Here is a 57,671-nt window from a genome sequence, read left to right on the forward strand (position 1 = left end):
CTAATCGGTCGAGGGCTTATCCAAATTTCTAACACGCAGATTCATTTCGGATTCAGTTTTCAGGAATCAAATTCCTGAAAGATTTTAAGCTGCATGTCCTTTCTGAGGATTGATATTTTGCGGGAGTGATCTCACGGATGTCAACGCAGCGCAAAAATCATGTTTGGTGGCGATAGCGGAGGGGTTCCACACGTACCCATCCCGAACACGACCGTTAAGCCCTCCAGCGCCGATGGTACTTGGACCGAAGGGTCCTGGGAGAGTAGGACGTTGCCAAGCACTTAAGACCACTGTTGATTCCTCGACAGTGGTCTTTTTGTATTTTCGGGGAAGCGTTGTGGACAGCTTGTGAGTAGATTGCAGGTCTTTTTACAAGTGGCGCATACTTATGCACATGTGGATAGATTTAGTTTTTTTGATACTTCTCCCCAAATGATGTGGATATCCGGTAGAATAATGTGGATAGGCACGGAAAATTGGGGATAGACAGGTGAAGGAGCCAAAAGTTATGGACAAGCACAGCAGCCTTTTGTGGACAGAGCCATTCAGGGTTCAGGCAAGTGACACGGATTACCGGTCAAGAGTCAAGCTATCTTTCCTGCTGGATATTATGCAGCGTGCTGCGGATTCGGCTGTAAGCAGTCTGGGGCTAAGTATGGAGAGTATGCTCAAGGCGGGCATGGGCTGGATGGTCATCACCCTGGATCTGAATCTCCAGCGTCTGCCATCCCCGGGTGAGCTTCTTGATGTACATACCTGGAGTAAAGGAAACAAAGGAGCGCTCTGGCAGCGGGATTACCGGATCTATGATGCCCAAGGTGTAGAGCTTGCCTCGGCGCGATCGATTTGGGCACTTGTGGATATCGGGAAGCGAAAGATTTTGCGTCCGTCCGCCTTGCCTATTGTTGTCGAGCCGTATGTAGAGGATTCCGTAGGCAGTCTGCCGGATAAAGTGATCATACCACCCGAACTTCTCTTACAGGAGGTTTACCGTTATCAGGTAAGATATAGCGGTCTGGATAACAACAAACATCTTAACAATGCGAGGTATGCAGATTTATGCTGTGATGCACTGGCGCTGGAGGAGTGGGAGGAGTTAGAGCTTACGGGGCTTCATATCACCTATGCCCAGGAAGCCAAGTATGGTGAGGAGATCAGTGTTATGCGTTCTTCTCTGACTGAAGACGGTGTATATGTGCGCGGACAAGGCGGGGAGCGGATCTTTTTTGAAGCTTGCCTGAAGCTTAAGAGATAGGTTGATATCTAATAGAGATACTTACATAGCATCAATTCTAGACAGTTGCTCGAATCTCAGGGGAACTGTCTTTTGTCATATTTGCTACTTCCATAGATGTCACAAATACACAGTTGGCATTCGTTATACAGGTGTAAAAGGAAAATGGAGGTGATTTCTTTGGAGCAAGGCAACCCCGGGGGCCCACCTGAATCCAAAAAGATTGAAGAAGCCATTCATCAGGTACACGCAGGTGACAGGCAAGCTTTTACAACAGTAATTACGGAATATGAAAGAAAGATTTACACGTATTGCTACTACCTCCTCAGGAGCCGTGAAGAAGCAGAGGATGCTGTGCAGGATATATTCGTTAAGGTGTATCAGCAGCTTGGGCGTTATGAACGGCGGGTTTCTTTTTCGGCCTGGCTATATAAGGTGGCTTATCATCATTGCCTGGACCAGCTTCGCAGGCGTAAGCGCCGCAGCCGGTTGCTGTCCCTTTATAAGCTTCAACTGATGACGAATCAACAAGCGTTGCCGGAGGAGTCGCCGGTAGAGCGGATTTTTGAAAATCTCACTTCGGAAGAGCGGGGACTATTAATCCTTCGTGTCATTGAACAATACAGCTTCGAAGAGATCTCAGTGATTACCGGAAGCAGTTCGGCGGCGCTGCGCAAAAAATATGAACGGCTGCGTAAAAAACTGATTCAGCAAAAAGCGGATGAAAGGGTAGGGTGTGCTCATGGAGAAGTGGCAGAATCAAATTGAGAAGCAAATGCTGGAACATATTCGCAGTAGCGTCGGAAGAGTAGAGCTTCCTGTAGATAGCTATAATGAGCAGATTATGAACCGGATCGAACATTTGGAGACCAGAGGAGGAAGCAAATTGCTTAAGAAGACGTTAGCAGCCGCAAGCATAGCCGCCCTGATAGGATTAGGTACGATAACTGCAGGATTCATCTCCCCGGCCTGGGCCGATACCTTGAGTCAGCTCCCCGTGTTCAGCAGTATATTCAAGCATACGGAGAACCCAGGTTTGAAATTGGCGGCGGAACAGGGGTTAACCACTTCACCTAACATGAGCGTGACCAAGGATGGAGTGACGTTAAGTGTTACGGAGGTATTTTATGACGGAATTCAACTGGCTATTGGATTTGAAAGAGCTGGAGTAGCGGATAAGCGAATGCTGGCGGAAATCACTGATTATAAAACCCGGGAGTTTGATCAATCGACTAAAGGGCTGCTGGGGTTGCCTGAAGTTACCCTGGAATCTGGTGAGCCTATGGGCTTCGGTTCTTCTTCTACAGGCGACGTACAGGGGCAACCCAATACCCTTTTATTGGAAATGAGGGAATTGTGGGATACATCAGCTCTTGGAGATGAATTCAAGGTAAATATCAGTGTGCCGGTTGCCCAAATCGCCGAGCCCTTTAAGTTCCAGGTGACGGTGAAGAAGCTTGCGGAGGGGATCATCAATCTTACTCCGGGTCAGGGGGCAAGCAAAGACTCCTTCCATTATAAAGTAAAGAGTCTGGACATCACGCCTGCTGCGATGAGACTGGTCGTCACCAGCGAAGGAGAGGTGCCTGCATCGCCGGAGCAGACAGGGGAATATGGTCCAACGGCGGTATTCTATGAGCTTGTGGATGATGCCGGTAATGTGGCTACTTCCGGCCAGGGATATGCCATGATGAAGGCCGTTCAGCATCCTATTGTGGATAGTCTGTACAATATCTTCCCGCAAAAACCTAAGACGATTACGGTCAAACCGTATACAATGACTTTGGATAATGAGCTGAAGCTCTTGTTGGATGCTAATGGGAAACCGGTGAGAACTTATCATAAGGATCTTGAGAGCACTATAGTGATTCCGTGAACCCGAGAAAGAAAGCGGGAATAGGTAAAATAGGCTGAGCCCTTGTCCGCGTCTGCTGTGCAGATGCGGGCTTTTTTGATAGATAAGAATTTATATGTTTTGGGGTCCCCGCAAAGTACCTGAGTCATCACCTACGCTAAAGCCCCACTTTGTGGGGTTATTTTGCTGATTAGAGAAGCGTTAATGGAATGTAGATTTCACTTATGGAGTCCGGATGGTGGGGTCCCAGATAGTCTTGACCGTAGTATTCAAATTCATAAGAGAGGTTCAGGCGGTAATCGGTTCTCGGCAGAAAAACGCCATAGATATATTTGTAGGTGGCAGAAACTTCTGCGGACGGTCCTGTATGCTTAAATCTGAGATAACGTGCTGGCGGCAGTGTGTGAATAGGCAGATTGTGGCTGGTTTGTTGGTAGCTCGACTGAACGATAGTGCCGGCACGTACAGATGCTATGGAGTTCAATTCGCAGGCAATGTGAAAGGAGATTCCCTGATCCTCATAGTTATCCGGCCAATAGCCTAGCTGGTAATATTGTTCTGGAAGCTTGCGATCCGGGATAGCGGAAATGCTGCTGAATAGCTGCTCCCAAGCTGATCCGATGATCGACTGATCTTGCATAACGGTAATGAATGGCCCCTGAAGTCTGATTTCCCCAAGCTCAATCAGGTCAGGAGAGGCGCCCTTTTGGTCTGACCAATGCGGCAAATCAGTCGGCTGCAAGGGATGGAGCAGTAGAGGGATATCCGGGTTAGCCTTGTGGCTAATATGGGTGGGAGTAGTGTGCAGCAGTCTTTTGAAGGCCCGGGTGAAGGTCTCGTAATCATTATAAGCATAGTCCAGTGAGATCTCGTGAAAAGTCCGCTCGGGTCTGCTTAGAATATCCCGGGCCGCCTCGGAAATTCTCCGTCGTGCAATATAGTCGCCCGGTGTGAGTCCGGTAACCCCCTGAAACAGGCGGATGAAGTGAAACAGGGAATAGCCGGTCTCTCTGGAGAGGGTCAGAACAGACAACGGCTGCTTCAGATTCGATTCAATATATTGGATGGCCTGCAGAATGAGCTGGGTGTTCTTCATAAAATCCTCTCCTCGATGGCTATTCTATAGTCCACTCTCCCCATGAGGCAGCCCATGCGGGCACTCTAGCCTGACGGACACGGTCAGTGGAAGGGAAATAAGCTTTGATATCAAGCACGGGCGTTCCCGGATAGGTATCCAGTCCGCTGACCTCAACAATTCCCTGATCTAGGTCGACGGATATAATACGGGCAACCGTAAGTCCAATCGGATTAGGGCGGACCGGAGAACGGGTCGCAAAAACACCGCTTACCGGCGCATTATAGGGAGGCTCGATCTGTGTAGTTCCCCGGAAGCAATCTTCTGCAAACTCATGAATCCACCACAGGATCTGGCAGTGGCTGAAAGCATCTAACCCCTTCAAGGCAGGTCTGTATTCGGGTCTAATCTCAAGTCGCAGGTTCTGCTGTGTTCCCGTTACTACTCCTACTGGTATAATATTATACGATTCTGAGGCGGGCATTGGCTGTGACTCCTTTCGGCTGGGGGATGATTCTAGTCTATCTGAAGTGAAAGGAATTCGGCCTGATGATAATTGCGGACTTGTATGTCATGGTATAATAGGTTGTTGATGACAGGGAGGGGTTTGGACGATGAAGGTATTGGTATTGGCTGAGAAGCCGTCGGTGGCCCGTGAGATTGCGCGGGTGCTGGGCTGCGGGAATAAACAGAAGAGTTATATGGAAGGTCCGAAATACGTGGTGACCTGGGCGCTGGGGCATCTGGTTGGCCTGGCTGAGCCTGAGGACTATAACAATAAATATGCAACTTGGGCGTTGGAGGATCTGCCGATTCTCCCAGAGAAGGCCAAGCTGAAGGTGCTGCGTGAGACCAGCCAGCAATATAAGGCTGTGCAGCAGCTAATGAAGCGGCAGGATATCGAGGAGCTGATCGTAGCAACGGATGCGGCGCGTGAGGGTGAGCTGCTGGCCCGCTGGATTATGAATATGGCTGGCTGGAAAAAGCCGTTCCGGCGGCTGTGGATCTCTTCGCAGACGGATAAGGCGATTAAGGAAGGGTTTGCTTCGCTGCGGCCTGGACGGGATTTCGACCGGCTGTATGAATCTGCACGCTGCCGTGCTGAGGCGGATTGGATGATTGGGCTGAATGTGACGCGGGCCTTAACCTGCAAGTTCGGCGCGCCGCTCTCGGCGGGACGGGTACAGACACCTACCCTTGGAATGATTATGGACCGGGAGAATGAGATCACCGGCTTCCGTTCCCAGGAATTCGATCTGCTGACTGGGGATTTCGGGAATTTCCAGGCGGGGTGGCGAGCGCAGGGCGGGGACGGCCGGATTTTTGAGCGAGAGAAGACCGCCATTCTTAAGGATAAGCTCACCGGCCGCAGCGGACGGATTACCAAGGTCCAGAAGAGTGAGAAAAGCGAGCCGCATGCGCTGGCGTATGATTTGACAGAGCTGCAACGCGATGCCAACCGCAAATTCGGCTTTTCGGCCAAACAGACCTCAAGTGTGCTGCAGAAGCTGTATGAGCAGCATAAGCTGGTCACTTATCCGCGTACAGACAGCCGTTATCTGACCGCTGATATGACGGGTACGTTAAAGGAAAGACTCGACAGTGTGGCTGTCGGGCCGTATGCAGCCCTCGCCAGACCGCTGCTGCGGAAGCCGCTGCCGGTCACGAAGCGGATTGTCGATGACAGCAAGGTCAGCGATCACCACGCGATTATTCCGACAGAGCAGACGGTACTGCTCAATCTGCTGAGTGCGGAAGAGCGGAAGCTCTACGATCTGATCGTACGGCGGTTCATTAGCCTGTTCTATCCTCCGGCCCGTTATGACGCCGTAGCTGTGACGGTAACTGTAGATGGTGAAAGCTTCTATGTGAAGGGAACTACCGTCAAGGATGCAGGTTGGCGTGAGGTATACGGCGGAGATATGAGCTCAGATGACGACGAGGAGAATGCGGGGGATGAACCCGCAGCAGGCAGTGTGAAGCTGCCGGAGCTACGGGAAGGCGACAGCGTGAAGCTTGCGCGCTGCATCATCAAGCCGGGACGGACACAGCCGCCGAAGCGTTATAATGAAGCCACGCTGCTGACGCAGATGGAGAAGCATGGGTTGGGGACCCCGGCCACACGTGCGGATATTATTGAGAAGCTGGTCAGCTCGGATACGATTGAACGGCAGGGCAATCTGCTGCATCCGACCGGCAAGGGCAAGCAATTGATTGAGCTGGTCTCGGGGCAGCTGCGTACACCGGAGCTGACGGCACGCTGGGAAGCGGAGCTGGAGAGAATTGCGCGCGGGCAAGGGCGCCCGGAGCCTTTTTTGCAGGGTATCCGAAGTATGGCACAGGAGCTGGTGTCCGGGGTGAAGAACAGCGGAGCGGAATACAAGCCGCATAATGTCTCTAACAGCCATTGTCCGGAGTGTGGAACAAGGATGTTAGAAAAAAAGACCAAACGCGGCAAGCTGCTGGTCTGTCCGAAGGAGGACTGCGGCTACACCCGTGCGGGTGAGAAGCAGTTGTCGAACCGCCGCTGCCCGCAGTGCCATAAGAAGATGGAGATGAAGGAAGGCAAGGCCGGAAAGTATGTGCAGTGTCTCGGCTGCGGAATTACAGAGACATTGGATAAGGACCACAAGCATATCAACAAACGCGAGCAGCAGAAGCTGGTTCAGCAGTATAGCAAGACGGAAAGTTCCGGCTCTAACCTTGGCGATTTACTGAAGGCTGCGATGGAAGCGAAGCAGAAGGGAGAATAGCCTCAAGAAGCTGAATAAGGCTGTCTAAGGGACGGTAGATGTGCTTTACTGTAGAGGATTGATACGGGATCAGGTGTTAGGGTTCCGGTAAATAGAGTGGGGCAGGTGGAGAAGTGGCAGCGGCTGAAGGGATAGAGGGTGTGGTGAAAGCGGCAGGGACTCCGGGTAAGAAGGGGAGCAGCCGGTTGTATTTTTTGGTGATAGTCTTCATGTTCTGGTTCTCTTCTTATATCTATGTTCCGGTGCTCTCGCCGTATGTGGAGCATCTGGGAGCTTCTTATGTCATGGTGGGGTCGGTGCTGGGCATATATGGCCTGATGCAGATTCTGTTCCGGCTGCCGATAGGGATGGGTTCAGATGTGCTTAACCGGCGGCGGCCGTTCATTTATCTGGGGCTGATCGCAAGCGGAGCGAGCTGTCTGCTGTTCCTGGCAGGGGCACATCCAGGCTGGGCGTTGGCGGCGCGGGCGGTCTCGGGGATAGCGGCATCGGCGTGGGTCGTGTACTCGGTGATGTTCGCGGGGTATTTTCCGAAAGAAGAGGCGGGCAGGGCTATGGGCATGCTCCAGTTCACCACGGTGATTGCCCAGTTGACCAGTATGATGATCAGCGGCTATATCGTGGACCACTTCGGCTGGAATACCCCGTTCATCATCGGAGGGATTGTGGCGGTGGCCGCGATGCTGCTGGTCGTCCGTCTTCCGGAGCAACAGCTGGAGAAGCGCACGGCGATTAAGCTCAAGGATCTGGCCGGTGTGGTGAAGGAGCCTTTACTGGTAAAAGTATCGCTGTTATCGGTACTGGCCCATTGTGTGCTGTTCATTACGATGTTCGGCTACACGCCGAATCAGGCGCTCTATCTTGGAGCGAGCAAGGGGAGTCTCGGCTGGCTGACGCTGGCTTTTATGTTGCCTCATGCGATAGCGACCCTCTATGGAGCGCGGTTGTTCGGCCGGTGGCTGGGGGACCGGGGGACGCTGATGCTCGGTTTTGCCGGAAGTGCGGTGTTCACGCTGCTCATTCCTTCGATGCCAACGCTTGCGGCGTTATGTGTAACACAGATCGGGAACGGCTTCATGCAGGGCCTGATCTTCCCGCTGCTGCTGGGTAAATCGGTCTCCGGGGTAGCTCCGTTCAAGCGGGCGACAGCGATGGGGTTCTATCAGGCGGTGTATGCGATTGGCATGTCCGGCGGTCCTTTTGTAGCGGGATGGATGAGTGCGGCGTACGGTCTGCGCGGAGGCTTCTGGCTGGGCGCCATTGCAGCTTCGCTTGCGGCGGTACTGTCCTGGTTCTGGGTCAGGGAAGCCGGAGCCGCAGGCGGGCGGAGCAAGAAAGAGCGGCAGTTGCAGGGCCGGTGATGTGAGGTTATTGGTTTTTTGCCGGAAAGGGTAATATAATAGAGAGCAGATAGGATGCTAGGAGGAGGGGCCGGGAGGATGGTTAAGGTGGTATTGCTGTGGTTCGCGCTGATCAACATTATCGGGTATGTAGTGATGTCGGAAGACAAGAACAAGGCCCGGAAAAGACGGGATCGGGTGCCGGAGAAAACATTGTTTCTGCTGGCGTTCATGGGCGGTGCGCTGGGTGTGCTGATTGCCATGTACCGCAAACGCCACAAGACAAGGCATACTTCCTTCAGACTAGGAATTCCGCTGCTGCTGCTGCTGAATATGGTGCTGTATGGATATTTTTTGAGGTAAGTCACTTGCAGGTTTGGTGATGATGTAAATAATAGAAAGAGGTGGCGTAAATGTTATTCTCTAAAATTCTGCTTGCCTATGACGGTTCAAAAGCTTCGAATCAGGCTCTGGAACGGGCGATTGAGCTGGCCAAGGTAACTCCAGGGTCCTCCCTGTACGTCGTACACGCATTTGAATTCCCGCGATTCTTCATCGGGGAAGCTCTCGCGCCTCTGCCGGCATCGGTGAACAAGGATTATTATGACCTCGCGGTCCAGACTACGGATGAAGTGAAAAGCCGCTTGGAAGCAGAAGGTCTGAATGCTACGGTAGAATTGCTGCAGGGATCGCCTGCAGAAATCATTCTGAATTATGCCAAGGAGCAGGATGCAGATGTGATCGTAATCGGCAGCCGGGGGCTGGGCGGTATCCGGGAATTCGTTCTGGGCAGCGTCAGCCATAATGTGGTGCAAAGTGCGCGCATTCCGGTGCTGGTTGTTAAATAATAGGAAGTTTAGTAGAGGAACGCTGCGGCGTTCCCCTTTTTTTAATGTGCAGATGGGCGGATTAGCGGGAATAAGATTTTCATTTATGCTCAAAAGCGAACAATTTGCAGACATGATATGACAATGTTCGTGTTTAAGTTGACATGATGTGTAGGGCGTTGTTAAACTGAATCTATGAAGAGCTCGTATAAAACCGGGGATAGGGCCCGGAAGTTTCTACCCGGTAACCGTAAATTGCCGGACTACGAGGAAATAGGATAACTGGAACGACAGCGGATAGCCACCCCACAACCCGGGGCGGTGTTCCTGCATTCTCCTGCCCTGCAAGGACGCGGAGTGTGCAGCTGCCGGGCGGTTATCATCTGATTCCTTAGTAGTCCGGGTCCACCCGCAGCAGAATGCGTCTGGAGTCCGGGCTATTTTTCACGGTTCATGCGGGAATTGGCAGGAAACGGGACACACTTAAATCAGAGAATCTCTATAACGGAAATGGAAGGCTGGGTGAACGATGTCTGTGCAAGTAGGTGTCATTATGGGCAGCAAATCGGACTATGAAACGATGGAGCATACCTGTGCGGTATTGGAGGAGCTGGACATAGCTTATGAGAAAAGGGTTATCTCCGCACACCGCACGCCGGATATGATGTTCCGTTATGCCGAGGAGGCGGCGGAGCGCGGCCTGCGGGTTATTATCGCCGGAGCGGGCGGCGCGGCGCATCTGCCGGGTATGGTGGCTGCGAAAACTACGCTGCCGGTCATCGGTGTACCTGTGCAGTCGAAGGCCTTGAACGGCATGGATTCGCTGCTGTCTATTGTGCAGATGCCTGCGGGCATCCCGGTAGCCACGGTAGCCATCGGCCGTGCCGGAGCGATTAATGCGGGGCTGCTGGCGGCCCAGATCATCGGCGCCTTCGAGCCGGAGGTGGCGAGAAGGGTGCAGCTGCGGCGCGAGGCCACTCAGCGCGAGGTGCTGGAAAGCAGCGAGAGCCTATGAGCCCGGAGGAGCTGAAGGCCGGACGGCTGGAGGGTGGCGCGGAGCGGACTGATGCGGAGCAAGTGATGAAGGCTGAAGGCGAAGCGGAAGGTGCCGGGGCGGAGTGGGTGATAGAGGCTGAAGGCAGAGCGATAGCTGCCGGAGCTGAAGCGGAGCGGGAAGAGACCGGGGCGCGGCTGCCACGGACGCTGCTGCCCGGCGCAACGATCGGCGTGCTCGGCGGCGGGCAGCTCGGGCGCATGCTGGCGCTGTCCGGCAGCGCCATGGGGTACCGCTTCGTGGCGCTGGACCCAGCAAAGGATGCGCCGTGCGGGCAGGTTACGCCGCAGATTACTGCGGCATATAACGACCGGGACGCCGCGCGCGAGCTGGCGCGGCGCGCGGACGTCATCACGTACGAGTTCGAGAACGTTGACGCGGGCGTAGCCGCGCTGCTGACGGAGGAATCGTACGTGCCGCAGGGCAGCGCGCTGCTGTATACGACGCAGCACCGGCTGCGCGAGAAGGCAGCAATTGAGGCGGCGGGCGTGCCCGTTGCCCCGTACCGCAAGGTCGGCAGCCTGGCGGAGCTGGAAGCGGCGGCTGCCGACCTGGGCCTGCCCTGTGTGCTGAAGACAGCCACAGGGGGGTACGACGGCAAGGGACAAGCCGTCATCCGCAAGCCAGAAGAGCTGGCCGCTGCGTTCCGGCAGGTCGCACCGGGGGCGCAAGCAGATGTACCGGAGCTGGTGCTGGAGAAATTCATCGCCTTTCAGTGCGAAATTTCGGTCATTGCCGCCCGGAGCGCATCGGGAGAGGTCAAGAGCTTCCCGCCTGCCGAGAACATCCACGTGAACAATATCCTTCATCTCTCGATTGTACCTGCGAGGGTACCGGAGGAGATTCAGCGACGGGCCTGCGAGCTGGCCGAGCGGATTGTCTCCGGCATGAAGGCAGTCGGACTGCTGGCGGTTGAGATGTTCGTGACCGAGGATGGAGAGCTGTTCGTCAACGAGCTGGCGCCGCGTCCGCATAACTCCGGGCATTACACAATGGATGCCTGCGTCACCTCGCAGTTCGAGCAGCATGTGCGGGCGATCTGCAATCTGCCGCTGGGTGAGACTACACTGCTTACTCCAGTAGTGATGGTGAATGTACTCGGCCAGCATCTGGATGGGGCCATTCAGGCAGCCTGCCGCGCGGATGAAGAAGCAAACAAGCCTGGGGTATCGCCTAAGCTTCATATATATGGCAAGACCGAGAGCAAGACCGGCCGCAAAATGGGCCATATCAACCTGCTCTGCAAGGATACCGGCGACGGATTGTCCTGGGTAGAGCAAACTAACCTTTGGAGGAACTGACAAGCTATGATTGAACGTTACAGCAGACCTGAGATGCGGGCCATTTGGACCGAAGAGAATAAATTCAACGCGTGGCTGGAGGTTGAGATTTGCGCCTGTGAGGCATGGGCCGAACTGGGAGTGATCCCGCATGAGGATGCCGCGAAGCTGCGCAAGGATGCCAAATTCGACATCGCGCGGATTGATGAGATTGAACTGGAGACGCGCCATGATGTCATTGCTTTTACCCGTGCGGTCTCCGAGAGTCTGGGGGCAGAACGCAAATGGGTGCATTACGGACTGACTTCCACGGACGTTGTCGATACGGCGCTCGGTTACCTGCTGCGTCAGGCCAACGAGATTCTGGAGCAGGATATCATCCGGTTCATTGAGATTCTCAAAGATAAAGCCATCGCCTACAAGGATACCCCGATGATGGGCCGTACCCATGGCGTACATGCAGAGCCAACAACATTCGGCCTGAAGATGGCGCTGTGGTATGAGGAAATGAAGCGGAACCTGGAGCGCTTCCGTCATGCGGCGAACGGCGTGCAATTCGGCAAAATCTCCGGGGCGGTCGGCACCTATGCCAACATCGACCCGTTCGTGGAAGAATTCGTCTGCCGCAAGCTGGGCACCAGCCCTGCACCGATCTCCACGCAGACCCTGCAGCGTGACCGTCACGCGGAATACATGGCGGCGCTGGCACTGGTTGCTACTTCCCTGGACAAATTCGCTACCGAGATCCGCGCTTTGCAGAAGAGTGAGATCCGCGAGGTAGAGGAGGCTTTTGCCAAGGGTCAAAAGGGTTCGTCCGCCATGCCGCATAAGCGTAATCCGATTGGCTGCGAGAACATCTCCGGCCTGTCGCGTGTCATCCGCGGTCATATGATGACAGCTTACGAGAACGTGCCGCTGTGGCATGAACGCGATATTTCGCATTCTTCCGTAGAACGGATTATCCTGCCGGATGCGACGATGCTGCTCAACTATATGCTGAACCGCTTCGGCAACATCGTGAAGAACCTGACTGTATTCCCTGAGAATATGAAGCGCAACATGAACCGTACCTTCGGCGTTCCGTTCTCCGGCCGTATCCTGACGAAGCTGATCGACAAAGGCTTCAGCCGCGAGCAGGCATATGACACAGTGCAGCCGCGTGCGATGCAGGCCTGGGAGGAGCAGACCCAGTTCCGTGACATTGTTGAAGCAACCCCGGAGATCACTGCCGTGCTTAGCGCGGAGGAGATCGAGGATGCGTTCAATCCTACCTGGCATCTCAAGCATGTGGACACCATCTTCCGCAAGCTGGAACTCATTTAATTTTAAAAAAAAGGTAAGTCAGTGGTGAACTGATGAGCTGGAGAAGATTAGATATTGGGGTTAAAGGAGGAACGGAGAGGGATTTTGGAGCTGGAGAAGCGTTAGCGTTCGCCTTTATGTTTGGATTTCTACCGCTCAGCGGTTCAAATCAGGAAATTCAAACATAACAGCGATCGGAAGTCCAAAATTCCCGCAGTGACCCTATTAACCCAAAGGAATAATCATGTAGAAAGATCATTTGTTCAAGGGAGGAAAGGTCATGACATCATCGGCCGTATCCACTGCCGTGGAAATCATAAATGCGCCGCTGCTCTATAAAGGCAAGGTTCGTGAGCTGTATGATTTGGGGGATGAAGTACTGATCGTGGTGACAGACCGGATCTCCGCATTCGATTATGTGCTGGACCCGGCGGTGCCGGACAAGGGCAATGTGCTCAACCGGCTCAGCGCCTTCTGGTTCGGCCAGACCCGGGAGCTGATCGAGAACCATGTGGTGCATATCGAGGTGGACAAGCTCGGGGATATTGTGAAGGACCGAGAAGCGCTAAGGAACCGTATTATGGTGGTCCGCAAAGCCGAGCGGATTGATATCGAATGCGTCGTGCGCGGCTGCATTACCGGCGGCGGCTGGCGGCAGTATCAGGAGACCGGCCAAGTGAACGGCATTGAGCTTCCCAAGGGACTGCGCAAGAATGCGGTGCTGGCCGAACCGATTTTCACACCGGCAGCCAAGAATGACGTTGGGCATGATGAGGATATCCCTTTTGAACAAATGCAGGAGCTGATTGGTGCAGAGCTTGCGCTGGAGCTTAAGGAGAAAAGCCTGAAGCTGTTCGCTTTTGCCAGAGAATATTGTAACGAGCGCGGCATCATTCTTGCGGATTGCAAATTTGAGTTCGGGCTGCTGGATGGAAAGGTTATCCTGATTGACGAGATTTTTACACCCGATGCTTCACGCTTCTGGGCCAAGGAAAAATACGCGCTGGATATTGAGATTGACAGTATGGATAAAGAGCCAGTGCGGACGTACCTGTCAGCCTCCTCCTGGGACAAAAACAGTACGCCGGACCCGTTGCCGACTGAGGTAGTCGAAGAGACGTCACGCCGGTACCTGGATATCTATCACCGCCTGACCGGGAAGTCGTTATAAGAGAAGGCTTGGCATCATTCGCAGTCATAATCATTCGTAAGCGCAGGTGAGTGTTACTTTTCAGATAAAGGCCCATCAGTTCATTAAATTCTAGGAGGAACTACAAGCGTATGTTAAAAGCGACAGTCTACGTCACCATCAAGAAAAGCGTGCTCGACCCTCAGGGAGTTGCCGTGCAGGGTGCCCTGCATTCCGTTGGATTCCAGGAAGTTGAAAGTCTGCGGATCGGCAAGTATATGGAGCTGACCCTCGATACCGATAACCGCGCAGAAGCGGAAGGACGCCTGAAGGAAATGTGCGAGAAGCTGCTGGCCAACACGGTGATCGAGGATTACCGCTACGAATTGGAGGACTAAACGTCATGAAATTTGCTGTACTTGTCTTTCCAGGCTCCAATTGTGACATTGACTGCTACAAGGCAGTAGAAGACAGCCTCGGCGAACCAGTAGATTATGTATGGCATACAGCGACAGACCTGTCGGCGTATGACTGCATCCTCGTGCCGGGCGGCTTCTCTTATGGTGACTATCTGCGCTGCGGCGCAATCTCCCGGTTCGCTCCGGTAATGGCTGAAGTGGCTAAGGCGGCAGAGCAGGGCAAATTCGTGCTTGGCATCTGCAACGGGTTCCAGATTCTGACGGAAGCGGGTCTCCTGCCGGGCGCGCTGCGCCGCAACATGTCGATGAAGTTCCGTTGTCATGACACGGTACTTAAGGTCGTTAATAACACAACCCCGTTTACTATTGACTATGCGAAGGATGAAGAGATCGTCATTCCTATCGCGCATGGCGAAGGCAATTACTATTGTGATGAAGAGACGCTGGCTGAGCTTCAGGCGAATAATCAGATTGTATTCACCTACAGTGACAACCCGAACGGTTCGGTGGCTGATATTGCCGGAGTCAGCAATGTGGCGGGCAATGTAGTCGGCATGATGCCTCACCCGGAACGTGCAGCGAATAGCCTGCTGGGCTCGGAAGACGGAAAACGGATGTTCACATCCATTCTCAAGACATGGAGGGATCGTTATGACGCAGCAAGTATCCGCTAAGGAGCCGACCGCAGAGCAGATCGCGGAGCAGAGAATCTACAGTCAGTTCGGGGTATCGGACAGCGAATATGAGCTCATTACCTCCTTCATGGGACGTAAGCCTAACTATACAGAGATCGGCGTATTCAGCGTAATGTGGTCCGAGCATTGTGCCTATAAGAACTCGAAGCCGCTGCTGAGCCGTTTCCCGACCAGTGGACCGAAGGTGCTGATGGGACCGGGCGAAGGCGCGGGCATCGTGGACATCGGGGATAACCAGGCGGTTGTTTTCAAAATCGAGAGTCACAACCATCCGTCGGCGGTAGAGCCTTATCAGGGCGCGGCGACCGGGGTGGGCGGGATTATCCGCGATATTTTCTCCATGGGTGCAAGACCGGTGGCCTTGCTGAACTCCCTGCGGTTCGGGAAGCTTGAGAGCGACCGGGTGAAGTATCTGTTCGAGCATGTCGTGTCCGGGATCGCAGGCTACGGCAACTGTATCGGTATCCCTACTGTCGGCGGGGAAATTATGTTCGATGACAGCTATGACGGGAATCCGCTGGTCAATGCGATGTGTGTTGGTCTGATTGATCACGATAAAATCCAGCGCGGTGTCGCCAAAGGGGTAGGAAATCCCGTATTCTATGTGGGTCCTCCTACCGGGCGTGACGGGATTCATGGTGCGACCTTCGCCTCGGTTGAGCTTAGTGATGAGTCGGAAGCGAAGCGGACGGCGGTTCAGGTCGGCGATCCATTCATGGAGAAGCTGGTCATGGAATCCTGCCTGGAGCTGATCGACAGCGGTATTGTACTAGGCATTCAGGATATGGGCGCTGCCGGACTGACCTGCTCCAGTGCGGAAATGGCAAGCAAGGCAGGCAACGGTCTGGAGCTGTATCTGGATCAGGTGCCACAACGTGAAGAGGGCATGACCCCTTATGAGATGATGCTCTCGGAATCTCAGGAGCGGATGCTGTTCGTGGTGGAGCCTAAGGATGAGGCGCAGGCGCAGGAGATTTTTGACCGCTGGGGTGTAATCTGCCGCAAGGTGGGTAAGGTGACCGACGACGGCCGCTTGAAGCTGTTCCATCACGGCGAAGTGGTCGGCGATATGCCGGTGAAGGCTCTGGTGGATGAATGCCCTATTTATAACAAACCATCGGCAGTTCCTGCTTACTATGAGGAGAATGCCTCTATTGATACGCTTCGTTATGAAGAAGTGACCGATCTGGGCGGCGCGCTGCGCACCGTACTGGGGTCGCCTACCGTAGCAAGCAAAGCATGGGTGTACAACCAATACGATTACATGGTCCGCACTAGCACGGCGGTTCGTCCGGGTTCCGATGCGGCAGTGGTAACCATCCATGGTACACGCAAAGGCTTGGCGATGACTACGGACTGTAACGGACGTTATGTCTATCTCGACCCTGAAGTAGGCGGTCGGATTGCCGTCAGCGAAGCCGCACGTAACATTGTCTGCTCCGGTGCCCAGCCGCTGGCGATTACGGACAACCTGAACTTCGGCAGCCCGGAGAAGCCGGAGATCTTCTGGCAGATGGAACGGGCGGTAGACGGTATGGCGGAAGCCTGCCGGGTGCTGGATACGCCGGTGATCGGCGGGAATGTCAGCCTGTATAACGAGAATGCCTCCGGGTCCATCTACCCGACACCGGTTGTCGGCATGGTCGGTCTCATTGAAGATACCGATCACATTACAACGCAGGCTTTCAAGCAGGAAGGCGATGCTGTATTACTGCTGGGCGTGACGAAGGCAGAGCTGGGCGGCAGTGAATTCCAGTATGCCGTTCACGGCTTGACCGAAGGCCGTCCGCCAGAGCTGGATCTGGCCACAGAGCGCAAGCTGCTGGATGCTGTGCTTGCTGCGATCCGCAGCGGTCTGGTCCGTTCGGCGCATGACTTGTCGGAAGGCGGCCTTGCTGGAGCACTCGCCGAGAGCTGCATCAGCGGCAGCATCGGCGCGAATATCGAGCTGTCTGCCGGCGGACTGCGCCAGGATGTAGCACTGTTCAGCGAGAGCCAGTCCCGTATTATCCTGACTTCGGCGCCTGAGCATGCAGAAGAGCTGAAGGCGGCAGTTGCCGCATACGGCGTGCCTGTAGAGATCATTGGAACTGTTGGCGGAGAACGCCTGCGCGTTACACTGGACGGTTCGTCTGCACTGGATGAAGCTGTTAACGAACTGAAGACCATTTGGGAGGATGCTATTCCATGTCTTATGAAATAAAGACCGGGAACAAGCAGGAAGCCCCTATCCTGTGGACCGGCGACTTTTACAATGAAGGAACGGGCTCGGGAGATATTTTTGACACGTTAAAAGAGGAATGCGGCGTCTTCGGGGTCTTCGGACACCCGGAGGCCGCCTCCATGTCCTATTATGGCCTGCATGCTCTGCAGCACCGGGGAGAAGAGAGCGCGGGCATCTGCGTGGCGGATGGACGCGACTTCAACTATCACCGCGGTATGGGCCTTGTAAAGGAAGTCTTCGACAAAGACAAGATTGCTTCGCTGGTGGGAGACATGTCCATCGGCCATGTGCGGTACTCCACCAGCGGAGACAGCCGGCTGACCAATGCGCAGCCGCTGGTCTTCAAATACCGTGACGGAGATCTGGCGATTGCCACGAACGGTAATATCGTCAACGAACCGCTGATCCGCAAGCAGCTGGAGCAGGGCGGCTCGATCTTCCAGACGACCAGTGATACCGAGGTGCTGGCGCATCTGATTGCGCGTTCGCAGAAGGATTTTGTCGAAGCGACCAAGGATGCCTTGTCGCAGCTGGTCGGCGGCTTCGCCTTCCTGCTGATGACCAATGACAAGCTGATTGTCGCATCAGATACCCACGGACTCCGTCCGCTCGTGATGGGCCGTCTGGGCGAAGCCTATGTCTTCGCTTCCGAATCGTGTGCGCTGGAAGTAATCGGTGCCCAGCTTGTGCGTGACATCGAGCCCGGCGAGCTGCTGGTGCTGGATCAGAACGGCTTCCGCGAAGAACGCTTCGCAGAGCCTAAGCGCAAAGCGCTGTGCGCGATGGAATATATCTATTTCGCCCGCCCGGACAGTGATCTGAACGGCTCCAACCTGCACTCCGCGCGTAAGCGGATGGGCAGCCGGATGGCGCTCGAAGCCTTCGTGGATGCCGATATCGTAACAGGCGTGCCGGATTCCAGTATCTCTGCAGCCATCGGCTATGCCGAGCAGACGGGCATCCCGTATGAGCTGGGACTGATCAAGAACAAGTACACCGGCCGGACGTTCATCCAGCCGAGCCAGGAGCTGCGTGAGCAAGGCGTGAAGATGAAGCTGAGCGCCGTGCGCCGTGTCGTGGAAGGCCAGCGCGTAGTCATGATCGACGATTCCATCGTGCGCGGCACCACCTCGCGCCGGATCGTCAACCTGCTGCGCGAAGCCGGAGCGCTCGAGGTTCACGTGCGGATTACCTCGCCGCCGTTCAAGAATCCTTGCTTCTATGGCATTGATACCCCGGACCGCCGCGAGCTGATCGCCTCGTATAAGACGATCGAAGAGATGTGCGAGGAGATCAACGCCGATTCCCTGGCGTTCCTCTCCCCTGATGGACTGATCCAGTCCATCGGCGGCTATAATAGTGACGATTATAAAGGCGGCCTATGCCTGTCCTGCTTCGACAATGATTACCCGACGCAGGTGGATTTCGGCGGGGAAGAGAAGGACGGATGCAGCTGTTAACATCCCCCTAAGTCCCCCTTGCGAAGGGGGATTCCGGAGGGCGCTGCCCTCCGGCCACCCGAAAGTTTGGCGGTAGGAGTTTGCTCTAAACTTGCTAAGAAGGCGTGGGTGCGGGTGCCCGCTTTGTCCCTGTGTGCTGCGCACGGCCGGGACACGCTTCACGGCACTGCGGTGCCCCGGCGGCATGCTGCCCGCCAGGTTTTGGCTCCAGAATCTGTCCTGTTTGCTGCGCAAATCCGGAGATTCTGTCGCTTAAGAGATCGCACGGGCTTCGCCCCGTGCGAGGAAAAGCTCCCGCCCCTGCCCTATTTGCTGTCGCAAAATCGGAGGGGCTGTCGCCTAAGAGAGCGCACGGCTTCGCCCCGTGCGCGAAGCCTCCCGCCCCTGCCCTATTTGCTGTCGCAAAATCGGAGGGGCTGTCGCCTAAGAGAGCGCACGGCTTCACGCCGTGCGCAGAAGAGCTCCCGCCCCTGTCCTGTTTGCTGTCGCAAAATCGGAGGAGCTGTCGTCTGAGAGATCGCACGGCTTCGCCCCGTACGCTTGGAGGCGCTGGGCTTCGCCCACAGCGCCGAGATCTTGCTGCTGCTGTGCAAGGCGCGTAATTCGGCTTGCGGCAAGGGTTTGACCTGGTGGTTTGAAAGTTATGGAGAGGGATTTTGGAACTGTAGGAGCGATAGCGTCCGCCTTTATATTTGGATTTCTACCGCGGTCAGCGGTTCAAATCAAGGAAATCCAAATATAACAGCGGCCGGAAGTCCAAATATCCATCGCAATAACGTCCACAAACCACACTCAATACCCTGCCGCCCCGAACCCGCGCTCTAAACTAATCTAAATGAGGTGTCCAAAAGTGTCAGAAGCGTACAAGAAAGCCGGAGTGGATATTGCGGCTGGCAATGAAGCGGTAGAACGCATGAAGAAGCATGTGAAGCGCACGTACCGTCCGGAAGTAATGACCGAGCTTGGCGGATTCGGCGCCCTGTTTGGCCTGAATAAGGACAAATACGAGGAGCCGGTCCTCGTATCGGGAACGGATGGAGTAGGCACGAAGCTGAAGATCGCGTTCGCTGCGGACCGCCACGACACGATTGGCATTGATGCCGTAGCCATGTGCGTGAATGACATTGTAGTGCAGGGCGCAGAGCCGCTGTTCTTCCTCGACTATCTGGCCTGCGACAAAGTCGTGCCGGAGAAAATTGAGGCGATCGTAGCCGGAATCGCCGAAGGCTGCCATCAGGCGGGGTGCGCGCTGATCGGCGGCGAGACCGCCGAGATGCCGGGCATGTATGCGGCTGGCGAATATGATATCGCCGGATTCACCGTAGGTGTGGCCGATAAGGCCAAGCTGGTGACGGGAGCGGACATCGCTCCTGGAGACACAGTTATTGGCCTGGCTTCGAGCGGGATTCACAGCAACGGCTTCTCGCTGGTGCGCAAGCTTTTGCTGGAGGAGGGCGGCTACGAGTTGAACGATGTAGTGCCTGAACTCGGCGCTCCGCTCGTGGACGTTCTGCTGGCCCCAACCCGGATCTACGTGAAGCCGCTGCTCGCTCTGCTGGAACAGCTTCCGGTCAAGGGCATGGCCCATATTACCGGCGGCGGGTTCATCGAGAATATTCCGCGCGTCTTGCCGGAGCATGTGAATGTAGAGATCAACTACGGCTCCTGGCCGATTCAGCCGGTCTTCAGCCTGATGCAGAGCAAGGGGCAGGTAAGCAATCGTGATATGTTCACAACGTTCAATATGGGCGTGGGGCTGGTGCTGGTAGTGGCGGAAGCGGACGGAGCGCGTACGCTGGAGCTGCTTAAGGCCAGCGGGGAAGAGGCTTACCGGATCGGTACGGTTACTGAAGGAGAGCGCATCGTTACCTTTACGGGAGCTGAAGTCTGATGGAGTGGAGCCGAATCGCTGTTTTTGCCTCCGGAACGGGCAGCAATTTCGCTGCACTGGTCCAGGCACAGCGGGAGGGCAGGCTGGGCGGAGGCAGCATAGAGCTGCTGGTCTCGGATAAACCGGAAGCGCCTGTAGCACAGCGGGCAGAGGAGGCAGGAATTCCTGCTCTGCTGCTGCGGCCGAAGGACTTCGCGGGCCGTGAGCAGTACGAGGCCGCGATTGTGGCTGAACTACAGCGCCGGAACATCGGGCTGGTAGTGCTGGCCGGGTACATGCGGCTGATCTCGCCCGTGCTGCTTGCGCCGTATGCCGGACGGATCATCAACATCCATCCTTCGCTGCTGCCGGCCTTCGCCGGCAAAGACGCCATCGGTCAGGCGCTGGATTATGGCGTGAAGCTGACGGGAGTGACGGTGCATTTTGTCGACGGCGGCATGGATACCGGACCGGTTATTGCCCAGCGCAGCGTGGAGGTCCAGTCTGGAGATACCGCCGAATCGCTGGCTGCACGCATTCATCAGGTGGAATACGCGCTGTATCCTGAGATAGTGAGTGCTTTTGCTGCCGGAAAAGTGGAATTAAACGGAAGAATGACGACAATTGGCGATTAAACGAAGTTGCTGTATAGCTGCCTGTGCCGGCTGTTTGACCGGAGTTATTTCGACATTTCAGGCAAACCCCGGCCGATTCTGATATTTCTCGGGAAATACTTCAGGGGCGGCAGAAATTGACGGAAGTTCCGGCAATCATCCACAGTTACAAGGTAATTCTAATTTAATGGTTTATAGTATTCCCAACCCAATAAGCTAAGCTACAGTGATAGGTGGATTTTCTCCAACTAATCTGGCTGATAGGTGCGGTGAGCGGAGCGTAAGTGGAAAAAGTACAGCTAATCTGACCCCAATCGAGTGATATAGCTTATCTGGCGTTATTTAAGTGTATATTTTCCAACTACTGCCCCGCTACGTGCTTACCTGCCGAAATTAGATGACAAAAATCCAACTAAAATAAGCTGTGACAGAAATTTAGCTAATCTAGCTATATAGAATGAACTTGAGAATTTAAGTTAAGGGAAAAGTGGAGGAAGGGAATTTTGGAACTGTAGGAGCGGTAGCGACCGCCTTTGTCTGCGGATTTCACCGTTAAAAATGGGAAAAATCAAGAAATCTGCAGAAGGGCAGCGGCCGGAAGTCCAAAACTTCTCTGGAGTCACGGTTAATTCCCAAAACAGAAAATCATTAATTCAATCCATATAGCTGTATCCATTCTGCTCCACCCCAATAATCTAGCGTGAATCCAGAGGAGGACTATTCAAAGTGAGTATCAAGAGAGCGCTCGTCAGCGTATCGGACAAACAGGGCATCGTGGATTTTTGCCGCGAGTTGTCTGCATTAGGCGTAGAAATTATCTCCACAGGCGGCACCAGCACACTTTTGGCGAAGGAAGGCGTTCCGGTCATTGGCATCTCTGAGGTTACCGGCTTCCCTGAAATCATGGATGGACGCGTCAAAACCCTGCACCCAGCTGTACACAGCGGCCTCCTGGCCGTTCGTGACAACGAAGAGCATACCCGTCAGATGAATGAGCTTGGCCTTGATTACATCGACCTCGTTGTGGTGAATCTGTATCCGTTCGCGGAGACCATTGCCAAGCCGGATGTGTCTTATGAAGAGGCTATCGAGAACATCGATATCGGCGGACCGACCATGCTGCGTTCTGCGGCGAAGAACCATGCGTTTGTCAGTGTAGTGGTCGATGCGGCCGACTATGCGAATGTGCTTGAAGAAGTACGCGCTGGTGGAGATACAACCCTTGCAACCCGCAAACGTCTTGCGGCCAAAGTCTTCCGCCACACGGCGGCTTACGACGCCCTGATTGCCGATTATCTGGCGAATGTCACCGGTGAACCGTTGCCGGAGCGCTATACAGTCACTTATGAGAAAATCCAGGATCTGCGCTACGGAGAGAACCCGCATCAGAAGGCTGCGTTCTACCGTAAGCCGCTGGCGGCGCAGGATACCCTTACGGCTGCTGAGCAGCTGCACGGCAAAGAGCTGTCCTACAACAATATCAATGACGCGAACGCAGCGCTCCAGATTGTCAAAGAATTCGAAGAGCCTGCCGTTGTAGCCGTGAAGCATATGAATCCTTGCGGTGTGGGCGTGGGCACAAGTGTCTATGAAGCGTATCAAAAAGCGTACAATGCGGACCCTACCTCCATTTTCGGCGGAATTGTGGCAGCCAACCGGATTATTGATGCGGACACGGCTAATCTGCTTAAGGATATTTTCCTCGAAATCGTCTTGGCCCCAGGCTTCACGGACGAAGCGCTGGAGATCCTGACGAAGAAAAAGAATATCCGCCTGCTTAAACTGGGCAACCTCAGCACCGCTGCATCCCGCAAGAGCAGCTTTGTGGTCACCTCCGTTGAAGGTGGAATGGTCGTGCAGGAGAGCGACGTACACTCTGTGAATTCCGAAGATTTGCAGATCGTAACCGACCGCAAGCCTACAGAAGAAGAGCTGAAGCAGCTGTTGTTCGGCTGGAAGGTCGTGAAGCATGTGAAGTCCAACGCCATCGTGCTGGCGGCTGACGATATGACGGTCGGTGTAGGTGCAGGACAGATGAACCGTGTCGGAGCGGCCAAGATCGCCATTGAACAAGCAGGCGAGAAAGCGAAGGGTGCTGTGCTGGCTTCAGACGCCTTCTTCCCGATGGGCGATACACTGGAAATGGCTGCGAAGGCGGGCATTACAGCAGTTATCCAGCCGGGAGGCTCGATCAAGGACGAGGAATCGATTAAGGTTGCCAATGAATACGGTATTGCCATGGTCTTCACCGGCGTACGCCACTTCAAACACTAGCACGCTGGGAGGATCAGAGCCTTATGGATATTTTAGTAGTCGGCGGCGGCGGACGCGAGCATGCGATCATCTGGAGTTTGTCCCGCAGTCCCCGTGCCGGTAAAATCTACTGCGCCCCCGGCAATGCCGGGATTGCGCAGCTTGCGGAATGTGTGCCGATCGGCGTCTTCGAGTTCGATAAGCTGACCGCTTTTGCCAAGGAACGGAAGGTGGGCCTGGTGGTCATCGGACCGGATGATCCGCTGGCGGCAGGCATTGTGGATGCCTTCGAAGCACAGGATATCCCTGTATTCGGTCCGCGCAAGAATGCCGCAGAGATCGAGGGCAGCAAGACCTTCATGAAGGATCTGCTGCATAAATACAGCATTCCGACAGCCGCTTATGAGAAATTCAGTGAGTACGGGGCGGCACTTGCCTATCTGCGGAGCCAGGAGCTGCCGATTGTCATCAAGGCGGACGGCCTGGCCGCAGGCAAAGGGGTAACCGTGGCATATTCCCGGGAGGAAGCGGAGCAGGCCCTTCAGGAGATCATGGTCAACAAGGTCTTCGGGGAAGCCGGTGCACAGGTAGTTATTGAGGAGTTCCTTGCCGGGCAGGAAATGTCGATTCTGGCATTCGTGGATGGCGAGACGGTGCGGCCGATGGCTGCGGCCCAGGACCATAAGCCTGTATTCGACGGCGATAAAGGACCTAATACGGGTGGCATGGGGACCTACTCCCCGCTCCCGCATATCGATGAAGCGATCATCCGTGAAGCGGTGGAGACGATTATTGAGCCGACTGCCAGAGCGATGGTTGCCGAGGGACGTCCCTTCAGCGGTGTGCTGTTCGCCGGGCTGATGATCTCGCCGGACGGCAGACCGAAGACGATTGAGTTCAATGCCCGCTTCGGGGACCCTGAGACACAGGTGGTTCTTCCCCGGCTGCGAAGCGATCTGTTAGAGATTTTCCTCGCTGTGACCGAAGGCAGACTCGCCGATATTCCGATCGAGTGGAGCGAAGAGGCCGCAGTCTGCGTGGTTCTGGCCTCGGAGGGTTATCCCGGACCTTACCCGAAGGGAGTGCCGATCAGCGGGCTGGAAGACAGCGGCTCAGCGCTGGTCTTCCATGCCGGAACCGCACGCAGCGAAGACGGCGGCTGGGTGACCACCGGCGGCCGCGTGCTTGGGGTGGTAGGCCTGGGTGCAACCATTGCCGAAGCACGTACATCGGCCTATGCCAGTGCGGAGAGTATTACGTTTGCGGGCAAACAGAACCGCAGTGATATCGCAATGAAGGCATTAGTCTGAGGAGAAAGTCCCAAAAAAAGGACTGACAAGTTGTAGGAGAAGTGCTATAATACAACTCGTACGGGGGAAAATGTGCGGATATATACAGATAAAGGGTCTTTCCTTTCTAGGGAAAGGCCTTTTTTAACAATTCCATAACGAATGTTATAATAGTACAATAACAGCGATGCTTATGCGGATGTACAGTTACTGATTTAAGGGGGAATTAGTTTTGAGTAAGGTAGGAAGAAACGACTTATGCCCGTGTGGAAGCGGGAACAAATATAAGAAATGCTGCATGGAGAAAGACCGATTGGCAGCCCAGTCGATGCTGCGGCTGGTTAACGCAGGGGATGCAGCGGCGCAAGCGCCTGTAACCATACCCGGTGTAATCGTGCACGAGGAACAGCCGACTACGGTAAGTGCTGCACCTGCTGCGGGCAAGCTTACGCTGCCCAAGCTGAAGAAGATGGTGGCGAAGGAGCTGAACTGGGAGCATCCGGCCCATGAACAGCTGGCGCTGGAGCTGATCGAGCACATGAGAGAGCAGTATGACCGGGAGCTGATCCTGGAAGCACTGCTGCTGTGGAACGGCTTCTCCCGCCAGACCAAGCCGGCCGTGAAGAAGACAGGCTCCTTCTGTGCGGCGATCGAATACCTGCTGTCCGAGGAATACGGCTTCATGCTGTCACAGGCGGAGCTGGTGGACAAATACGCGGTTACTACGGCCACGATCTCCCGCAAGGTTAAAGAGATCTATAACTATGTCGAGGAATACGGCATGACCGGGGAAGCGGACGAATTGATGGCGCTGAACGGAGCGGAAACTCCGCAGGAGAAGGCACAGGCCCTTCTGGCCCAAGCCATGGAGGCAACCTCTGCGAAGCGCCGGATCCAGCTGGCGGAGAAGGCGCTGGAACTCTATCCGGACAGCCCGGAAGCCTACCTTATTCTGGCCGAGGAAACGGAGAATGAGGAGGACGCCCGCGAGCTGCTGAAGGCGGGAATCGCCGCAGGCAGACGGGAGCTGGGCGAGTCTTATTTTACGAAGCATAAAGGGTTCTTCTGGGGGCTCTATGAGACCCGCCCTTATATCCGTATCTGTCAGAGCTATGCGGAATCCTGCTGGTTCGGCGGTAAGGCGGAGGAAGCAACAGAGATGCTAGAGCATATTCTGGAGCTGAATAAGGATGATAATACCGGTGCCCGCTATCTGCTGACTGCTGTATACCTGTATAGCAACCAGCTTGAAGAAGCAGAGCGGATCATTAAGAACTACGGTGAAGAGGATGCGGCGGCGGCTTTTGCCTATGACCGGATTGTACTGGAGTTCAAGAAGAACGGTATCACCTCGCAGCTCAAAATGCTCTACCGCATAGCCCGCGGAGTGAACAAGCATGTGCCGGATTACCTGCTGGGCGTGAAGCGGCTGCCGCATAATCTTCCGGATTTTGTCGGTATGGGTGATCCCAATGAAGCGATTGAATATGTAATTATGCACTCGCGCTTGTGGGCGAGCCTGCCGGATCTGCTTAAGTGGATGCTGAAGCAATAGACGCTATAGATGAAATACCAGACACAGTCCTTCGGGGCTGTGTTTTTTTGGCAAAAAATCTGACATGAGCAAGCGGGAATACGGGGGATCGGGTGTTTGACATGATATTCGTGAGAAAATACCTGACATGGTCACAGTTTTTTCACAGCTTACGGAGAAACGGTAAAGGGATAAAGGGATTTTTTGCAGAAATAAGTCGAAAAGACAGAGAATAGCCGCAGGTAGAGCTTATGGCCTGAGTCTATTGACATGGGGATGGGGGAGTTCTATGAAAGCATTAAGGAATATGGGGATTCGCGGCAAGCTGTTTTTGTCAGTGATTTTGTCTGTGGTGGTTATTTTCATGGCGGTGTCTGCAGTGATCTACAGCAATGCCGAGCAGCTTATCGTGGACGGGCTGAAGAGCTCGTTGACGTATGAGAAAGGGGAGATCGGGGTGCAGGTCAATGACCTGCTGCAGCCTGCTGTGGACAGTGTGACGCTGCTCAATGCCAACGCCTACCTCCGCGACTTCATTCTGAGAGTGAAGGATGCGCAGACGCTGAAGAATACGGACGGGTACGCGGAGCTGATCCAGACGCTGAACCTGATTAAGAATAACAATAAGGATCTGCTCAATGTATACATAGGTCTGGATGCGGTGAACAAGGTGATTACCCAGGATGAATTCGAGCCACCGGCAGACTATGTGCTGAAGGAGCGAAGCTGGTATTCGGCTACGGCTGCGAACAAGCGTGTTACGATTACCAATCCTTATATCGATGCCGGATCGGGGAAAATGGTCGTCAGTGTCAGCACACCGCTGCTTGATGATTCAGGCAAGCTGATCGGTGTGGCGAGTGCAGATATTTCGATTGAGCAGATTACAGCGGCGCTCGGCGCTTTTAATTATAAGGGCAGCGGCTATGCCGTGCTGGTTGATGAGACGGGGACCTTCATCTATCATCCCAATCCGGATCATATCCTGCTGAAGAAGATGGCTGATCTGGGTGGAGCGTGGAAGGCTGTCGGCGATAAAATGCTGCAGTGGGGCTCGAATGTCATCCGGACGGACATAGACGGCGAGCCCAGCTATGTATCCTATTCACCGGCTGTGGCTAACCAGTGGTCAGTCGCACTGATCGTACCGCAGAAGCATGCGGAGCTGGAGCTGAAGCGCTTCGAGCTGATTTTCTTCCTCTCCATTATTGCTTCAATCGCGGTGCTGTCTGTCCTGCTGTATCTGGTCTCGGGCAGTATTCTGAAGCAGATTCCGCTCCTCACGGCTGCGTTCGGGCAGGCGAAGGACGGAGACCTGTCGGTAAGGGCTAGGGTGACCGCGGGAGGCGAGATCGGGGTGCTGGCTGAGGGCTTCAACGATATGATCGCCTCGCAGCAGTCACTGATTCAGGAGATCATGCATAGCTCGCAGAGTATCTCTGGCGCGGTGGGGAATACAGAGCAGAACGTATTCGTGCTGGACGGCAGCATCACCGATATCTCGGGGGTTACGGAGGAGCTGTCGGCAGGCCTTCAGCAGACCGCCGCCTCGATGGAGGAGATGAACGCCAGCACGACCCAGATCGAGGCTGCGATCAACGGAATTGCCCGCAAAGCCCAGGAGGGGGCGGAAGCCGCCGGAGAAATTAACGTACGGGCGGAGCGGCTGAAGGAGAGAGCGTGGGAATCTCGCACACAAGCAGATACCGTGTACGGGCTTAGTGAAGAGAAGCTGCGCACGGCCATTGAACAGTCGGGATCGATCTCGCAGATCAGTACGCTTACGGGCGCTATTCTGGAGATCGCCGCCCAGACCAGCCTGCTATCGCTGAATGCTTCAATTGAGGCGGCAAGGGCCGGGGAAGCGGGCCGTGGGTTCGCTGTAGTGGCGGAGGAGATCCGTAAGCTCGCGGACAACTCGCGTGAGACGGTGACTGAAATCCAGGGAGTGACCGGAGCGGTAATTGAGGCAGTGTCCAATCTGGTGGAGGCCGCGGAGAGTATGCTGGGCTTCATGGACAGCCAGGTGAAGAAGGACTACGATGCCATGCAGGAGACCGGAGAGCGGTACAGTGAGGATGCCCGGTATATCGAGGAGCTGGTGACGGACTTCAGCGCCACCTCGGAAGAGCTGCTGGCTTCCATCCAGAGCATGCTTACTGCGATCAGCGAGACGGGCAGTGCAACGAATGAGGGGGCGGAAGGAGCGGGAGTGATCGCTGCCGGAGCGGAGCAGATCATCGGGCGGTCCGGCAGCATCGTAGCGGAGATGGAGGAGATTAAGCTCAGCTCGGCGCAGCTGCTGAGTGCGGTGTCGAGGTTTAAGGTATAGGCTTCTATAATTCCTCTATCGGTGGATGCTATGTTGCGTGGAGAGGACAAGGGTTGAAAAAAAGTCCTTGGAAGAGTATGTTACAAGAAGCGAAACGATAAGAAAGAGACAGTGAGGCGGGAAAAACATGAGAGAAGGCGAAAACCGGATCGTAGGAATGGAAGATATTGTACGCGCACACCATGTGCTGCGGGAGGTTATCGTCCGTACGCCGCTCCAGCTGGATGCGGTATTGTCGGCCAAATACGGCTGTAATGTGTACTTGAAACGCGAGGATCTGCAGATTGTACGCTCCTTCAAAATCCGGGGGGCCTATAATATGATCCGCAGTCTGTCTGATGAGGACAGAGCCAAGGGCATCGTCTGCGCCAGCGCGGGCAATCATGCCCAGGGCGTGGCTTATTCCTGCAAGGCACTCGGTATCAAAGGCAAGATATTCATGCCGAGCACTACCCCTAATCAGAAGATTAAGCAGGTCCGGCGCTTTGGCGGCGAATTCGTTGAGGTGATTCTGAAGGGGGATACCTTCGATGATGCTTATGATGAAGCGCTGCAGGCTTGCATTGACTATAGCATGACTCTGATTCACCCGTTCGATGAGCCGCGTATTATTGCCGGCAACGGTACCATTGCCATGGAGGTGATGGAGAACCTGGACAAGCCTGCGGACTTCGTGTTCGTCACCATCGGCGGCGGCGGGCTGGCAGCCGGTGTAGCCACCTATATCAAGACGGTGAGCCCGGCAACCAAGGTGATCGGTGTGGAGCCTAGCGGCGCTGCTTCAATGAGTGAGGCCATCCAGAGCGGTGAGGTAATCACTTTGAAGGAGATCAACAAGTTCGTGGACGGCGCGGCGGTGAAGCGTGTCGGCGGCCTGACCTTCGATATCTGCTCGAAGCTTCTGGATGATGTGGTGAAGGTACCGGAGGGCAAGGCGTGTACCACTATTCTGGAGCTGTATAACGAGAACGCCATTGTGGTGGAGCCTGCCGGTTCCCTTCCCATTGCTGCACTGGATATGTACCGTGATCAGATCCGCGGCAAAAGCGTGGTCTGCATCGTCAGCGGCGGCAACAACGATATTGACCGGATGCAGGAGATCAAGGAGCGTTCCCTGATCTACGAAGGTCTTAAGCATTACTTCATGGTCAACTTCCCGCAGCGCGCGGGTGCTCTGCGCGAGTTCCTGACCGAGGTGGTCGGACCGGACGATGACATTACCCGGTTCGAGTACACGAAGAAGAATGAGAAGGAGAACGGCCCGGCACTGGTCGGCATTGAGCTGATGTCTACCGATGCCTACGCCCCGCTGATTGAGCGGATGAAGCAGAAGGGCGTCGATTACGTAGAGATCAACAAGGATGTTAATCTGTTCAGTATGCTGATCTAATCTGGTCTAATAAGAAGCAGCCCCGTCCGGCGTGATTGCGGATGGGGCTGCTTTTTGTATACGGGATGTAGTTAAACCGCCTACAGCTGAGGCACTTCAGTCTTCAGATACTGCTCAGCCGCATCGTCCAGCAGGTAGCCGTTACTCTTCATCAGCTTCATGAAGCCGTCAAGCTTTTGCAGGAAGGCGCTGGTACTGCTGTTCTTAGCCAGGATGCTGGTGTAGGCCTTCTGCGCCTCCAGATCCATCTCCGAATTATCGTAATGGAAGAGAGGGGTGTTGTTCTGGCCGTAGAAGGTGTTCACAGCATACTGGGTATACAGCTTCTTGACGGCCTGGACCCGGTTGGATTTGGGATAGGTCTGGATGAATTGCTCCTGGGTTAGCGCACGGTCGGCTACCTCGCCCCAGGCAATGATCAGCCCGTTATCCTTGGAAGGAGGCAGATCCGATTCGGCTGCCATAATGGAAATATAGCTGCTGATATCCTCCGTTACATAAGGCTTATATTGGCTGTAAGCCGCATAATCAATCACCGGGTAAAAGGTGCCCTCGGCGGTATCCAGCTTGTACCCGCTCTCTCCCGCACTTTGCAGCAGGGCGCGCAGGGCAGCGTTCTCCGTACTCTCGGCCAGCTTGGCCATGCTGACTCCCCCTCTATAGACGGTGAGGAGCTTCCGCTGGACATCGCTGCTGCTGAACTTCTTCTCCCAGGAGGGGAGGAGAGCCTTATGCAGGTTCTCGAGCTTCAGGGTCAGCACTGTCGCCTGATAGGGAGTGACCGCATACAGCTTCGTCTTCATGTAAGCAATGGCTCCCGGAAGGTTGCCGCTGGACAGCAGCGGGAGCGCGCCCTTGTAGACCGCTTCCGCATGGCTGAGGGCGGCGGCTCCGCTTCCGGCAGTCTTAGCGCCTGCAGCTGCTCCGGAAGTGCCTGTCCGGCTGCTTGCGCTGCCTGCGGCACCGGCCGGGGCGGATAGGCCTGCCTGAAGCCCCATGAGCAGGGCGATTGCGGCGGATAGAACGACATGCTTTTTCATTCAAGTCTCCTCCTGTGTGGAATAGATATGGGATACAGCCTCTAAGATGGGAAGAATATCAATTTCAGCCCCAAGCCTCCGGCAGCCGCCAGAGCCAGACTGACCCAGGGCGAGACCCTGATTACCGGAAACAGATTGTCCAGGAATATACCGGCGAATACCGCAACCACGGCAATTCCGATGTAGATGCCCAGACCCTTGATGTCGAAGGTCTTGGGCTTCGGACTGTCGTCCTCCGACAAGGAGGTCATCCATTTCATAATCAGTTCAACCAGCAGGATGGAGCCTGCGCCGACGACAACCAGCGTGAATATACTGAGCTGGCCGAAGATTTCCTGCGGGCCGCCGCTCCACTGCGCAATCAGGCCGGCAATGCCCATCGTCCCGAACAGCAGGGTCAGAGCGGACCAGGAGATCAACAGGGAATTCTTCAGCCGGCTGCGCGGAGTGCGCCTGGGGGCGCTATCCATCACCGCTTTGAAATAATCACCAGGCTTCTCGCCAAAAACCTGCTTGGCATGCTTGCCCTTGGCTTGTCCCTTCAGCAGCAGCTCAGCCGCCTCAAGCAGCAGCTCCTCTGCACGTACAGCATCTACTGAACTGGCGCGCATCGCCAGAATCATATCTTCGAAATAAGAGCGGTTAGACGGCGTCATCTGCTCCCGCAGCAGGTTGTTCTGCTTAATCATAGCTTTGACTTTCATAGTGTGAACCTATACCTCCAGCATTGAGTGATCAGGATACCTTCAACCTAGAGTATACGTTTGTGTACCAGCCGTGTGCAAGGACAACGTTCGTTCACGAGGGTCTGAATAATCCTTTTGGAAGAGTAAACACTGAAGAGGTGGTGGCTTCACCAACTATAGCTAGAGGGAAGGCAGGGAGCGTTATGGAACAGGAGTACAAGCAGGAACCCGGCAAGGCTGTGAACGACGGCACCGCGCCTGCACCAACTAATGATGTGGGGGACTGGGGTAATTCTGACGGCTTCAGCCTATGGGATGCTGCGGGGCAGGGCCAGGAGAACGGGCTCGAGGATTGGGAAGGCCGGCAGGAGACGCACGATATGTTCCACGACAGCTATGACTGAGTGATGCCTAAGCGGACAGGGCCTCTTTTGCTCCTACGGGAGTGGAAGGGGCCTTTTCTATAATCGGGCTGAATGAATCGGCGGGCTACATGCTTATTGACAAGAAATTAGCGCAGATATTATAATAGAGACATAAATCATACTAAATTAATCGGAATTATTATAATTTAAAATAAATCAGCATTTCAGGGGAGGACGCCGCAATGGAACGGAATATCATCATCCGGCATAACGGAGAGGAATTGACAGCGAGCATACACTACCCGGCCGCAGACCGGGCAGGGACAGGACGATGCAAGAACCGGGTGCCGCTTGCCGTGATCTGCCACGGCTTCGTGGGCAGCCGGATCGGTGTCGACCGGATCTTCGTCAAGGCAGCCCGTGAGCTGGCGCAGGATGGCTATATGGTGATCCGCTTCGATTATGCGGGCTGCGGGGAGAGCAGCGGCAATTACGGCAGCGAGGATATGGAGTCGATGATCGGGCAGACCCGGGCAGTGCTGGATTACGGCATCAGCTCAGCAGATGTGGACCCGCAGCGTGTAACGCTAATCGGCCATAGTCTGGGCGGCGCGGTGGCGCTGCTGACCGGTGTCCGTGACCGGCGGGTGAAGAACCTGGTACTCTGGTCAGCCGTCGGCTATCCCTTCAATGATATCGTCAAGATTGTCGGAAGAGAAGCCTTTGACCGGTCGGTGAAGAGCGGAGTAGCCGATTATGCCGGCTATTCGTTCACTCCGGTATACTTTAATTCCCTGGCCGCCTTCCAGCCGTTCCAGGAGGCGGGGAAATTCAGCGGCGATGTGCTGGTCATCCACGGAACCTCCGATGATGTGATCCCTGTAGACTATGCGTTCCTCTACCAGAAGCTGTTCTGGACCCGTCCGGAAGGACGGTGCGACAAGGAGATTATTTTCCAGGGCGATCATACCTTCTCTTCGGGTCCGGCCCAGGAGCAGGTGCTGAAGCGCACCCGGGATTGGATGAACCAGCAGGAGCATCTACAGGAGGAATGGCAGAACTGGATGATATAGGAGCGGTAAACGCACTCGCAATGACTGGGAATAAGCTGTAAAATAAAGGGGCAGACCATGACTTGGAAATGGAGGCTCCCATCCTATGAAATTACCGGCCTTTTTTATTGCGCACGGCTCCCCGTTGCTGGTTCTTGAGGATAACGACTATACGCGTTTCCTGCAGCGGCTGGGTTCTGATCTGGGGAAGCCCCGCGGCATTGTGATCTTCTCAGCCCATTGGGACAGTCCCGAGCAGCTGATTACAGTGGACGCACAACATGAAACGCAGCATGATTTCTACGGATTCCCGGAAGAGATGTATCAGCTGAATTATCCTGCTCCAGGTGATCCCGCACTCAGCAGCCGTATTTCGGAACTGTTCAAGGACCATAATCTGCCCCATCAGCCAGTGCTCAGCCGGGGGCTGGATCATGGCGCCTGGGTCATCCTGAGCAAAATGTTCCCGCAGGCGGATATCCCGGTCGTGGCCTTATCCGTGGATTCGCTCCGCTCGCCTGAGGAGCAGTATAGCATCGGACGGATGCTTGCTCCGCTGCGCGACGAAGGCATCCTCCTGATCGGCAGCGGCGGCCTGGTTCACAACCTCAGATTGCTGAAGCAGAAGGATCAGCCGGAGCAATGGGCGCTTGACTTCGACGGGTGGATTGCAGAGCGGCTTGAGGCTTGGGATCTTCCGTCCCTGTATGCCTATGAGAAGCAAGCACCGCATGTCAGGGAAGCCGTACCTACCTATGGTAAGGAACATTTCATCCCGCTTTTCTACGTAATGGGTGCAGCCGATGAAGGTAGACAGGCACAGCTAATGATTCAGGCCTACCAATACGGTACGCTCAGCTTGAACTGCTGGATGCTTGACTAATATAAGAATGAATAGAGGGTACAGCTGCTATATGGGCTGTACCCTTTTTCTGCTGCCGTTTCCACTTGACTCAAGACAAACTCTGCCAGCTATGATTAAATGAAGGAAGCGAGTTTCATAGAAGAGCATCGAGAGAAGCAAGCTGTAACTTACGATTAGGAGGAACAACGTGTCTATACCGATGAACCGTTATGTATCCCGTCCTGTATATGCTCTGGTCCTTGCTGCTGCGCTGCTCTCTGCCTGTAGTAACGAGCAGGCCAGCCCTGTGCCTGTACCGACGTCTGCACCTACAGCAGCACCAACCTTGGAACCGTTGCCGACAGAGGCAGCGGAGCAGACACCGACCCCTGCGCCTGCTGCCGGAGTGGTCTCCGGCTTAACGGGCCTGGCAGCTGAGGAGGGAAGCCTGCCCCGGCCGCTTGCGGTCATGATCAATAATGCCCCGGCGGCCCGGCCGCAGTCCGGGATCAGCGAGGCGGATATTCTGTATGAGGTGCTGGCTGAAGGCGGGATTACCCGGCTGATCGGTATCTTTCAGAGTCATGCCGGAGTAGTGAAGATCGGGCCGATCCGCAGTATCCGCCCGTATCTGCTGGATATCGGCGAGAGCTACGGCGGAGTAACGGTCCATGCCGGAGGCAGTCCGGACGCTTATGCCATTCTGCAGCGGCAGAAGAAGGCGGATATGGACGAGATCGGCCGTGCGGGAGCTTACTTCTGGCGGGACAAGGAACGCAAGGCGCCGCATAATCTATACAGCAATGCCGCTAAGCTGCGGGAGGGTGCAGCGAAGCTGGGCTATGCAGAGAGCGTGAAGGTGCCCGGTTTTCTTTTCAATGATCCGGATTACATCCCGGTGGAGGGCACCCCGGCGCTGGAACTGAGTGTCAACTTCCTGCTGAAGAGCTATAATGTCGGGTACAAATATAACGCTGAGCAGCGCACGTATGCCCGCTGGGTGAACGGCAAGCCGCATCTGGATCTGAATAATAACCGTCCGGTGGAAGCGGCGAACATCATCGTGATGGGTTCGGACCATAAGGTGCTTGATGATATCGGCAGACTTCAGGTGGATACGGAGCTGGGAGGCGAAGCGGTGCTGTTACAGCGCGGCGTCTCTATTAAGGGCAAATGGTCGCGCAGCCCCGGAGACATCATCCGGTTCGTGAAGAAGGACGGTAAGGAGGCGCTGATGTTCCCGGGATTGACACATATTCTGATCGTGCCGAACAGCCCTTCGTTCAGCAGTCATGTCGAATATACGCTGGCGCCAGCGTCCCGCTGAGTCCGGCCGGGGAATTGAATGTTCGGATGACTATTTTCGCAAGTTACAGGGAATTGTTATTATAGTGTAAAAAAGTTCGGTTTTTTGTCTTCTATCCCTTCTGTTGTTATGTTAAGATAACAAGGGTTGTCATTCATTTTCATGCTGTTTACATATGGGTGGCTGCATTTTTCACGGCAATTTTATGTAAAGGGGTTTAAGGCTAATGAAGTTTAGAAAAAAGGATATATTCTTTGAGACGCTGGAAAACATGGCTGACACCATTGTTCAAGCGGCCGATTATTTCGCTCAGAATATCTCGACTCTAGAGGGCAATGTGGAGAACTTCGCCGGGGTGATGAAGAAATACGAATCCCAATGCGATACGTACACGCACACTGTCATCAAGGAACTCAACAAAACGTTCATTACGCCGCTGGAGCGTGACGACATCATGGATCTGATCACCAGCATGGACGATGTTATTGATGGTCTGGAGGCCTCTGCTTCGCGTTTCTATATGTATAACCTGCTGGATGCGGATGAGTATATTATTCAATTCGCTGAGATTCTCCGCCAGTGTGCGTATGAGATCCAGAAGGCGGTTCATTTGCTCTCCCAGAAGAAGCTTCTGGCGATCCGGGAATACACCATCCGCCTGAATGATCTGGAGAACCAGGGCGACGAGGTCCTGCGTATCTGCACCAAGGTCCTGTTCGAGACTGTGAAAGACCCGATTGAGCTGATTAAGCGCAAAGAATTGTATGAGCGGCTTGAGACCACCACAGACAAATGTGAAGACGTAGCCAACATGCTGGAATCGATCATCATGCGTAACTCATAAGGGGCCTCAAATATGGATACATCTATATATATATTAGGATTTGTTATATTTCTTGCACTGGCGTTCGACTTCATCAACGGGTTCCATGATACTGCCAATGCCATTGCTACCTCTGTCTCAACACGTGCGCTGAAGCCGCGTACAGCCATCATGCTGGCTGCAAGCATGAACTTTATCGGAGCGCTGATGTTTGAAGGCGTTGCGAAGAAAATCGGCGGCAGCATTGCCGATCCGGCAACCCTGGATAACGGGATAGATATTCTTATTGCGACGCTTATCGCAGCGATTATCTGGAATCTGTTAACCTGGTGGCTGGGAATTCCATCCTCATCCTCTCATGCGCTTATCGGAGCTTTGGCCGGTGCGGTATATGTAGGTGCAGGTTCAGAGAACGTTAAATGGCACGGCTTCATTGAGATTGTGGAGGGGCTGATCTTCTCCCCGCTCATTGCGTTTGTTATTGGTTATATCGTCATGATGATCCTGAAATGGATCTTCGCGAAGCATAGTCCGCATACGGTCAATAAAGGATTCAGATCCATGCAGGTGATTACGGCAGCCTTGCAATCCTTCACGCATGGTACGAATGATGCCCAAAAGGCTATGGGGATTATCACCTTTGCGCTTGTAACCTCAGGACGGCTGGATACCATGCATGTTCCGCTCTGGGTTAAGATCGCAGCCGCTACATCGATGGCGCTCGGAACGTCTATCGGCGGCTGGAAGATTATTAAGACGATGGGCACGAAGATTTTCAAAATCGAGCCGATTAACGGCTTCGCGGCGGATATTTCGGCGGCCTCTGTTATTTTCACAGCCACGCTGCTGCATCTGCCGGTAAGTACGACACATGCTATTACTTCATCCATACTGGGTGTAGGTTCAGCCAAGCGCTTCTCCGCTGTCAAATGGGGAGTGGCCGGACGGATCGTGGTTACCTGGTTCATTACCATTCCGATCAGCGCCTTGCTGGCGGGAGTGATCTTCAAGCTCTTCTTCTAGATGGGAACAGAATAGATTGCCTGGACAAGATGTCGCAGAAGCCACGAATGGCTTTAGGACATCTTTTTTTGCGTTCAGCGGTAAGCCTCGGCCTAAGAGTGGGTTCTTTGATTTTTCAAGCGAGAAATGTCACAAAAAGTCACAACAACTCGATAAAAAAAGTTAATAGGCGTTCGAAGAAAATGAAATACATAACATGACTAAAAGAAAATAACATATAGTAAATGAATTTTGCGTAGTATTATGTAGGATTTGGTAGTCTCTGAAGTAAGGTTTGTTTTAAGTGTTACCATTGCTGACAAACATCCGATTAGACAAAGGAGGCCAAGCCGTTGATCGACTTTCATCAGGTAGACAAACATTACGGACAATTCCATGTACTGAAGGGCATTGACATGCATGTTCAGGAAGGGGAAGTAGTTGTTGTAGTCGGTCCTTCCGGCTCCGGCAAGAGCACGATGCTGCGCTGCATTAACCGTCTGGAGACGATCACGAGCGGCGGATTAACCGTGGACGGTATAACTGTAAACGAACGCAAGACAGATATCAATACCCTGCGCAAAGAGATTGGAATGGTCTTCCAGCACTTCAACCTGTACCCGCACAAAAAGGTAATTGATAATATCACGCTGGCTCCGGTGAAGGTGCTGGGCTTAAGCAAAGCGGAAGCGGAGAAGACCGCAATGTATTATCTGGAGAAGGTCGGCATTGCCGACAAGGCGCAGTCCTATCCTTCCCAGCTATCCGGCGGACAGCAGCAGCGGGTGGCGATTGCCCGGGGGCTAGCGATGAAGCCGAAGATTATGCTGTTTGACGAGCCGACCTCGGCACTGGACCCGGAGATGGTCGGGGAGGTGCTCGATGTCATGCGTGCTCTAGCCCGCGAGGGCATGACGATGGTCGTGGTGACCCATGAGATGGGCTTTGCCCGCGAGGTGGCGGACCGGGTCATCTTCATGGATCAGGGACAGATCGTGGAAGAGGCGGAGCCGGAAGCCTTCTTCGCCAGCCCGAAGGAAGAGCGGACGCGAACTTTTCTCAGCCGTGTATTAAGCCATTAAACTAAAAATATAGGAATCCGGGGAGGAAACGAAATGAAAATGTCCAAGAGCTTCAAGGTGTTAAGTGTGCTGACGATTGCGGCCATGCTGGTCATTGCCGGGTGCGGCAACAACAAGGGCAAAAATGAACCTGCGGCAGGCGGCAATGCAGGCGGAGGGGCAGCTGCTGACTCTGAGGCCATTGCCAAGATCAAGGAGCGCGGCAAGCTGCTCGTCGGCGTGAAGTTCGATACCCGTCTGTTCGGTCTGAAGGACCCCGCCTCCGGCAACGTGGAAGGCTTCGACATCGATATTTCCAAGGCCATCGCCAAAAAAATTCTCGGTGACGAGAATGCCATCGAGCTGAAGGAGGTCACCTCCAAGACGCGTATTCCGATGCTGAATAACGGCGAGATCGATATGGTGGTGGCTACCATGACCATTACGGAAGACCGCAAGAAGGAAGTAGATTTCTCCGACGTCTATTTCCAGGCCGGTCAGTCCCTGCTGGTGAAGAAGGGCAGCCCGATTACAGGTCTGGAGAGTGTTACCAAAGATACGAAGGTCCTCGGCTCCAAGGGGGCAACCTCGATCAAGAATATCAAAGAGAAGGTGCCGGGCGTAACCGTGCTTGAATTCGATAACTACCAGGATGCCTTCAGCGCGCTCAAGGCGGGTCAGGGCGATGCGCTCACTACGGATGATGCGATTCTGTACGGGATGGCCTCACAGGACCCCGGATTTGAGGTAGTAGGGAAGCCATTCACCGATGAGCCTTACGGCATTGCGGTCCAGAAAGGCAACGCCGATGTAGTTAAGGCGATTAATGATACACTGGCTGAACTGAAAGCAAATGGGGAGTATGATGCCATCTATTCGAAGTGGATTGGTAAAGCTCCGGCCAAATAAGCTGTTCCAAGCAAGGGCTTGCTGCATACAAGGTAAGAACGAATAAATCGGTTTCACACGAATTTCTCGTAGAAACGGTAACGCCTTGTCTAAGGACGGCAACGCCGTTTCTACTTGTTTGTAGGAACGGCTGTCATGCCGGGCAGGACCGGACTCATCTATAGGTAAAGGCAGGTGAACATTGATGGATTTCTCAATATTAACGAAATACTTCGGACTGTATATGGAAGGCTTCTACGGTACACTGCTGTCCAGTGTGCTGGCCCTCATCGGCAGCTTCCTGATCGGCGCGGTTGTTGCCGTCTTCCGCATTACTTCAGTCAAGGGACTACGCTGGTTCGGCGCGGTGTATGTGGAGTTCATCCGCAACATCCCGCTGCTGCTGGTCGTGTATATTTTCTATTACGGGCCTTCCGCTCTGGGCTTCACGCTGGACGGCTTCAAGGCAGGAACGATCGGACTCGCCGTATATACCTCGGCCTTCATCGCCGAAGCGATCCGTGCCGGAATTATGGCCGTTCCCAAGGGACAGATGGAGGCGGCACGTTCCTCCGGTCTCAGCTACATACAGACCATGCTGCATATCATTCTGCCGCAGGCGATCAAGCTGGTGATTCCGCCGCTCGGCAACCAGTTCATTAACCTGATTAAGAACTCTTCGGTACTGACTCTGGTGGCCGGTCTTGATCTGATGTACTTCGCGGACGGGATCTCTACAGAGACTTACCGGACCTTCGACACCTACATTTTCGTAGCGGTATTCTATCTCGTGCTTACTCTTCCGCTCAGCTATGGCGTGCGGATCTGGGAGCGCAGACTGCAGCGCAAATATTAAGAAGCATCATACAAGGACATCTGAAGCTAAAGGAGGGATATTATGGATTTCATAGGTGCATACTCCGCCGATAATCTGAAGTTTCTGCTGGACGGATTGTATGTGACGCTGATCGTTGCTTCTGTATCGATCTTCCTAAGCTTTCTGATCGGCTGTATTATTGGCGTCATCCGCTACTCGGAGGTGCCGGTGCTGTCTCCGGTCATGTTCTACCTGGTGGAGCTGATCCGTAATCTGCCGCTGCTGCTGATCATCTTTTTCATCCGCTTCGCCTTGCCGGAGGTCGGAATTAAGCTCGGACTGATTACTGCGGCCATTGCAGCACTAACTATCTTCGAGGCGGCGATGATTGCCGAGATTGTCCGCGGCGGGTTAACGTCAATCGACAAGGGGCAAATTGAGGCGGCGCGTTCCTCCGGTCTCAGCAATGTACAGACCTTATGGCATATCGTACTTCCCCAGGGGCTGCGGCGGATGGTTCCGCCACTGGTCAGCCAGTTCATCTCCCTGCTGAAGGATACTTCGCTCGCCGTTGTCATTTCCCTGCCGGAGCTGATGCATAATGCCAACATTGTCATCGGTCACAGCTATAGATATGCCATCCCTACGCTGGCGCTGGTTGCCCTGATTTATTTTGTCGTCAATTACCTGCTGTCGCTGTTGTCCAGAAGGCTTGAGCAGAGGGCAGTATAACCCTTAGCCGAATGAGGATTAAGCCATATTCAATCCAGTGCGGCTATGATACTATAGTTGTCAACCTCTCTAGGCAGGAGCAGTGGCGATGGGACAATCGATTCTGAGCATGAAGGCGGTACAGATTCTGCTGGTAGCCGCCGTTACTGCGGTAGCCGGAGAATTCAAGATCAACCCGTTTGACGGAGATATCTTCCGGATTGCCATGGGCAGCAGCGCTTTTCTACTCTTCCTGCTGTTAATGAGGCAACTGCCGTATATCCTCACAGGCTGTGCTACCGGGCTGGTCGTGCTGCTGTTCCGGACTGCCATGGATATGGTGGAGGGAAGCGGACTGACGGTGGAGCAGAGCCTTAGCAGCCACTTCTCGGCAATGATCTATTACATGATGTTCGGCGCACTGATGCATGTCATCAAGAGTCAGATTGATACCTTCCATCCGCTGGTGCTGGGCGCCGTTGCCGCGCTGATCGATCTCCTGTCGAATGAAATGGAGCTGCTGACCCGGCTGATTGTGCTGGATTCGGCTACCTTCCGGCTGAACGAGTGGACGTACCTGATGGCGATTGCTGTCTTGCGTACGTATTTCACCACCGGGGTATATAGCAGTATCGCTGTCAGCCAGCTGCGTATCCGGGAGCGGGAGCAGTATGAGCGGACCCAGCAGATGCTCGGATTCGGCTCCGGCCTGTACGGGGAAGTGTTCTATTTGAAGAAGTCCATAGGTACCCTGGAGCTGGTAACGCTGAACAGCTTCGAGCTGTACAGCAAGCTGAAGGACGGAGCAGGCACGGGGCGTTACAGCCGGCAGGTGCTGGACATCACCCAGCAGCTCCATGAGGTGAAGAAGGATTCGCAGCGGATTCTGGCGGGGCTGGTGAAGCTGGTGGAGCGCGAGGTGAACGGGGACATGCCGTTGTCAGGCATTCTGCAGTTCGCGGTCAAGAGCAATGCCAAATATGCGGAAATGCTGGGCAAAGAGATTAAGTTCCATTCTCACATCACCTCCGATTACACAACCGACAGTTACATTCCTCTATTGACCCTGCTTAATAATCTCACCGCCAATGCGGTGGAAGTCATCCAAGGAACAGGCAGCATCCATCTGAACGCTTATGAGCAGGACGGCATGACTATTCTGACAGTGACCGATAGCGGGACAGGCATCGGGAAGCGTGACCTTGACCTGCTGTTCGAGCCAGGCTTCACCACGAAATTCGATGAAGAGGGCATCGCAGCCACAGGGATCGGGCTCTCTCATGTACGGGATATAGTGAATATGTTCGAGGGAAGTATTACGGTTCAGCCGGTATCGCCTACCGGAGGAGCGATGTTCCAGATTATGGTGCCGAGCGTGAAGCTGCGGAAGGAGGAATAGAGGATGCCGCTATCATTCTGTATTGTAGATGACGACGCGTCGGCGAGAAGAATGCTGCAGCATATTATTGAGGACAGCGGGCTTGGTGAGGTGACTGGTACTGCAGAGAGCGGGCAGGAGGGGATAGCCCTGATCCTGAGTGAGACCCCGGACATTGTGCTGATGGATCTCCTGATGCCGGACCAGGACGGGATTGAGACCATCCTCTCTCTTCAGGCACAGGGCTGCCGCTCCAAATTCGTAATGATCTCGCAGATTGAGAACGGGGATATGGTCAGCCGCGCCTACAAGAGCGGAATTGAATTCTTCATCCGCAAGCCGATCAACAAGATTGAAGTCGAATCTGTTCTATATAAAGTGAATGAACGTTACGCCATGGGCCGTTATCTGGATGAGATCAAGCTGACGCTGGGCAAGCTGGAGGGTCTCCAGTTCGGACTGCCGCAGCTGCCACCGGGCAAGCGTACCGTCAAGGAGATTGTTCAGCCGATTCTGATGAATATGGGCATGATCTCGGAGAACGGCAGCCGTGATATTATCACAATCATGGAACTGGCGGTAGCGGAAGGGCAGAGCGGAAGTCTTCCGTCCCTGAAGGAGCTGTATGAGCTGACCGCTGCGAAATACAGACCGGTGCCTGCGGAGGCCGCCAAAGAGGTCAAGGCCATCGAACAGCGTCTGCGCCGCGCACTGGCGGCGGGTCTGACAAGTCTCGCGTCCATCGGTCTGACGGATTACGGCAATCCGAAGTTCGAGCATTATGCGCCGCTGTATTTCGACTTTGAAGAGGTGCGCCTGAAGATGAAGGAGATTGAACAGGGCCGGGATAGCGGCAAGGTGAAGGTGAATATTAAGAAATTCCTGCAGGTGCTGCATCTGGAGGTGCTGGAGGGCTTGGGCCGCTGAAGGGGATGGATGCCGGAACTGAAGCGGGATGACTGCGGGGGCTGGAAGCATAGCAATGCGGGAAATGAAGCCAAAATGATAGCATGATGACACAAGAAACCTCCGGAACTGCTGCCCAGCGGACTGGCGGTTATTTTTTTGGTGAAAGATGCGTTACAATGGTAGGAGAGCGTCAGGCAACAGAAGAGTTGCAATGCGGATAACAGACTTACGGGGGACTTATATATGATACGAACGCTTGTGGTAACTCATCAGGGTGAGGTGCTGACGGATCTGCCGCTACAAGATATAGCGCTGGATGATTATGCCTGGATCTGGGCGGATTTCGCTATGCCGACGGAGGAAGAAACCTTGAGGCTGGACACGTATTTTCATTTTCACCCGCTGGCGATTGAAGACTGTATGCATGTCTTGCAGCGGCCGAAGCTGGATTATTACGAGGATGTGCAGTTCTTCGTGCTGCATTCGCTGAATGAGAGGACATTGGAGGCCGAAGAGATCGACCTGTTCCTAAGCACAAAATACCTCGTCTCCTACCATCACCAGGACAAGCCGGAGATGGAGGAAGCGTGGCAGATGGTCAAAGCTGAGATTCACAGCCGCAAGGGCTGGTCGGGCGGGCCGATGGCTGCTGCTTACACAGTGATGGACAAGCTGGTCGACAAGTATTTCCCGTCCCTGTATACGCTGGAGGATGAACTCGCGGATCTGGAGAGCCAGGGCGGCAACGAATCGGTGGAAGAGCTGATGAGCCAGGTCTTTAATGTACGCGGAAGGCTGCTGAAGCTGCGGCGGACGATTGTGCCGATGCGTGATCTGATGTACCGGATTGTCAATTCGCAGCATGTGCAGAGTAACGGCGAGGAGCGGGTCTACTTCGGCGATATCTACGATCATCTGCTGAAGCTGACCGACATGATTGAAGTTGACCGGGAAATGACCGCCGACCTGCGTGACAGCTATATCTCGCTCAACTCCAACCGGATGAACTCCATTATGAAGACACTCACGGTGATTACCACGGTATTCATGCCGCTGACGCTGATCGCCGGAATCTATGGAATGAACTTCAGGGTGATGCCGGAGCTGGAATGGAAATACAGCTATTTCACGGTGCTGCTGCTTATGCTGGTGCTGGGAATCGGGATGTTCGGCTGGTTCCGGCGGAGCGGCTGGTTTAAGTAGAAGAAAAGCGCGTTAAACGCCGCCGCTTAGGAACGGCGGCGCTTAACGGAGGAAGGCCCACCGGATTTACGCTTCTTGGAGGTGGTATTGCGGCGCTTCGTGACGGGGCGTCTTTTTTTGCGCCGTTTGGGGCTATAGAGGGCTGCATCTTCTTCGGCTGCGAGTTCTCCCGCTCCGCTTCCCTTGCCTTTGCCGAACCCGCCCATCACAAGCTTCACCATCGGAGCCATCTGTGAAAAGCCCTGCATCACCTTCTGCACCTTGCCCATGGTGTTGACGATTCCGTCAATCCCGCCCATCCGGTCAACGATTCCCTTGATCTGTTCCATATTCGCCAGACTTCCAAGATTGCCGAGTCCGCCAAGCAGGCCTCCGGCCTTCGCAGTAGAAGCTTCTGCAGCAGGGAGCGCGAGTGCCGTATCGGTGACTTCAGCGCCATAAGCAGGCAGCAATTCAGGTTCTCCGGGAAGCGGGGCAGGCGTATAAGCAGATAGTCCCGGGTAAGGTGACGGATTGTAGGGTTCAGCCAGTGAACGGCCTTGCTGGCGGGAATGATTATAGTAATGCTGAGGCATAGGATCACATTCCTTCGTTAGTGGTTTGCTATACTGTATGTCATGGGCGAACAGACGGTATAGACGAATGCCCGGGTAACCGGGATACCAGCGGAAAAGGGCGGATGCCTATAGAGGGGCAGGCGGAAGTGAAGAAACCGTGTCCATGCTTGATTTCGCACGGTTTTGTAGTACTATGAGTAAGGCGGTCTAGCCTGGGAGCAGAAAGTAGAAGGTGGATTAACCCCGGTTATGATGTGCGCCTGGAGTGGACGTTTGTCCATCATTTTCACTCTTTACAGCGTGAAACCGTTAATGCTTGAAAAATGTGCTCCAGTACAATATAGTAGAGGCAAGCTAGTCACATTAAAAGTTAATGTTTAGGGGATGATAGGGCGATGCAGCTAAAGAAGCTAAACGATAAAAGTATCGATCAATTATTTGAGGCTATTTTAACATTGAAAAATATGGAAGAATGTTATGTATTCTTTGATGATCTGTGCACCGTGAACGAAATTCAATCGCTCTCGCAGCGCCTTGAGGTTGCGCGGATGCTGGGCAAGGGGTCTACATATAATCAGATCGAAGCCGAGACGGGAGCCAGTACGGCTACAATTTCCCGTGTGAAGCGCTGCCTGAACTATGGTAATGACGGTTATAAGCTTACGCTGGAACGTCTGGGCCGTTAATCTATGGTTCCGGGTGTATTGTTGATCAGTCACGGCTCCCGTGATCAGGCCTGGGTGTCGATGGTAGATGAGGCAGTGAGCCATCTCACGCTCCGGGAGGAGCTGCCGGTGGCAGTGGCTTTCCTTGAGCTGGTAGAAGGACGATTGATACAGGATGGAATCGATACGTTGGAACATGCAGGGGTCACAGATATTATTGTGATCCCCTTGTTTGTGTCTTCCGGCAGCACGCATGTCGATGAGATAGAGTATGCGCTGGGCGCGAAGCCTGTTCCTGAACGGGAGACCGACCTTGCGCCGTTCAGGGTTGCCACGAAGGTTCATTACGGCTATCCGGTTGATGACGATCCCGATATTGCGCAGATGCTATGGGATAAGCTCCGGGAACTGTCGCAGCATCCCGGGCGTGAGATGGTGCTGCTGGTCGGACACGGCAGCAGGCATGACGGCTTCCGGCAGCGCTGGGAGCAGGGCATCTCTTCACTTGCCGCGCGGGTACGGGAGATAAGCGGGCTGGCCGCGGCTGATTACGGGCTGCTGAACCCGGACAGTGTGAGAAGCCGGGTGGAGCATTGGCAGGAGCAGGGCTATGATGTGCTGGTGGCTCCGCTTTTTTTGAGTGAGGGGTACTTCACCAAAGTGGTTATTCCGCAGCGGCTGGAGGGACTGGATTATGCCTACTCCGGCCAGACGCTGCTGCCGCATCCGCTGCTGCCGCGCTGGATTCAGCGGCAGGTGGAAGCAGCGCTCCAGCGTCTTGAGAGTCAGGAGTAGTTAGTACGCGGGTAATGAAGCTGATTATAGGGTGCGACCAGTGTTCAATGTAGCCACAGCTACCACTGCTGCATACATATATCTATACTTTCTGCCGATCTTCTAAGCTTGGAGCCCGGGCGGAGGGTATACTTATATTCCTCCTCCGTTCCCCGACATTGCTTGTGGGGTACAGAATTGGGTATAATCAGTAAAGTTATCCATTATATAAACAGGTGGCGTTCCGGTAATGAAAACTGCGAGATTGATTTATAATCCCACTTCTGGTCGGGAAGAAATGAAAAGACGACTCGCCGATATTCTAGACCGGCTGGATATGGGCGGTATCGAAGCTACCTGCCATGCAACAACGGGAGAGGGCGATGCTACTGCGGCTGCAGCCCAGGCTGTGGAGCGCGGTACTTATGATCTGATCATAGCTGCCGGAGGCGATGGTACACTTAATGAAGTGATTAACGGGATGGCGGAGAAGCCGAACCTTCCCCCGCTCGGCATATTGCCGCTGGGAACGACGAATGATTTCGCGCGGGCCATGGGCATTCCGAAGAATTGGGACGAAGCCTGCGACCTGATTCTGCGTCAGGAATCGCGCCTGATTGATCTCGGCAAAGCCAATGACCGTTACTTCATTAATATAGCAGGCGGTGGACAGCTGACGGAGCTGACCTATGAGGTCCCCAGCAGGCTGAAGACCATGATGGGTCAGCTCGCCTATTACCTGAAGGGGATCGAGAAGATGGCCAGCCTTGCTCCGCAAGAGCTGTACATCCGCGCGAACGGCCAGGAGATGATCCATGACGAGTTCATGCTCTTCCTGATTGCCAATACGAATTCGGTCGGCGGCTTCGAAAAGCTGGCTCCGGGTGCGCGCATCGATGACGGCCTGCTCGACGTTATTGCCGTTAAGAAATGCAACCTGGCTGAGTTCATCCGGCTGGTGCGTCTGACCATTCGCGGAGAGCACCTGAATGACAAGAAGGTTATCCATTTCCGTACCGATGCGATGGAGGTTACCTCCCCAGGCCACGTCCTATTGAACCTGGACGGTGAGCTTGGCGGCACTTTGCCTGGCAACTTCAGCATCCTGCCGCAGCATCTGCGGATTTTTGCGCAGAACTAATCGTGAAGAACATGAAAGAAGTGAACCTATACACATGAATAAACAACGCAGCAGGCGCAGCGCAAGCCGCCGGGAGCAAGGGGCGGCCCCTGTCGCCGGACTGCCGGTGAATAAGAATGATGAGGTCCTGCTCGATATCATCGGCATGACCCATGAAGGAGAAGGGGTAGGCCGCGTAGAGGGCTATACCCTATTTGTGCAGGGCGCTCTTCCCGGTGAGAGAGTCCGGGCCAGAGTGCTGAAGACCAAGAAGCAGTATGGCTACGCCAAGCTGCTGGAGCTGGTGCAGGCCAGCAGCGACCGCATCGCGCCGCCCTGCCCGATCTATGATCAGTGCGGCGGCTGCCAGCTGCAGCATATGGACTACACCGCGCAGCTCGCGTGGAAGCGCCAGCTGGTGGTGGACAACCTGCAGCGGATCGGGAAGCTGGAGGTGGCCGGTGCGGCGGGTGCAGATGCGGCAAGTGCATCTGGGACTCAAGGCGAAGGCATCCGCGTGCTGCCCACCCTTGGCATGGAAGAGCCCTGGCGTTACCGCAACAAGGCCCAGGTGCCTATTGGGGTTACGGATGGCGGTCTGGTTGGCGGCTTCTATGCACGGGGCAGTCACCGGATCATCGACATGGAGACCTGTCTGATCCAGCATGAGGACAACGACAAGGTCGTTGCCACCGTCAAGAGCCTCGGCCGTGAGCTGGGCATTACCGCTTATGATGAAGAGACCGGTCGTGGACTGCTCCGCCATGTAGTGGTGAAGAAGGCGTTCCGCACCGGCCAGATGATGCTGGTGCTGGTCACGAACGGCCGGGATATCCCGCACCTGGACGCCTGGCTCGGCAGTATCCGCGAGCAGCTTCCGGCAGTGGTCAGCATCTGCCAGAATATTAACACCCAGCGGACCAATGTCATCTTCGGCAACGATACCCGCGTATTGTGGGGCAACGAGGTCATTTACGACTACATCGGTGAGGTGCAATTCGCCATCTCGGCGCGCTCCTTCTACCAGGTGAACCCGGCCCAGACCGAGGTGCTGTATGGCAGAACTCTGGAGTACGCTGCACTTACCGGCAAGGAAACTGTGATTGATGCCTACTGCGGCATCGGTACCATCTCCCTATTCCTGGCCCAACATGCGGATCAGGTGTATGGTGTAGAAATCGTGCCCGAAGCCATCGAGGACGCCCGCGCCAACGCGAAGCTGAACGGAATGAACAACGTGAAGTTCGAAGTCGGCGCTTCGGAGGATGTCATCCCGGCCTGGAAAGAACAGGGCATCACCCCAGACGTCATCGTTGTCGATCCCCCGCGCAAGGGCTGCGACCCGCGTCTGCTGGAGACCATCCTGCTTATGCAGCCGGAGCGTGTCGTATACGTGTCGTGCAACCCATCCACCCTGGCCCGTGATTTGCGGGTGCTGGAGGATGGGGGCTACCGGACGGTGGAGGTTACGCCGGTGGATATGTTCCCGCATACGGTGCATGTGGAGTCGGTGGCTTTGTTGGTGATGGATGTTGTAACCCTCTAATAAACCCGTGCTATAACAAATAAACCACTGCTAAAAAAGAATAAAGATTTGATAAAGTCGATAAATAGATGCAGAGGAGAGGAAGAATCCCTCTGCTGTAACCCCCACATAAACGGACCTTTGATCACTTAATGTTTACCTATAAGCCGAGCAATCTTCAGGCATTCCCCTGATTATCGCTCGGCTTTTCTTTTCCCAGTATCCCTTTCTACGAAGCTTCAATCCATAAAGAACAACCCAAGAATAGGGTTGGTTAGTTCTGAGGTGAGGTAACGTACAAATAGATTATAAAATTTAAAAGTATGAACAGAGAATATTGAATTTAATTGCCTCTTTCATTTGATATGGTGATCTCGTAATGGGCAAAGGCAATCCAGAATGGGGGGGAATCGAGAAAGTCAATTCGTTTACAGCATGCTTGCTGGCGGAAGAGGTGTAAGTGAACCTGATTTTTTATTGAAAGCGTTATCATCTTAGTGATTGAGGACATGGAGTTCCATAAATACCGGTTTGATTTCTTTTGGTAGTTAATTGAATGACTGCTTTTGTTCTATCGTAGAGAAAACACCTCTTCGATATGGTTAAGCTGATTTTCCAGGTGTGAAAGTTGAGTTTATTTATTATCATTTTAACAATCCGATGAATGGGAGTGGATGACTGTTGTTGAAGAATCGTATGTTTTATGGGGTAAAGCTCATACTCGCGATGATGCTTGCCATACCGATTTTATGGACAGGTAACGCTACAAGAGCAACAGCTGATGGTACTGGGGTGAACACGAACTTAAGCGGCTGGGTGACTTCGGGGGATGCGGGGACATTAACGAACAGTGCAGACGGGAAGCTGCTCACGTCTGGCGGTAATTTCTTTGCGCTATCGACAACGACTGCCAACGATTTTACTTATGAAACGGATGTGACCATTCGCCAATTCCAAGGGAGTGGCGCATTGGTATTCCGCTCCAATAACAGCGGCTGGGGCTCTTATATGCTGCAGATCGATCCGGTAGGCGGCCGGATTCGCTTGAAGGATGCGAACGGAGATCGTGAGCTGGGCGTGTACAGCGTTTCGCTTGCGGCTAACACAACCTATCATCTGAAAGTGAGAGCTGTTGGATCAGCGCTCCAGGTATACTGGGGGAGCAGTGCTACACCTGTGATTAGCATAAATGATAACGCTTACACCGGAGGTTACTTAGGTGTTCAAGTTTGGAACAGCACGATGTTGTTCCAGAACATCATAATGACACCGAATTCGACAACGCCAACTTCAACTCCAACTGCAACACCAACACTAACACCAACAACTCCACCCGTGTACACGAACCTAAGCGGCTGGGGAACTAGTAATCTGAAAAGTTGTATGTCGAGGGGCGAGTGGACGCTGAATCAGAACATTGTTAAGGGCGTCGGATCTGCGAACGCAGAAGCGACTTGTATCGCCGACAGTGTGACAAGCGATTTCGTGTTTGAGGGTGACGTGACGGTGGATTCCCAAGCGCCGCAAGCGGTCGCAGGGTTGATGTTCCGTTCTGACAGGGATGGTGCGAACGGATATATTCTTCGAATACGGCCGAGCGATCATACCGTCACATTACTCAAAAAACACGGGGACACCGAAACGGTAATCCAATCGAAATCCGGCATTCCTTTGAAGACTGGGAACAAACACCATATTGAAATAACGGCGATAGGTTCGAACCTTACGGTTTATGTCGATGGGTATTCGGCGGAGAAGATCGTAGCACAAGATGCCGACTTTTTGAGCGGATACGCCGGAATGACTGTGAAGAATGGGGCCGCCTATTTTCAAGATGTGTATCTTACCCCATACAGCAATTATTATACTGAACTGTACCGGCCGCAATACCATTTTACGGACACGCGAGGATGGGCCAGCGATCCGAACGGACTGGTGTATTTTGAAGGTGAATATCATCTGTTCCACCAGGATGGAGGCCAATGGGCTCATGCCATCAGCACCGACCTTTTACATTGGAAGCAGATGCCGCTTGCGTTGAAATGGAACCACTTGGGGCATATTTGGTCGGGGTCCACGGTTGCTGATTTAACCAACGCTTCAGGGTTGTTCGGGGACTCGGGCGGTAAAGGTTTGATTGCCTATTATACTTCATTCAATCCGAATAAGTCGAACGGCAATCAGAAGATCGGGGCTGCGTATAGCAAAGACAAGGGACGCACGTGGGTATATTACGGGGATGACGCCATAGTGCCTAACCCGGGCGGCATTAACGGCAGTTGGGATTTCCGCGATCCGAAAGTCGTGCGTGACGACGTCAATAACCGATGGATTATGGTGGTATCTGGCGGGGATCACATTCGCTTTTATACATCGACTGATCTGCTTCATTGGACGTGGACCGACAATTTCGGATATAGCCAATATATACGCGGCGGGGTGTGGGAGTGCCCGGATTTGTTCCAACTTGCGGTGGACGGGAATGCAAACAATAAAAAATGGGTGCTGATGATCAGTACCGGCGGCAACCCGAATACGCAAGGTTCGTCGGCGGAATATTTCATTGGTCAGGTAACGGCGGATGGAAAATTCGTAAATGACAACCTTCCGGGCAAAGTGTTGCTTACCGACTTCGGGAAAGAGAATTACGCTGGGATGTCGTTCTACAACACACCAGATAACCGGCGCATTACGGTGGGATGGATGTCAAATTGGGATTACCCATTTAGCTTCCCGACCGAAGGTTGGAAAGGGCAATTGACAATTCCCCGCAAGCTGTCGTTAAAGACCGTGAACGGGAACGTCATCCTTGCGCAGAATCCGATAAGCGAACTGAGCTCATTGCGTGGAACCGATTTTTCAGTTAACAATGTTTCGGTAACACCGCAATCCGGCAATATCCTTGGAACGATCAATGGAAATGCATACGAAATTGTCGTGGAACTCCAGCTCCCCAATTCTGGAGCGGCTACCGAATTCGGATTCCGATTGCGGGAAGGCGGAGGACAGAAGACGGTCGTCGGCTATCGGAGTACCGATAACAAGATGTTCATCGATCGATCCGCTTCCGGCAGAACGGATTTTTCTTCCAATTTTACGACGTTGCATGAGGCGGTTGTGCAACCCGTCAACGGTGTCGTCCGTATGCATATCCTTGTGGATGAGTCTTCTTTGGAGCTATTTGGCAACGACGGGGCAGTGGTCTTTTCGGACATCATCCTACCGGATTCCACTAGCAGCGGGATGAGCTTTTATGCATCCGGTGGAGCGGTTGTCGTGAAATCATTACACGTGTATTCCTTGAAAAATACATGGAGAAGTTCGATGTAGATGGTAATACAGTACAATGAATAGTGCTGGATCGCCGATTGCTGGAACTCGGAGTCGGCGATCTAGTATGGATGAAAGATGCCCAAAGAATTTACCGTGGTTACACATGAAGCTTCAAAAGCTGGAGCGAAAAAAAGAATACTGATTCCCAACGTCTGTGATGCTCATAGAATTCCCGTTATTAATACATTTGATATGATGAGGAAATTAAAGGTTAGGCTTGGCTAGGATAACTTCATCCAGGGGATTCCCTCTGGATTTTTTTGTGCAATTCTTAAAATGTCTTGATGTGAATCTGATGTGAAACCACCTTAAAAGCTGTTAACATATAAGACGAAATTTATAAAGGCCTACGGGGACAGGTAAACCAGGAATCCACCAGACAATAGCCGCTATGAGGCGGGAGCCTGTGACGAAGGCTTTGTTTTCTGGGCAATAGTATCGTCGTGAATGACAAACAGCGGCTCCGCCGTGCGCCGGGAGGTCTCCAGGATTTGGCGAAGGGATTCTATTGACTTTGTTTTGCAGCACCGTTTCATCCCAGACGCCTTCGGCGAGAAAATGGCCCAATGTCGTACGATGGCAGTCGGTGCTTTAACAAATAGTTGCGGATGGCGCTAGGTTCAGGTACGATGGCGATATGAGACATTGTGATTTCCCCTTCGTGAAAAAGTGTGTTGTGGTGACTACTTTTTAACATAAGGAAAGCACTTTGTCTCTATTCTTTTGTATTTTACAGTTTACTGGAAGTGGATTTGCTCATTTATAGTTATTTATTTAGATTTTTTTGTGGAGGTATCAACAGTGATTGTAAATACAAAATTTCAGATCCCCCATATACGAAATACTATGGTATCCCGCCCGAAGCTGATGCGCAAGCTTAATGAGGGGATGGAAACCAAGCTGATGCTTGTTTCCGCGCAGGCTGGTTATGGAAAGACTACAGCTTTATGTGAATGGGTGAAGCAATGCACCACATTTGTTGCGTGGGTCTCTTTAGATAAGCATGATAATGAGTGGATTTCATTTTGGAGTTGCGTAACGGCCTCCATTCAGGAGAGAATCCCTAGCTTTGGCCAAACGATTGGGTGTCTTCTTGAGGAAGGACCTTCGGAATCTTCAGAGCCTATGATTAAGGAACTTTTGAATGAATTGAATCATATAACCGGTGAACTGGTAATCATACTCGACGATTATCATTTCATTGAACTCCCCGATATTCACCAATCACTGAGCTACCTCCTGGAACATTTTCCTCCACATATTCATCTATATATCGCTAGCCGTACCGATTTGCCAATTCCTACTACCAGACTTTTGGCGAAGGGTGAAATGCATTCTATCCAAATGCATGATTTGCGCTTTGAACTGGAAGAGGGGGTTGTGTTTTTTCGAGATACAACGGATTTATCGCTAACGAAAGGGCAAGTAACCGAGTTGTTCCATCGAACTGAGGGCTGGGTCAGTGGATTGCAGCTGGCGGCAATATCTCTGAAACGAAGTGCTAATATAAAGCAGTCCATCCAGCAATTTACGGGTCAACAGCATCATATAGCCGATTACTTGTTGGAAGAAGTGTTCCTCCATCAATCGGAAACCATGCGGTCCTTTTTATTGGAAACGTCCATTTTAAGTAGAATGAACCATTCTTTATGCCAAGCAGTAACGGGTCAAATGAACAGTCAAGAACAATTGCAGAGACTGGAGCAGCTAAATTTATTCATTATACCCTTAGATGAGGAGCGGAATTGGTATCGGTATCACCATTTACTTTCCGATTTCTTGCGACAGCTAGGGTCCAGAACGAATTCGGACAAATGGATTCAAGTGCACATCCGCGCGGCGAAATGGTTGGAGAAAAAAGGGTTTGATGAAGAAGCGGTCGAGCATTATTTAGAAGGCCAACAGTTTGCGGATGTTATCCGGTTGATCGAGAAAAACCCCCCTGCCTTGATGCAATCGAAGAGTGTTGCGTTGATGAGGTGGGTAACTGTTTTACCTGAAAGCGCCATTGCGGAGAAGCCGATGATCGAAATATTTTATATAGCCGTAATGATGCTAGGAGGTAAGTGGGAAGCCGCATTTCAGAGAATGGAGCAAACCAAAGTCCGGTTTGAAGCACTGCAAGGGAAATTACCCGATGTAGACTGGAACAAGGTTATGGGTAATATCTATTTCTATTGTGGTATGGCCTCTTATATCCAAAATGACTTTGTGCGAGCATCGGATTATTTGGCCCTTACAGAACGATATATGCCGGAAGGAAGCTACTTTCAGGTGATGGGGGTAAACCGGTATGAAGGGTACAGTAGGAATTATGATCAATTAACTTTAATCAAAGATCTGTATGCGGCGGAAGACTTTATTAGGAAATGGATTAAAGTATGGGAGAATAAAAATGATTATCCTTTTATTGGATATATGTACTTGGCATATATCCATTTGCTGTATGAGTGGAATCGATTGGAGGAGGCAGAATTTTACTTCGGTCAGTCATTGGGGCGCAAAGACCATCAGCCTCTTGCACGAATTAGGATCCAATTGGGCATCGCTGCATCGCGGATTGAGCAAGCCAAAGGTAATCCAAAGCGAGCGTCCGAACTATTGGCGCAATTGAAGTCGGAAATTAACTCACCCGATTATGCTTTCTTTATTGTGAAAATCGAAACGGAACAAGCTTATCTATCTTTGCGGCAAGGCTCGCTCCAAGATGCGCTTGATTGGTTGGAAAGGTGTGGTCTTGCGCATACGGATGAGGTTTCATTGAATCTTATGGCAGAGCATCTGATTGTGGCTAGAGTGCTTGCGGCGAGCGAACGAATAGAAGAAGCGCTGTACCTGTTGGAAAGACTATATCTCTTAGTGTGCAAGGGAGACTGTCTCCGTGATCACACCAAAGTATTAATTGTGCAAAGTGTGACGCTATGGCATTCGGGTCAAACGGAGGCTGCGCTCATTCCATTGGGCACTGCTTTGGATTTGGCCAAGCCGGATGGATATATTCGTAGTTTTATTGACGAAGGTTCTGTAATGGCGGAGATGCTTAACGCATATTCAAACGTTCAGCAAGATAGCAATACTTCTTCGGGTTTCTATGTAAAGCAATTGTTGCGCGCTATGAATGATACACCAGAGGTTGATCAATCACCGAAAGAAAAACTGACAGGGCAGGAATTTAAAATTTTTCTGCTAATGATGGATAGATTGATGAACAAGGAAATTGCCGAGCGTCTGAATATTACGGTAGATACTGTGAAATTTCATATTAAAAATATCTACAAAAAGCTTGAAGTCAACAATCGTAAACAAGCACTGCAACTTGCAAAAAAATTATAGAGGCTTGGTTAAAATGCCTATCCTTTTTGAAAACCTACCCCAGGCGGGTAGGTTTTATTTTGTTTATTTTAATTTATAGTAGAGAAGAATTTTAAATTTTGAATTTTGAAAAAAGGCGGGTGAACAATTTATGAACAAACGTTGGATTTCTTTAGTAATGTCATTAATTATTCTATTGGGTATGATCCCTACTTTTGCTAGTGCTGCTTCTACTGATAATTGGGTTAATCAGAAACCTGCTAACCTTGTTACCAGTAATCAGGACGTCTGTTACAGTAACGGCAAGTTTATGGCGGTGACTGATGAGGGAGGCATCTTAACCTCGAGTGACGGAACGAGTTGGACGCTTTTCGATCCGCGAACTACAAATAGGCTTTCTAGTATCATTTGCGATAGCGGCAAGTATGTGGTTGTGAGTAGAACTGGGAATGCATCGTCCTCTAGTGACGGAGTGAACTGGAAAACAGGCTTTACCCTCAATAATTATTTATCCCTTTGGGGCGTTAGCTATGGCAACGGCCTGTATGTGGCGGTAGGGAACAAAATTACTGAAGATAAAGGAGCCATATACACCTCTACGACGACTGGGGATCCGGACTTATGGACGGATCGCAATGTAAATAACACTTCAACACTTACGGGCGTCACCTACGGCAACCAAAAGTTTGTGGCGGTGGGAGAAAGTGGAGCGATACTGACCTCGAGTGACGGAGTGAGCTGGACGAGCCGAAATTCGGGCACTGCGGCTGATCTTAAAGGCGTCAAATATCTAAATGGTAAGTTTGTGTCTTGGGCAGTAGACGGAACAACGATATTGACCTCGGTTGACGGAGTGAGCTGGAGTGTAATCACCACGTCGGGCCTTATCTGTGCGAAATGTGAGTTGGTAAATTCTGGCGTCCTTCATAGTGTATCCTACGGAAATGGTGCGTATGTGGGTGTGGGATCATTTAATTCTATCTATACCTCCAGTGACTTAGTGAGTTGGACGAAAAGGTATGAGGGTACGTACGGGTCTCTTAATGGCGTCACCTACGGCAACGGCACGTTTATCGCGGTAGGTAACAGAGGAGACATATTTCAAAACATTGATCTCCCGGCATACACCGTAACGTATAGCGGCAATGGCAGCACGGGAGGAACCGTGCCAACGGATAGCAATCCGTACACGAAAAATGCAACGGTAACCGTATTAGGCAACACGGGAAGCTTGGTGAAGACGGGCAACACCTTCGCAGGTTGGAACACGGCGGCGAACGGAAGCGGCACAAACTATGCGGAAGGTGCCACGTTCAGCATGGGAGCGGCGAATGTGACGCTGTATGCGCAGTGGACGGCCAACCCGACATACACCGTAACGTATAACGGCAATGGCAGCACGGGAGGAACCGTGCCAACAGACAGCAATTCGTACGCGCAGAATGCAGCGGTAACCGTAATAGGAAATACGGGAAGCTTGGTGAAGACGGGCAGCACGTTCGCAGGTTGGAACACGGCGGCGAATGGAAGTGGCACAAGCTATGCGGCGGACGCTACATTCAGCATGGGAGCGGCGAATGTGACGCTGTACGCGCAGTGGACGGCCGATCCGGCATACACCGTAACGTATAGCGGCAATGGCAGCACGGGAGGAACCGTGCCAACGGATAGCCATTCGTACGCGCAAAATACAACGGTAAACGTATTAGGAAACACGGGGAGCTTGGTGAAGACGGGCAGTACCTTCACAGGTTGGAACACGGCGGCGAATGGAAGTGGCACAAGCTATGCGGCAAATGCAACGTTCAGCATGGGAGCGGCGAATGTGACGCTGTACGCGCAGTGGACAGCCGACCCGGCATACACCGTAACGTATAGCGGCAATGGCAGCACGGGAGGAACCGTGCCAACGGACAGCCATTCGTACGCGCAAAATGCAGCGGTAACCGTAGTAGGCAACACGGGAAGCTTGGTGAAGACGGGCAACACCTTCACAGGTTGGAACACGGCGGCTGACGGAACAGGAGCACCATATGCGGCAAATGCAACGTTCGACATGGGAGCGGCGAATGTGACGCTGTACGCGCAGTGGACGGCCGACCCGACATATACCGTAACGTATAGCGGCAATGGCAGCACGGGAGGAACCGTGCCAACGGATAGCCATTCGTACGCGCAAAATGCAGCGGTAACCGTATTGGGCAACACGGGAAGCTTGGTGAAGACGGGCAACACCTTCATGGGTTGGAACACGGCGACGAACGGAAGCGGCACAAACTATGCGGAAGGTGCCACGTTCAGCATGGGAGCAGCGAACGTGACGCTGTATGCGCAGTGGACGGCCGACCCGACATACACCGTAACGTATAGC

48 protein-coding genes, 1 rRNA gene, 1 pseudogene and 1 riboswitch (1 of these 51 running past the window's edge) are annotated in these 57,671 nt (G+C 53.3%); of the genes and pseudogenes, 44 read left to right on the forward strand and 6 right to left on the reverse strand.

Annotation, left to right across the window (positions count from 1 at the left end; all coding sequences use genetic code 11):
- Nucleotides 1–162 precede the first annotated feature (162 nt).
- The 4 genes from rrf (at nt 163) to ACFSX3_RS03680 (ending at nt 3,110) form a co-directional block, all read left to right on the forward strand.
- Nucleotides 163–279: ribosomal RNA gene (rrf, locus tag ACFSX3_RS03665) — 5S ribosomal RNA — on the forward strand.
- A 229-nt stretch (nt 280–508) separates the two neighbouring features.
- Complete coding sequence (locus ACFSX3_RS03670) at nt 509–1,255, forward strand: acyl-[acyl-carrier-protein] thioesterase (RefSeq protein ID WP_209992059.1); 747 nt, start codon at nt 509–511, stop codon at nt 1,253–1,255.
- A gap of 150 nt (nt 1,256–1,405) precedes the next feature.
- Nucleotides 1,406–2,002 (forward strand): RNA polymerase sigma factor, encoded by a 597-nt coding sequence (locus ACFSX3_RS03675; RefSeq protein ID WP_379312647.1) that lies wholly within the window; start codon nt 1,406–1,408, stop codon nt 2,000–2,002.
- Nucleotides 1,977–3,110, forward strand: coding sequence for a DUF4179 domain-containing protein (locus tag ACFSX3_RS03680; RefSeq protein WP_209992057.1), 1,134 nt, complete (start codon nt 1,977–1,979; stop codon nt 3,108–3,110). The genes ACFSX3_RS03675 and ACFSX3_RS03680 overlap by 26 nt, the downstream gene beginning before the upstream one ends.
- Nucleotides 3,111–3,279: 169 nt before the next feature.
- On the opposite strand, the gene ACFSX3_RS03685 is transcribed toward ACFSX3_RS03680, so the two are convergent.
- Nucleotides 3,280–4,185, reverse strand: coding sequence for a helix-turn-helix domain-containing protein (locus ACFSX3_RS03685; RefSeq protein WP_209992056.1), 906 nt, complete (start codon nt 4,183–4,185; stop codon nt 3,280–3,282).
- Between the two features lie 19 nt (nt 4,186–4,204).
- Nucleotides 4,205–4,648, reverse strand: a complete 444-nt coding sequence (gene tsaA / locus ACFSX3_RS03690) for a tRNA (N6-threonylcarbamoyladenosine(37)-N6)-methyltransferase TrmO (RefSeq protein ID WP_209992055.1) — start codon at nt 4,646–4,648, stop codon at nt 4,205–4,207.
- 130 nt (nt 4,649–4,778) lie between these two features.
- Here tsaA and ACFSX3_RS03695 point away from each other — a divergent pair, with 130 nt between their 5' ends.
- From ACFSX3_RS03695 to ilvA, 19 genes are all read left to right on the forward strand, one after another.
- Nucleotides 4,779–6,917, forward strand: coding sequence for a DNA topoisomerase III (locus tag ACFSX3_RS03695; protein WP_209992054.1), 2,139 nt, complete (start codon nt 4,779–4,781; stop codon nt 6,915–6,917).
- Nucleotides 6,918–7,030: 113 nt separating this feature from the next.
- Nucleotides 7,031–8,278: an MFS transporter gene (locus ACFSX3_RS03700; protein ID WP_379258041.1), complete on the forward strand. Its 1,248-nt coding sequence runs from the start codon at nt 7,031–7,033 to the stop codon at nt 8,276–8,278.
- Nucleotides 8,279–8,356: 78 nt separating this feature from the next.
- A complete protein-coding gene (locus ACFSX3_RS03705) occupies nt 8,357–8,620 on the forward strand; it encodes a DUF1294 domain-containing protein (protein ID WP_036693313.1) in 264 nt (87 codons plus the stop codon).
- A 50-nt stretch (nt 8,621–8,670) separates the two neighbouring features.
- Nucleotides 8,671–9,105, forward strand: a complete 435-nt coding sequence (locus ACFSX3_RS03710; RefSeq protein WP_209992053.1) for a universal stress protein — start codon at nt 8,671–8,673, stop codon at nt 9,103–9,105.
- Between the two features lie 163 nt (nt 9,106–9,268).
- Nucleotides 9,269–9,370: riboswitch (purine riboswitch) on the forward strand.
- 243 nt (nt 9,371–9,613) lie between these two features.
- Nucleotides 9,614–10,099 carry a 5-(carboxyamino)imidazole ribonucleotide mutase gene (gene purE / locus ACFSX3_RS03715; protein ID WP_209992052.1) on the forward strand — a complete coding sequence of 162 codons (486 nt, stop codon included), beginning with the start codon at nt 9,614–9,616 and terminating at the stop codon, nt 10,097–10,099.
- On the forward strand, nt 10,096–11,439 hold the full coding sequence (purK, locus tag ACFSX3_RS03720) for a 5-(carboxyamino)imidazole ribonucleotide synthase (protein ID WP_379258037.1): 1,344 nt from the start codon (nt 10,096–10,098) through the stop codon (nt 11,437–11,439). The genes purE and purK overlap by 4 nt, the downstream gene beginning before the upstream one ends.
- Before the next feature lie 6 nt (nt 11,440–11,445).
- Complete coding sequence (purB, locus tag ACFSX3_RS03725; protein WP_209992051.1) at nt 11,446–12,741, forward strand: adenylosuccinate lyase; 1,296 nt, start codon at nt 11,446–11,448, stop codon at nt 12,739–12,741.
- A gap of 259 nt (nt 12,742–13,000) precedes the next feature.
- Nucleotides 13,001–13,891 (forward strand): phosphoribosylaminoimidazolesuccinocarboxamide synthase, encoded by an 891-nt coding sequence (locus ACFSX3_RS03730; RefSeq protein WP_209992050.1) that lies wholly within the window; start codon nt 13,001–13,003, stop codon nt 13,889–13,891.
- 110 nt (nt 13,892–14,001) lie between these two features.
- A complete protein-coding gene (purS, locus tag ACFSX3_RS03735) occupies nt 14,002–14,247 on the forward strand; it encodes a phosphoribosylformylglycinamidine synthase subunit PurS (RefSeq protein WP_019913657.1) in 246 nt (81 codons plus the stop codon).
- Nucleotides 14,248–14,252: 5 nt separating this feature from the next.
- Nucleotides 14,253–14,942 carry a phosphoribosylformylglycinamidine synthase subunit PurQ gene (gene purQ, locus ACFSX3_RS03740; protein ID WP_173141348.1) on the forward strand — a complete coding sequence of 230 codons (690 nt, stop codon included), beginning with the start codon at nt 14,253–14,255 and terminating at the stop codon, nt 14,940–14,942.
- On the forward strand, nt 14,920–17,166 hold the full coding sequence (purL, locus tag ACFSX3_RS03745; protein ID WP_209992049.1) for a phosphoribosylformylglycinamidine synthase subunit PurL: 2,247 nt from the start codon (nt 14,920–14,922) through the stop codon (nt 17,164–17,166). The genes purQ and purL overlap by 23 nt, the downstream gene beginning before the upstream one ends.
- Entirely contained in the window at nt 17,151–18,647 is a 1,497-nt protein-coding gene (gene purF / locus ACFSX3_RS03750) for an amidophosphoribosyltransferase (protein WP_209992048.1), read from the forward strand. The genes purL and purF overlap by 16 nt, the downstream gene beginning before the upstream one ends.
- Before the next feature lie 850 nt (nt 18,648–19,497).
- Nucleotides 19,498–20,538, forward strand: a complete 1,041-nt coding sequence (gene purM, locus ACFSX3_RS03755) for a phosphoribosylformylglycinamidine cyclo-ligase (protein WP_209992047.1) — start codon at nt 19,498–19,500, stop codon at nt 20,536–20,538.
- Nucleotides 20,538–21,152, forward strand: coding sequence for a phosphoribosylglycinamide formyltransferase (gene purN, locus ACFSX3_RS03760; RefSeq protein ID WP_209992046.1), 615 nt, complete (start codon nt 20,538–20,540; stop codon nt 21,150–21,152). Before purM ends, purN begins: the two co-directional genes overlap by 1 nt.
- A 705-nt stretch (nt 21,153–21,857) precedes the next feature.
- On the forward strand, nt 21,858–23,405 hold the full coding sequence (purH, locus tag ACFSX3_RS03765; RefSeq protein ID WP_209992045.1) for a bifunctional phosphoribosylaminoimidazolecarboxamide formyltransferase/IMP cyclohydrolase: 1,548 nt from the start codon (nt 21,858–21,860) through the stop codon (nt 23,403–23,405).
- Between the two features lie 23 nt (nt 23,406–23,428).
- Nucleotides 23,429–24,694: a phosphoribosylamine--glycine ligase gene (purD, locus tag ACFSX3_RS03770; RefSeq protein ID WP_209992044.1), complete on the forward strand. Its 1,266-nt coding sequence runs from the start codon at nt 23,429–23,431 to the stop codon at nt 24,692–24,694.
- Between the two features lie 211 nt (nt 24,695–24,905).
- A complete protein-coding gene (locus ACFSX3_RS03775) occupies nt 24,906–26,228 on the forward strand; it encodes an SEC-C metal-binding domain-containing protein (RefSeq protein ID WP_209992043.1) in 1,323 nt (440 codons plus the stop codon).
- Nucleotides 26,229–26,496: 268 nt separating this feature from the next.
- Nucleotides 26,497–28,539 carry a methyl-accepting chemotaxis protein gene (locus ACFSX3_RS03780; protein WP_209992042.1) on the forward strand — a complete coding sequence of 681 codons (2,043 nt, stop codon included), beginning with the start codon at nt 26,497–26,499 and terminating at the stop codon, nt 28,537–28,539.
- Between the two features lie 127 nt (nt 28,540–28,666).
- Nucleotides 28,667–29,929, forward strand: coding sequence for a threonine ammonia-lyase IlvA (gene ilvA, locus ACFSX3_RS03785; RefSeq protein ID WP_209992041.1), 1,263 nt, complete (start codon nt 28,667–28,669; stop codon nt 29,927–29,929).
- 80 nt (nt 29,930–30,009) lie between these two features.
- On the opposite strand, the gene ACFSX3_RS03790 is transcribed toward ilvA, so the two are convergent.
- Nucleotides 30,010–30,969 (reverse strand): hypothetical protein, encoded by a 960-nt coding sequence (locus tag ACFSX3_RS03790; RefSeq protein WP_209992040.1) that lies wholly within the window; start codon nt 30,967–30,969, stop codon nt 30,010–30,012.
- Nucleotides 30,970–31,010: 41 nt separating this feature from the next.
- Nucleotides 31,011–31,673, reverse strand: coding sequence for a DUF1129 family protein (locus ACFSX3_RS03795; protein ID WP_209992039.1), 663 nt, complete (start codon nt 31,671–31,673; stop codon nt 31,011–31,013).
- 185 nt (nt 31,674–31,858) lie between these two features.
- Here ACFSX3_RS03795 and ACFSX3_RS03800 point away from each other — a divergent pair, with 185 nt between their 5' ends.
- From ACFSX3_RS03800 to corA, 13 genes are all read left to right on the forward strand, one after another.
- Nucleotides 31,859–32,059 carry a hypothetical protein gene (locus ACFSX3_RS03800; RefSeq protein ID WP_209992038.1) on the forward strand — a complete coding sequence of 67 codons (201 nt, stop codon included), beginning with the start codon at nt 31,859–31,861 and terminating at the stop codon, nt 32,057–32,059.
- A 203-nt stretch (nt 32,060–32,262) separates the two neighbouring features.
- A complete protein-coding gene (locus ACFSX3_RS03805; RefSeq protein ID WP_209992037.1) occupies nt 32,263–33,093 on the forward strand; it encodes an alpha/beta hydrolase family protein in 831 nt (276 codons plus the stop codon).
- Nucleotides 33,094–33,178: 85 nt separating this feature from the next.
- A complete protein-coding gene (locus ACFSX3_RS03810; protein ID WP_209992036.1) occupies nt 33,179–33,955 on the forward strand; it encodes a DODA-type extradiol aromatic ring-opening family dioxygenase in 777 nt (258 codons plus the stop codon).
- 169 nt (nt 33,956–34,124) lie between these two features.
- Nucleotides 34,125–35,243, forward strand: a complete 1,119-nt coding sequence (locus ACFSX3_RS03815) for a DUF3048 domain-containing protein (protein ID WP_379258025.1) — start codon at nt 34,125–34,127, stop codon at nt 35,241–35,243.
- A 205-nt stretch (nt 35,244–35,448) separates the two neighbouring features.
- Complete coding sequence (locus tag ACFSX3_RS03820; RefSeq protein ID WP_209992035.1) at nt 35,449–36,066, forward strand: DUF47 domain-containing protein; 618 nt, start codon at nt 35,449–35,451, stop codon at nt 36,064–36,066.
- Between the two features lie 12 nt (nt 36,067–36,078).
- Nucleotides 36,079–37,068, forward strand: a complete 990-nt coding sequence (locus ACFSX3_RS03825) for an inorganic phosphate transporter (RefSeq protein WP_209992034.1) — start codon at nt 36,079–36,081, stop codon at nt 37,066–37,068.
- Nucleotides 37,069–37,400: 332 nt separating this feature from the next.
- Complete coding sequence (locus tag ACFSX3_RS03830; protein ID WP_209992033.1) at nt 37,401–38,129, forward strand: amino acid ABC transporter ATP-binding protein; 729 nt, start codon at nt 37,401–37,403, stop codon at nt 38,127–38,129.
- Between the two features lie 33 nt (nt 38,130–38,162).
- The gene (locus ACFSX3_RS03835; RefSeq protein WP_379258022.1) at nt 38,163–39,017 is read left to right on the forward strand and encodes a glutamate ABC transporter substrate-binding protein; all 855 of its coding nucleotides are present in this window, start codon (nt 38,163–38,165) and stop codon (nt 39,015–39,017) included.
- A 184-nt stretch (nt 39,018–39,201) separates the two neighbouring features.
- Nucleotides 39,202–39,852, forward strand: a complete 651-nt coding sequence (locus ACFSX3_RS03840; RefSeq protein ID WP_209992032.1) for an amino acid ABC transporter permease — start codon at nt 39,202–39,204, stop codon at nt 39,850–39,852.
- Between the two features lie 42 nt (nt 39,853–39,894).
- Nucleotides 39,895–40,545 (forward strand): amino acid ABC transporter permease, encoded by a 651-nt coding sequence (locus ACFSX3_RS03845; protein WP_209992031.1) that lies wholly within the window; start codon nt 39,895–39,897, stop codon nt 40,543–40,545.
- An 88-nt stretch (nt 40,546–40,633) separates the two neighbouring features.
- Entirely contained in the window at nt 40,634–41,923 is a 1,290-nt protein-coding gene (locus tag ACFSX3_RS03850; protein ID WP_209992030.1) for an ATP-binding protein, read from the forward strand.
- Nucleotides 41,924–41,926: 3 nt separating this feature from the next.
- Nucleotides 41,927–42,829, forward strand: a complete 903-nt coding sequence (locus tag ACFSX3_RS03855; RefSeq protein WP_209992029.1) for a response regulator — start codon at nt 41,927–41,929, stop codon at nt 42,827–42,829.
- A gap of 225 nt (nt 42,830–43,054) precedes the next feature.
- The gene (gene corA, locus ACFSX3_RS03860) at nt 43,055–44,014 is read left to right on the forward strand and encodes a magnesium/cobalt transporter CorA (protein WP_209992028.1); all 960 of its coding nucleotides are present in this window, start codon (nt 43,055–43,057) and stop codon (nt 44,012–44,014) included.
- A gap of 26 nt (nt 44,015–44,040) precedes the next feature.
- Here the strand turns inward: corA and ACFSX3_RS03865 are convergent, their stop codons facing one another.
- A complete protein-coding gene (locus tag ACFSX3_RS03865; protein ID WP_209992027.1) occupies nt 44,041–44,589 on the reverse strand; it encodes a tyrosine protein kinase in 549 nt (182 codons plus the stop codon).
- Nucleotides 44,590–44,966: 377 nt separating this feature from the next.
- Between ACFSX3_RS03865 and ACFSX3_RS03870 the strand changes: the two genes are divergently transcribed.
- The 6 genes from ACFSX3_RS03870 to ACFSX3_RS03895 all read left to right on the forward strand — a co-directional run bounded on the left by ACFSX3_RS03870 (nt 44,967) and on the right by ACFSX3_RS03895 (nt 52,213).
- Nucleotides 44,967–45,257, forward strand: coding sequence for a YerC/YecD family TrpR-related protein (locus tag ACFSX3_RS03870; RefSeq protein WP_019913624.1), 291 nt, complete (start codon nt 44,967–44,969; stop codon nt 45,255–45,257).
- A gap of 3 nt (nt 45,258–45,260) precedes the next feature.
- On the forward strand, nt 45,261–46,031 hold the full coding sequence (locus tag ACFSX3_RS03875; protein WP_209992026.1) for a sirohydrochlorin chelatase: 771 nt from the start codon (nt 45,261–45,263) through the stop codon (nt 46,029–46,031).
- A 229-nt stretch (nt 46,032–46,260) separates the two neighbouring features.
- Nucleotides 46,261–47,151 carry a diacylglycerol kinase gene (locus tag ACFSX3_RS03880; RefSeq protein ID WP_209992025.1) on the forward strand — a complete coding sequence of 297 codons (891 nt, stop codon included), beginning with the start codon at nt 46,261–46,263 and terminating at the stop codon, nt 47,149–47,151.
- 34 nt (nt 47,152–47,185) lie between these two features.
- On the forward strand, nt 47,186–48,676 hold the full coding sequence (gene rlmD, locus ACFSX3_RS03885; protein ID WP_209992024.1) for a 23S rRNA (uracil(1939)-C(5))-methyltransferase RlmD: 1,491 nt from the start codon (nt 47,186–47,188) through the stop codon (nt 48,674–48,676).
- A gap of 663 nt (nt 48,677–49,339) precedes the next feature.
- Complete coding sequence (locus tag ACFSX3_RS03890) at nt 49,340–51,985, forward strand: GH32 C-terminal domain-containing protein (protein ID WP_209992023.1); 2,646 nt, start codon at nt 49,340–49,342, stop codon at nt 51,983–51,985.
- Nucleotides 51,986–52,063: 78 nt separating this feature from the next.
- Complete coding sequence (locus ACFSX3_RS03895; protein WP_209992022.1) at nt 52,064–52,213, forward strand: DUF4411 family protein; 150 nt, start codon at nt 52,064–52,066, stop codon at nt 52,211–52,213.
- Between the two features lie 176 nt (nt 52,214–52,389).
- Here ACFSX3_RS03895 and ACFSX3_RS33290 read toward each other — a convergent pair.
- Nucleotides 52,390–52,634, reverse strand: a pseudogene (locus ACFSX3_RS33290) (IS701 family transposase); the annotation flags it as partial.
- A 155-nt stretch (nt 52,635–52,789) separates the two neighbouring features.
- On the opposite strand from ACFSX3_RS33290, the gene ACFSX3_RS03900 reads away from it, so the two are divergent.
- Together ACFSX3_RS03900 and ACFSX3_RS03905 are read left to right on the forward strand one after the other, a co-directional pair.
- On the forward strand, nt 52,790–55,321 hold the full coding sequence (locus ACFSX3_RS03900; RefSeq protein ID WP_209992021.1) for a LuxR C-terminal-related transcriptional regulator: 2,532 nt from the start codon (nt 52,790–52,792) through the stop codon (nt 55,319–55,321).
- Between the two features lie 412 nt (nt 55,322–55,733).
- Nucleotides 55,734–57,671: the 5' end (the start) of an InlB B-repeat-containing protein gene (locus tag ACFSX3_RS03905; protein ID WP_379312624.1), read on the forward strand. Its footprint extends 2,250 nt past the window's final position; only the first 1,938 of its 4,188 coding nucleotides appear in the window; the start codon lies at nt 55,734–55,736; its stop codon lies off the right edge, out of view.

It is taken from the genome of Paenibacillus rhizoplanae (genome assembly GCF_042684125.1).
GTDB classification, from domain to species: Bacteria; Bacillota; Bacilli; order Paenibacillales; family Paenibacillaceae; genus Paenibacillus_AQ; species Paenibacillus_AQ rhizoplanae.

Bases quoted from the DNA above. Each gene is read 5' to 3' on its own strand.
- ACFSX3_RS03855 (WP_209992029.1), top strand. From the start codon at position 41,927: ATGCCGCTATCATTCTGTATTGTAGATGACGACGCGTCGGCGAGAAGA.
- corA (WP_209992028.1), top strand. From the start codon at position 43,055: ATGATACGAACGCTTGTGGTAACTCATCAGGGTGAGGTGCTGACGGAT.
- ACFSX3_RS03810 (WP_209992036.1), top strand. From the start codon at position 33,179: ATGAAATTACCGGCCTTTTTTATTGCGCACGGCTCCCCGTTGCTGGTT.
- purQ (WP_173141348.1), top strand. From the start codon at position 14,253: ATGAAATTTGCTGTACTTGTCTTTCCAGGCTCCAATTGTGACATTGAC.
- ACFSX3_RS03865 (WP_209992027.1), bottom strand. From the start codon at position 44,589: ATGCCTCAGCATTACTATAATCATTCCCGCCAGCAAGGCCGTTCACTG.
- ACFSX3_RS03870 (WP_019913624.1), top strand. From the start codon at position 44,967: ATGCAGCTAAAGAAGCTAAACGATAAAAGTATCGATCAATTATTTGAG.
- ACFSX3_RS03710 (WP_209992053.1), top strand. From the start codon at position 8,671: ATGTTATTCTCTAAAATTCTGCTTGCCTATGACGGTTCAAAAGCTTCG.
- ACFSX3_RS03795 (WP_209992039.1), bottom strand. From the start codon at position 31,673: ATGAAAGTCAAAGCTATGATTAAGCAGAACAACCTGCTGCGGGAGCAG.
- ACFSX3_RS03875 (WP_209992026.1), top strand. From the start codon at position 45,261: ATGGTTCCGGGTGTATTGTTGATCAGTCACGGCTCCCGTGATCAGGCC.
- purL (WP_209992049.1), top strand. From the start codon at position 14,920: ATGACGCAGCAAGTATCCGCTAAGGAGCCGACCGCAGAGCAGATCGCG.
- ACFSX3_RS03835 (WP_379258022.1), top strand. From the start codon at position 38,163: ATGAAAATGTCCAAGAGCTTCAAGGTGTTAAGTGTGCTGACGATTGCG.
- purS (WP_019913657.1), top strand. From the start codon at position 14,002: ATGTTAAAAGCGACAGTCTACGTCACCATCAAGAAAAGCGTGCTCGAC.
- ACFSX3_RS03880 (WP_209992025.1), top strand. From the start codon at position 46,261: ATGAAAACTGCGAGATTGATTTATAATCCCACTTCTGGTCGGGAAGAA.
- ACFSX3_RS03730 (WP_209992050.1), top strand. From the start codon at position 13,001: ATGACATCATCGGCCGTATCCACTGCCGTGGAAATCATAAATGCGCCG.
- purD (WP_209992044.1), top strand. From the start codon at position 23,429: ATGGATATTTTAGTAGTCGGCGGCGGCGGACGCGAGCATGCGATCATC.
- ACFSX3_RS03780 (WP_209992042.1), top strand. From the start codon at position 26,497: ATGAAAGCATTAAGGAATATGGGGATTCGCGGCAAGCTGTTTTTGTCA.
- ACFSX3_RS03670 (WP_209992059.1), top strand. From the start codon at position 509: ATGGACAAGCACAGCAGCCTTTTGTGGACAGAGCCATTCAGGGTTCAG.
- rlmD (WP_209992024.1), top strand. From the start codon at position 47,186: ATGAATAAACAACGCAGCAGGCGCAGCGCAAGCCGCCGGGAGCAAGGG.
- purE (WP_209992052.1), top strand. From the start codon at position 9,614: ATGTCTGTGCAAGTAGGTGTCATTATGGGCAGCAAATCGGACTATGAA.
- ACFSX3_RS03695 (WP_209992054.1), top strand. From the start codon at position 4,779: ATGAAGGTATTGGTATTGGCTGAGAAGCCGTCGGTGGCCCGTGAGATT.
- ACFSX3_RS03840 (WP_209992032.1), top strand. From the start codon at position 39,202: ATGGATTTCTCAATATTAACGAAATACTTCGGACTGTATATGGAAGGC.
- purF (WP_209992048.1), top strand. From the start codon at position 17,151: ATGTCTTATGAAATAAAGACCGGGAACAAGCAGGAAGCCCCTATCCTG.
- ACFSX3_RS03825 (WP_209992034.1), top strand. From the start codon at position 36,079: ATGGATACATCTATATATATATTAGGATTTGTTATATTTCTTGCACTG.
- ACFSX3_RS03845 (WP_209992031.1), top strand. From the start codon at position 39,895: ATGGATTTCATAGGTGCATACTCCGCCGATAATCTGAAGTTTCTGCTG.
- ACFSX3_RS03850 (WP_209992030.1), top strand. From the start codon at position 40,634: ATGGGACAATCGATTCTGAGCATGAAGGCGGTACAGATTCTGCTGGTA.
- ACFSX3_RS03705 (WP_036693313.1), top strand. From the start codon at position 8,357: ATGGTTAAGGTGGTATTGCTGTGGTTCGCGCTGATCAACATTATCGGG.
- purB (WP_209992051.1), top strand. From the start codon at position 11,446: ATGATTGAACGTTACAGCAGACCTGAGATGCGGGCCATTTGGACCGAA.
- purN (WP_209992046.1), top strand. From the start codon at position 20,538: ATGGAGTGGAGCCGAATCGCTGTTTTTGCCTCCGGAACGGGCAGCAAT.
- ACFSX3_RS03790 (WP_209992040.1), bottom strand. From the start codon at position 30,969: ATGAAAAAGCATGTCGTTCTATCCGCCGCAATCGCCCTGCTCATGGGG.
- ilvA (WP_209992041.1), top strand. From the start codon at position 28,667: ATGAGAGAAGGCGAAAACCGGATCGTAGGAATGGAAGATATTGTACGC.
- ACFSX3_RS03680 (WP_209992057.1), top strand. From the start codon at position 1,977: ATGGAGAAGTGGCAGAATCAAATTGAGAAGCAAATGCTGGAACATATT.
- ACFSX3_RS03895 (WP_209992022.1), top strand. From the start codon at position 52,064: ATGCCCAAAGAATTTACCGTGGTTACACATGAAGCTTCAAAAGCTGGA.
- ACFSX3_RS03820 (WP_209992035.1), top strand. From the start codon at position 35,449: ATGAAGTTTAGAAAAAAGGATATATTCTTTGAGACGCTGGAAAACATG.
- ACFSX3_RS03805 (WP_209992037.1), top strand. From the start codon at position 32,263: ATGGAACGGAATATCATCATCCGGCATAACGGAGAGGAATTGACAGCG.
- ACFSX3_RS03685 (WP_209992056.1), bottom strand. From the start codon at position 4,185: ATGAAGAACACCCAGCTCATTCTGCAGGCCATCCAATATATTGAATCG.
- tsaA (WP_209992055.1), bottom strand. From the start codon at position 4,648: ATGCCCGCCTCAGAATCGTATAATATTATACCAGTAGGAGTAGTAACG.
- ACFSX3_RS03800 (WP_209992038.1), top strand. From the start codon at position 31,859: ATGGAACAGGAGTACAAGCAGGAACCCGGCAAGGCTGTGAACGACGGC.
- purK (WP_379258037.1), top strand. From the start codon at position 10,096: ATGAGCCCGGAGGAGCTGAAGGCCGGACGGCTGGAGGGTGGCGCGGAG.